General features: G+C 64.1%; 44 protein-coding genes and 2 pseudogenes (1 of these 46 only partly in view). 13 read left to right on the forward strand and 33 right to left on the reverse strand.

Annotated features, from left to right (window positions below; all coding sequences use genetic code 11):
* Both EX20_RS07760 and EX20_RS07765 read left to right on the forward strand, forming a co-directional pair.
* Nucleotides 1-486: the 3' portion of an efflux transporter outer membrane subunit gene (locus tag EX20_RS07760; protein WP_034193154.1), read on the forward strand. Its footprint begins 1,098 nt before the window's first position; only the last 486 of its 1,584 coding nucleotides appear in the window; the start codon falls outside the window, past its left edge; the stop codon is at nucleotides 484-486.
* A 125-nt stretch (nucleotides 487-611) separates the two neighbouring features.
* Nucleotides 612-1,643 carry a MerR family transcriptional regulator gene (locus EX20_RS07765; protein ID WP_014723074.1) on the forward strand — a complete coding sequence of 344 codons (1,032 nt, stop codon included), beginning with the start codon at nucleotides 612-614 and terminating at the stop codon, nucleotides 1,641-1,643.
* Nucleotides 1,644-1,730: 87 nt separating this feature from the next.
* Here EX20_RS07765 and EX20_RS07770 read toward each other — a convergent pair whose 3' ends face one another.
* Together EX20_RS07770 and EX20_RS07775 are read right to left on the reverse strand one after the other, a co-directional pair.
* On the reverse strand, nucleotides 1,731-2,264 hold the full coding sequence (locus EX20_RS07770; RefSeq protein WP_034193198.1) for a M949_RS01915 family surface polysaccharide biosynthesis protein: 534 nt from the start codon (nucleotides 2,262-2,264) through the stop codon (nucleotides 1,731-1,733).
* A 74-nt stretch (nucleotides 2,265-2,338) separates the two neighbouring features.
* Nucleotides 2,339-3,724: a sigma-54 interaction domain-containing protein gene (locus EX20_RS07775; protein ID WP_034193155.1), complete on the reverse strand. Its 1,386-nt coding sequence runs from the start codon at nucleotides 3,722-3,724 to the stop codon at nucleotides 2,339-2,341.
* A 249-nt stretch (nucleotides 3,725-3,973) separates the two neighbouring features.
* On the opposite strand from EX20_RS07775, the gene EX20_RS07780 reads away from it, so the two are divergent.
* The 3 genes from EX20_RS07780 to EX20_RS07790 are packed head-to-tail and all read left to right on the forward strand — an operon-like array spanning nucleotide 3,974 to nucleotide 7,393.
* Complete coding sequence (locus tag EX20_RS07780) at nucleotides 3,974-4,858, forward strand: MBL fold metallo-hydrolase (protein WP_034193156.1); 885 nt, start codon at nucleotides 3,974-3,976, stop codon at nucleotides 4,856-4,858.
* 42 nt (nucleotides 4,859-4,900) lie between these two features.
* Nucleotides 4,901-6,568: a bifunctional protein tyrosine phosphatase family protein/NAD(P)/FAD-dependent oxidoreductase gene (locus tag EX20_RS07785; RefSeq protein WP_034193157.1), complete on the forward strand. Its 1,668-nt coding sequence runs from the start codon at nucleotides 4,901-4,903 to the stop codon at nucleotides 6,566-6,568.
* A gap of 18 nt (nucleotides 6,569-6,586) precedes the next feature.
* Nucleotides 6,587-7,393: a sulfite exporter TauE/SafE family protein gene (locus EX20_RS07790; protein ID WP_011884920.1), complete on the forward strand. Its 807-nt coding sequence runs from the start codon at nucleotides 6,587-6,589 to the stop codon at nucleotides 7,391-7,393.
* A gap of 107 nt (nucleotides 7,394-7,500) precedes the next feature.
* Here the strand turns inward: EX20_RS07790 and EX20_RS07795 are convergent, their stop codons facing one another.
* The 4 genes from EX20_RS07795 to EX20_RS07810 form a co-directional block, all read right to left on the reverse strand.
* A complete protein-coding gene (locus EX20_RS07795) occupies nucleotides 7,501-8,322 on the reverse strand; it encodes an ABC transporter permease subunit (RefSeq protein ID WP_011884921.1) in 822 nt (273 codons plus the stop codon).
* Entirely contained in the window at nucleotides 8,319-9,248 is a 930-nt protein-coding gene (locus EX20_RS07800; RefSeq protein WP_011884922.1) for an ABC transporter permease subunit, read from the reverse strand. The genes EX20_RS07795 and EX20_RS07800 overlap by 4 nt, the downstream gene beginning before the upstream one ends.
* Nucleotides 9,245-10,405, reverse strand: a complete 1,161-nt coding sequence (locus tag EX20_RS07805) for an ABC transporter ATP-binding protein (RefSeq protein ID WP_011884923.1) — start codon at nucleotides 10,403-10,405, stop codon at nucleotides 9,245-9,247. Before EX20_RS07805 ends, EX20_RS07800 begins: the two co-directional genes overlap by 4 nt.
* A gap of 86 nt (nucleotides 10,406-10,491) precedes the next feature.
* A complete protein-coding gene (locus EX20_RS07810; RefSeq protein WP_011884924.1) occupies nucleotides 10,492-11,586 on the reverse strand; it encodes a polyamine ABC transporter substrate-binding protein in 1,095 nt (364 codons plus the stop codon).
* A gap of 508 nt (nucleotides 11,587-12,094) precedes the next feature.
* Here EX20_RS07810 and EX20_RS07815 point away from each other — a divergent pair.
* The gene (locus EX20_RS07815) at nucleotides 12,095-12,298 is read left to right on the forward strand and encodes a DUF1289 domain-containing protein (RefSeq protein ID WP_034193158.1); all 204 of its coding nucleotides are present in this window, start codon (nucleotides 12,095-12,097) and stop codon (nucleotides 12,296-12,298) included.
* Nucleotides 12,299-12,518: 220 nt separating this feature from the next.
* On the opposite strand, the gene EX20_RS07820 is transcribed toward EX20_RS07815, so the two are convergent.
* The 3 genes from EX20_RS07820 to EX20_RS07830 all read right to left on the reverse strand — a co-directional run bounded on the left by EX20_RS07820 (nucleotide 12,519) and on the right by EX20_RS07830 (nucleotide 15,976).
* Nucleotides 12,519-13,160 (reverse strand): OmpW/AlkL family protein, encoded by a 642-nt coding sequence (locus EX20_RS07820; protein WP_011884926.1) that lies wholly within the window; start codon nucleotides 13,158-13,160, stop codon nucleotides 12,519-12,521.
* Between the two features lie 65 nt (nucleotides 13,161-13,225).
* Entirely contained in the window at nucleotides 13,226-14,416 is a 1,191-nt protein-coding gene (locus EX20_RS07825) for an NAD(P)H-dependent flavin oxidoreductase (RefSeq protein WP_011884927.1), read from the reverse strand.
* 123 nt (nucleotides 14,417-14,539) lie between these two features.
* Complete coding sequence (locus EX20_RS07830; protein WP_014723079.1) at nucleotides 14,540-15,976, reverse strand: aldehyde dehydrogenase family protein; 1,437 nt, start codon at nucleotides 15,974-15,976, stop codon at nucleotides 14,540-14,542.
* 259 nt (nucleotides 15,977-16,235) lie between these two features.
* On the opposite strand from EX20_RS07830, the gene EX20_RS07835 reads away from it, so the two are divergent.
* Entirely contained in the window at nucleotides 16,236-16,601 is a 366-nt protein-coding gene (locus EX20_RS07835; RefSeq protein ID WP_011884929.1) for a hypothetical protein, read from the forward strand.
* A 31-nt stretch (nucleotides 16,602-16,632) separates the two neighbouring features.
* Here the strand turns inward: EX20_RS07835 and EX20_RS07840 are convergent, their stop codons facing one another.
* Entirely contained in the window at nucleotides 16,633-17,097 is a 465-nt protein-coding gene (locus tag EX20_RS07840) for an Lrp/AsnC family transcriptional regulator (RefSeq protein ID WP_034193159.1), read from the reverse strand.
* 133 nt (nucleotides 17,098-17,230) lie between these two features.
* Between EX20_RS07840 and EX20_RS07845 the strand changes: the two genes are divergently transcribed.
* The gene (locus tag EX20_RS07845) at nucleotides 17,231-18,277 is read left to right on the forward strand and encodes a zinc-dependent alcohol dehydrogenase family protein (protein ID WP_034193160.1); all 1,047 of its coding nucleotides are present in this window, start codon (nucleotides 17,231-17,233) and stop codon (nucleotides 18,275-18,277) included.
* Between the two features lie 97 nt (nucleotides 18,278-18,374).
* On the opposite strand, the pseudogene EX20_RS07850 reads toward EX20_RS07845, so the two are convergent.
* The 14 genes and pseudogenes from EX20_RS07850 to EX20_RS07905 all read right to left on the reverse strand — a co-directional run.
* Nucleotides 18,375-18,587: pseudogene (locus tag EX20_RS07850) on the reverse strand (IS3 family transposase); the annotation flags it as partial.
* Between the two features lie 15 nt (nucleotides 18,588-18,602).
* The gene (locus tag EX20_RS30445) at nucleotides 18,603-19,652 is read right to left on the reverse strand and encodes an IS110 family RNA-guided transposase (protein WP_041493840.1); all 1,050 of its coding nucleotides are present in this window, start codon (nucleotides 19,650-19,652) and stop codon (nucleotides 18,603-18,605) included.
* 213 nt (nucleotides 19,653-19,865) lie between these two features.
* A pseudogene (locus tag EX20_RS07855) lies at nucleotides 19,866-20,830 on the reverse strand (IS3 family transposase); the annotation flags it as partial.
* A 67-nt stretch (nucleotides 20,831-20,897) separates the two neighbouring features.
* Entirely contained in the window at nucleotides 20,898-21,473 is a 576-nt protein-coding gene (locus EX20_RS32795; protein WP_224020216.1) for a DUF746 domain-containing protein, read from the reverse strand.
* A gap of 104 nt (nucleotides 21,474-21,577) precedes the next feature.
* Entirely contained in the window at nucleotides 21,578-21,799 is a 222-nt protein-coding gene (locus EX20_RS07870) for a hypothetical protein (protein WP_034193163.1), read from the reverse strand.
* A 24-nt stretch (nucleotides 21,800-21,823) separates the two neighbouring features.
* Complete coding sequence (locus EX20_RS07875; protein WP_226145613.1) at nucleotides 21,824-23,491, reverse strand: ShlB/FhaC/HecB family hemolysin secretion/activation protein; 1,668 nt, start codon at nucleotides 23,489-23,491, stop codon at nucleotides 21,824-21,826.
* Nucleotides 23,492-23,574: 83 nt separating this feature from the next.
* Nucleotides 23,575-23,913, reverse strand: a complete 339-nt coding sequence (locus EX20_RS07880) for a DMT family transporter (protein ID WP_034193164.1) — start codon at nucleotides 23,911-23,913, stop codon at nucleotides 23,575-23,577.
* Nucleotides 23,910-25,100 carry a hypothetical protein gene (locus EX20_RS07885; protein WP_131929093.1) on the reverse strand — a complete coding sequence of 397 codons (1,191 nt, stop codon included), beginning with the start codon at nucleotides 25,098-25,100 and terminating at the stop codon, nucleotides 23,910-23,912. The genes EX20_RS07880 and EX20_RS07885 overlap by 4 nt, the downstream gene beginning before the upstream one ends.
* 14 nt (nucleotides 25,101-25,114) lie before the next feature.
* Complete coding sequence (locus tag EX20_RS07890) at nucleotides 25,115-26,554, reverse strand: UbiA family prenyltransferase (protein ID WP_034193166.1); 1,440 nt, start codon at nucleotides 26,552-26,554, stop codon at nucleotides 25,115-25,117.
* A 59-nt stretch (nucleotides 26,555-26,613) separates the two neighbouring features.
* Entirely contained in the window at nucleotides 26,614-27,000 is a 387-nt protein-coding gene (locus EX20_RS31780; RefSeq protein WP_131929094.1) for a hypothetical protein, read from the reverse strand.
* A 7-nt stretch (nucleotides 27,001-27,007) separates the two neighbouring features.
* Nucleotides 27,008-31,249: a hemagglutinin repeat-containing protein gene (locus EX20_RS33315; protein WP_414629606.1), complete on the reverse strand. Its 4,242-nt coding sequence runs from the start codon at nucleotides 31,247-31,249 to the stop codon at nucleotides 27,008-27,010.
* A 9-nt stretch (nucleotides 31,250-31,258) separates the two neighbouring features.
* Nucleotides 31,259-36,346 carry a two-partner secretion domain-containing protein gene (locus EX20_RS33320; RefSeq protein ID WP_414629607.1) on the reverse strand — a complete coding sequence of 1,696 codons (5,088 nt, stop codon included), beginning with the start codon at nucleotides 36,344-36,346 and terminating at the stop codon, nucleotides 31,259-31,261.
* A gap of 889 nt (nucleotides 36,347-37,235) precedes the next feature.
* Nucleotides 37,236-38,828, reverse strand: coding sequence for an ABC-F family ATPase (locus EX20_RS07900; RefSeq protein ID WP_014723081.1), 1,593 nt, complete (start codon nucleotides 38,826-38,828; stop codon nucleotides 37,236-37,238).
* 128 nt (nucleotides 38,829-38,956) lie between these two features.
* Entirely contained in the window at nucleotides 38,957-41,209 is a 2,253-nt protein-coding gene (locus EX20_RS07905; protein ID WP_034193167.1) for an AsmA family protein, read from the reverse strand.
* Between the two features lie 152 nt (nucleotides 41,210-41,361).
* Between EX20_RS07905 and EX20_RS07910 the strand changes: the two genes are divergently transcribed.
* Nucleotides 41,362-42,063: an ABC transporter ATP-binding protein gene (locus tag EX20_RS07910; RefSeq protein WP_034193168.1), complete on the forward strand. Its 702-nt coding sequence runs from the start codon at nucleotides 41,362-41,364 to the stop codon at nucleotides 42,061-42,063.
* Nucleotides 42,060-42,863 (forward strand): ABC transporter permease, encoded by an 804-nt coding sequence (locus EX20_RS07915; RefSeq protein ID WP_011884935.1) that lies wholly within the window; start codon nucleotides 42,060-42,062, stop codon nucleotides 42,861-42,863. The genes EX20_RS07910 and EX20_RS07915 overlap by 4 nt, the downstream gene beginning before the upstream one ends.
* Before the next feature lie 183 nt (nucleotides 42,864-43,046).
* Here EX20_RS07915 and EX20_RS07920 read toward each other — a convergent pair whose 3' ends face one another.
* Both EX20_RS07920 and EX20_RS07925 read right to left on the reverse strand, forming a co-directional pair.
* The gene (locus EX20_RS07920) at nucleotides 43,047-43,598 is read right to left on the reverse strand and encodes a DUF6013 family protein (protein ID WP_014723082.1); all 552 of its coding nucleotides are present in this window, start codon (nucleotides 43,596-43,598) and stop codon (nucleotides 43,047-43,049) included.
* A 168-nt stretch (nucleotides 43,599-43,766) separates the two neighbouring features.
* On the reverse strand, nucleotides 43,767-44,783 hold the full coding sequence (locus EX20_RS07925) for a zinc-binding alcohol dehydrogenase family protein (RefSeq protein WP_034193202.1): 1,017 nt from the start codon (nucleotides 44,781-44,783) through the stop codon (nucleotides 43,767-43,769).
* 123 nt (nucleotides 44,784-44,906) lie between these two features.
* Here EX20_RS07925 and EX20_RS07930 point away from each other — a divergent pair, with 123 nt between their 5' ends.
* Together EX20_RS07930 and serB are read left to right on the forward strand one after the other, a co-directional pair.
* Entirely contained in the window at nucleotides 44,907-45,848 is a 942-nt protein-coding gene (locus EX20_RS07930) for a LysR family transcriptional regulator (protein WP_034193169.1), read from the forward strand.
* A 157-nt stretch (nucleotides 45,849-46,005) separates the two neighbouring features.
* Nucleotides 46,006-46,851, forward strand: coding sequence for a phosphoserine phosphatase SerB (gene serB, locus EX20_RS07935; protein ID WP_014723085.1), 846 nt, complete (start codon nucleotides 46,006-46,008; stop codon nucleotides 46,849-46,851).
* Nucleotides 46,852-46,935: 84 nt separating this feature from the next.
* Here the strand turns inward: serB and EX20_RS07940 are convergent, their stop codons facing one another.
* The 4 genes from EX20_RS07940 to rimO form a co-directional block, all read right to left on the reverse strand.
* Nucleotides 46,936-48,120 carry a cystathionine beta-lyase gene (locus EX20_RS07940; protein ID WP_034193170.1) on the reverse strand — a complete coding sequence of 395 codons (1,185 nt, stop codon included), beginning with the start codon at nucleotides 48,118-48,120 and terminating at the stop codon, nucleotides 46,936-46,938.
* 109 nt (nucleotides 48,121-48,229) lie between these two features.
* Nucleotides 48,230-48,745, reverse strand: a complete 516-nt coding sequence (locus EX20_RS07945) for a hypothetical protein (protein ID WP_232356153.1) — start codon at nucleotides 48,743-48,745, stop codon at nucleotides 48,230-48,232.
* A gap of 88 nt (nucleotides 48,746-48,833) precedes the next feature.
* On the reverse strand, nucleotides 48,834-49,760 hold the full coding sequence (locus EX20_RS07950; protein ID WP_011884942.1) for a sugar kinase: 927 nt from the start codon (nucleotides 49,758-49,760) through the stop codon (nucleotides 48,834-48,836).
* A gap of 3 nt (nucleotides 49,761-49,763) precedes the next feature.
* Entirely contained in the window at nucleotides 49,764-51,125 is a 1,362-nt protein-coding gene (rimO, locus tag EX20_RS07955) for a 30S ribosomal protein S12 methylthiotransferase RimO (protein WP_011884943.1), read from the reverse strand.
* Between the two features lie 226 nt (nucleotides 51,126-51,351).
* Between rimO and EX20_RS07960 the strand changes: the two genes are divergently transcribed.
* Nucleotides 51,352-51,606 carry a hypothetical protein gene (locus EX20_RS07960; protein ID WP_034193171.1) on the forward strand — a complete coding sequence of 85 codons (255 nt, stop codon included), beginning with the start codon at nucleotides 51,352-51,354 and terminating at the stop codon, nucleotides 51,604-51,606.
* 82 nt (nucleotides 51,607-51,688) lie between these two features.
* Here the strand turns inward: EX20_RS07960 and phaR are convergent, their stop codons facing one another.
* From phaR to EX20_RS07975, 3 genes are all read right to left on the reverse strand, one after another.
* Complete coding sequence (gene phaR, locus EX20_RS07965; RefSeq protein WP_011884945.1) at nucleotides 51,689-52,255, reverse strand: polyhydroxyalkanoate synthesis repressor PhaR; 567 nt, start codon at nucleotides 52,253-52,255, stop codon at nucleotides 51,689-51,691.
* Nucleotides 52,256-52,373: 118 nt separating this feature from the next.
* On the reverse strand, nucleotides 52,374-53,114 hold the full coding sequence (locus tag EX20_RS07970) for a 3-ketoacyl-ACP reductase (protein ID WP_011884946.1): 741 nt from the start codon (nucleotides 53,112-53,114) through the stop codon (nucleotides 52,374-52,376).
* Between the two features lie 120 nt (nucleotides 53,115-53,234).
* Nucleotides 53,235-53,893: acetyl-CoA C-acyltransferase (locus EX20_RS07975; protein ID WP_034193172.1), on the reverse strand; the 659-nt coding region annotated here is incomplete at its 5' end.

A 53,893-nucleotide genomic window follows, 5' to 3' on the forward strand; every position in this document is an offset into this window, starting at 1 on the left:
AGCCAGCCGCTGTTCCACGGCGGCGCGCTGCTCGCGCAGCGCCGGGCGGCGAAGGCCAGCTACGAGGCGGCCGTCGATCAGTACCGGCAGACCGTGCTGGCCGCGTTCCAGAACGTCGCCGATTCGCTCGCCGCGCTCGAGCACGATGCGCAGGCGCTGCAGGCGTCGTCGCACGCGGCGCTGTCCGCGCAAGGCGCGTACGACGACGCGGCCGCCCGCGTGCGGCTCGGCGCGTTGCCGCCATCGGCCGCGCGCGCGAGCGAGCTGCAGTACCGCAACGCGCGGCTCGACGAGATCCGCGCCACCGGCGCGCGCTTCGCGGATACCGCGCGTCTCTATCAGGCGATGGGCACGCCGCCGGCCGACGCCGCCGCGCGAACGGACACGGCCGCGAACGCCGGCCGCGCCGCGCCCAGCGACGCCGGCAACGGCGCGGGCGCCGCCGCGCCCGACACTCCGCCCGACACCGCGCCCCGGCAGAACTGACGCCGCCGGCGCGGCACGCACCCGGCGCGCGCGAGCCACCGCGCGCGCCGCGCCGCCATCTTCCGCTTGACCCTCACGTAGCGTAACGTTCGAGACTCCAGTGTGCGTACCGAACGGAGGACATCATGCGGCTGAAAGTGGGAGAACTGGCGAAACGCAGCGGGCTGACCGTCCGCACGCTTCATCACTATCACGCGATCGGCCTGCTGGCTCCTTCGGCGCGCGCCGACAACGGCTACCGGCTGTACGACCGCGACGACATCGCCCGGCTCCACCAGATCCAGGCGCTGCGCCGCTTCGGGCTGTCGCTTGCCGAGATCGGCGACTACCTGAACCAGCCCGGCACGCCGCTCGTCGAGCTCGTTGCGAAGCAGATCGCGTCGCTCGAGCGCCAGCTCGCGCAGGCGGCGCAGCTGCGCGAGCGGCTCGTGCAGTTGCACGCGCAACTTGCCGCGGGCACGGAGCCGGAACTGGCCGATTGGCTCACCACACTGGAGTTGATGACCGTGTACGACAAATACTTTTCCGAGGAAGAACTCGCGCGCATGCCGATGTACCGCAAAAGCCAGACGGGCGACGCGGAATGGGTCGCGCTCGTCGCCGACGTGCGTGCGCTGCACGACGCGGGCGTGCCGCCCGAGGACGAACGGGCGCGCGCGCTCGCCGAGCGCTGGATGACGCTGCTGGTGCGCGACACGAACAACGATCCGCGGCTGCTCGCGAAGCTGAACCTGATGCACGAGCGCGAGCCGTCGATGCAGTCGAAGATCGGCATCTCGACCGCGCTGCGCGACTACGTGCTGAAGGCGATGGCCGAAACCAAGATGCGCGTGTTCGAGAAGTACCTCGCGCCGGACGAGATCCGCTTCATGCGCGCGCACTATGGCGAGCGCGCGATGGAATGGCCGCAGCTGATCGCCGACGTGCGCGATGCGATCGACGCCGGCAGGACGCCCGCTTCGCCGGAAGGCCGCGCGCTCGCGCGACGCTGGCTCGAGCTGTTCTGCAGCTACGCGGGCACCGATCCGGCCACGCACGCGAAGTTCCGCCACGCGATGGCGACCGAGCCCGCGCTGCTGAAGAACGCGTGGACCGACGAGACGCTGCTCGGCTTCATGCGGGACGCGATGGCGCAGTTGCAGACGGCCCGGCATTGAACGACGGCGGCGGCAACGCGACGGCCGCGCGACGCGGCCGTCATTTGCCGTGTCGCGTGGCCGGCGCCGAGCCGTGCCGAGCCGTATTCAGTCGTAGTTGCGCACGCTCACGCCCCGCCAGTGCTGCAGCATGTAACGCAGCAACACCGGCGCCGCCTTCAGGTCGGCGTTCGGCACCGGCGGCGCGCCGCCGTCGAAACGCACGCCGCGGCGCGTCAGCATCTCCTCGCCGCGCAGCACGTACTTGGTCCGCTGGTCGATCAGGAAATACTTGACCGCATCGGGGCTGATGTCGCCGCGACAGCCGATCCGGTACGCGAACAGGAACTGCTTGCGGCCGTTGCCGAGCAGCTCGCGCGTCTCGATCGACGCCGGCACCACGTCGAGCACCTTGTCTTCCGCGCAGTCGGTCACGTCGTCGCGCACGGTCCAGTCCGGCGCGCCGTTCAGCGTGGCCGTCACGCGCAGATGAAGCTGGTCGTCCGCCGCGGTCTTCGCAAACGTGACGACGTGCGCGCCGGCCGTGTCGGTCCAGCGGTATTCGGCTGCATGCGCCGCATGCAGCCACGTCGCGACGGCGACGACGGCGAGCGCGCGGCTTGTGACGGCGTAGGGTTTCATCGAAGCGGCTCCGGATCGAAACGCGCCATTATCCGCATGCGCGCGCCGCGCGGCCAGCGTGCGATGCGCCACCGTCATTCGTCGCCGCGCGCGCCGAGCCCCAGCGCCTTCAGCCGCCGGTACAGCGTGCGCTCGCTGAGCCCCGTGCGCTCGGCCAGCGCCTTGCGCGTCCCGACGAATCCGCTCGCGATCCGCAGCAGTTCCGCGTCGCTCGGCGGGCTGGCCGCACGCTGCGCGTCGTGCGGCAATGCCGACGCCGCGACGAGTTCGGCAGGCAGATGCTCGACGCGGATCACGCCGTCGTCGGCGAACAGGCACGCGCGTTCGAGCACGTTGCGCAGCTCGCGGATGTTGCCGGGCCACGCATACGCATCGAGGCACGCGCGCGCCGCGTCGGTGAGCACGAACGGCCGCGCGCCTGCGTCGCCGCTGCCGGCGCGCGTATTGGCGATGCGCCGCAGGATCGATTCGGCGAGCAGCGCGACGTCGCCGCGGCGCTCGCGCAGCGCCGGCAGCTGGATCGGAAATGCGCTGATGCGGTAGTACAGGTCCTGACGGAACCGGCCGTCGTCGATCATCTCGCGCAGCGGCTTGTGGGTCGCTGCGACCAGCCGGAAATCGGCGCGCAGCGCCTCGACGCCGCCGACCCGGCGAAACGTCCCCGACTCGATCAGCCGCAGCAGCTTCACCTGCATCGGCAGCGGCACGTCGCCGATTTCGTCGAGGAACAGCGTGCCGCCCTGTGCGGTCTCGACCAGCCCGGGCTTGCGCTGATTGGCGCCGGTAAACGCGCCCTTCTCGTAGCCGAACAGCTCGCTCTCGAACAGCGTCTCGGCGATCCCCGAACAGTCGACCACCACGAACGGGCCCATCGCGCGTTCGCTCGCCTCGTGCAGCGCGCGCGCGAACAGCTCCTTGCCGGTGCCCGACTCGCCGAGCAGCAGCACCGGCAGCATCGACGGCGCGACGCGCTGCAGCGCGCCCAGTGCCGCATTGAACGCGTCGGCGCCGCCGACCAGCCCTTCCGCGCTCGGCTGCGCGGACGCGCTGCGCACCGTGGTCAGCCGCTCGACGAACGCGGTCACGTCGCCGCGCGCATCGAAGATCGGCCGCAACTCGACGTCGACGTGCTCGGGGCCGCGCGGCGTATGGTGGATGTGCAGCACGCGATTCAGGCTGCGCGATTCGATCGCCTGCTTCATCGGGCAGTGCTCGCCCGCCTGGTCGCACGGCACGGCGTAGTGATGCGACACCTCGAAGCAATGGCGCCCCACGTGCTCGACGCCGGCCACGCCGAATTGCCGCCGGTACGCGCCGTTCGCCGCGAGGATCCGGTAGTCGGGATCGACGACGATCATCGGCTGCGGGTCCTGCTCCAGATACGCGATCAGCGCGCGCACGTCGGGCGTCACGTCCCGCGGCTGGGCGGGAACGATCGGAATGATGTCGTGTTGATTCATGGGGAAGCTCGGTCACGGTCGCCCGACGGACTGCCAGGCCGACTGCCAATTCTGCCACGACACTGCCGCACATGGCAGTGCCGATCGGCCCGCAGCCGCGCGCGACGCCGCATGACGCACCGCCGCCCCACCTGAAACCCGATCCCAATCAAGCACTTGTCACATTGACCCCGATTACCGCGTCGATTGGCACGCTTCTTGAACATGGGATACGCAATTGCAGATGCAGAACCCCAGCGAGGACATAACGTGAGCCATGCCCCCCAATTGTCGGTCGAAGGCTTCTTCGACCCGGCGACCCATACCGTCAGCTACCTGTTGCTCGATACCGGCAGCCGCGCCTGCGCGTTGATCGACAGCGTGCTCGACTACGATCCGAAATCCGGCCGCACGCGCACGGACAGCGCCGACCGGCTGATCGCGCGCGTCGCCGAACTCGGCGCGACCGTGCACTGGCTGCTCGAGACGCACGTACACGCCGACCACCTGTCGGCCGCGCCGTACCTGAAGGCGCACGTCGGCGGCCAGATCGCGATCGGCTCGCACGTGCGCCGCGTGCAGGACGTGTTCGGCACGCTGTTCAATGCGGGCCCGGGCTTCGCGCACGACGGCAGCCAGTTCGACCGCCTGCTCGACGACGGCGACACGCTCGCGCTCGGCGCGCTGACGATCCGCGCGATGCACACGCCGGGCCATACGCCGGCGTGCATGACCTACTGCGTCGACGACGCGACCCAGCGCGCGGCCTTCGTCGGCGACACGCTGTTCATGCCCGACTACGGCACCGCGCGCTGCGACTTCCCCGGCGGCGACGCGCGCACGCTGTACCGCTCGATCGCGCGCGTGCTGGCGCTGCCGGCCGATACGCGTCTGTACCTGTGCCACGACTACCAGCCCGGCGGCCGCGACGTGCAGTTCGTGACGACGGTGGCCGAGCAGCGTCAGGCGAACGTCCACGTGAAGGACGGCGTGAGCGAGGACGATTTCGTCGCCATGCGCACCGCGCGCGACGCGACGCTCGACATGCCGGTGCTGATGCTGCCGTCGGTGCAGGTCAACATGCGCGCCGGCCACCTGCCCGAACCCGAAAACAATGGCGTGCGCTACCTGAAGATCCCGCTGAACGCGATCTGACGATCTGAAGCCGAGCCGCCGCCCGACCGGAGAACCCCCGACATGAACATTCGCAAGCTGACCGACACGCTATCGGTCTCCCCCCAGATCGCCGCGACCGACCTGCCCGCGCTGCAAGCGGCAGGTGTGCGCGCAATCGTCTGCAACCGGCCGGACGGCGAAGGCTCGGATCAGCCGACCGTCGCCGAGATCCGCGCCGCCGCCGCGCCGCTCGGCATCGCCGTGCACTACCTGCCGGTCGACACGGGCAAGGTCACCGACGAGCAGGCCGCGCAGTTCGGCGTGCTCGTCGCGTCGCTCGCCGGCCCGGTGCACGCGTACTGCCGCAGCGGCATGCGCTCGGCGACGCTGTGGGCGCTGTCGCAGGCCGGCTCGCGGCCGATCGACGAGATCGTCGCGACGGCCGCCAAGGCCGGCTACGATCTCGCGGCAGTCGCGTCGCGGCTCGCACGCGGCGCGGCGCAGAGCGCACCGGCCGTCGACGCGCAGCACGACATCGTGATCGTCGGCGCGGGCGCGGCCGGCGTCGCGGTCGCGTCGAGCCTGCTCGCGCGCGACGGCTCGCTCGACATCGCGGTGATCGACCCGGCCGAGATCCATTACTACCAGCCGGGCTGGACGATGGTCGGCGCGGGCGTGTTCCGGCCCGAGACGACCGCGCGCCGCATCGTCGACGTGCTGCCGCGCGGCGTGAAGCGCATCCAGGCGGCCGTCGCCGGCTTCGAGCCCGACGCGCACGCGGTCGTGCTCGACGGCTGCCGCCGCATCGGCTATCGCAAGCTGATCGTGTGCCCGGGCCTGAAGCTCGACTGGGACGCGATCGAGGGCCTCGCCGACACGCTCGGCCACAACGGCGTCACGTCCAACTATCGCTACGATCTCGCGCCGTACACGTGGCAGCTGGTGCAGGCGTTCCGCGGCGGCAATGCGCTGTTCACGCAGCCGCCGATGCCGATCAAGTGCGCGGGCGCGCCGCAGAAGGCGATGTACATGTCGTGCGATCACTGGCGGCGCAACGGCCGCCTGGGCGCGGCGAACGTCGAATTCCTGAATGCGGGCGCCGTGCTGTTCGGCGTCGCCGACTACGTGCCCGCGCTGATGGAATACGTCGAGCGCTACGACATCGCGCTGTCGTTCGGCCACAACCTGATCGCGATCGACGGGCCGGCGCGGCGCGCGACGTTCCGGCGCACGCTGCCCGACGGCAGCACGGAGACCGTCCAGCGCAACTTCGACATGATCCACGTCGTGCCGCCGCAGAAGGCGCCCGACTTCGTGCGCGCGAGCCCGCTCGCCGATGCTGCCGGCTGGATCGACGTCGACCCGGCGACGCTGCGGCACAAGCGCTTCCCGGACATCTTCGCGCTCGGCGACGTCGCCAACACCACCAACGCGAAAACCGCCGCGGCCGCGCGCAAGCAGGCGCCCGTGGTCGCGCACAACGTGCTGGCGGCGCTCGGCCGCGTGCAGGGCGACGCCGCGTACGACGGCTACGGCTCGTGCCCGCTCACGGTCGAGCGCGGCAAGATCGTGCTCGCCGAATTCCTGTACGGCGGCAAGGTCGCGCCGACCTTCCCCGCGTGGCTGATCGACGGCCGGCGTCCGTCGCGGCTCGCGTGGCTGCTCAAGGAGCGCCTGCTGCCGCCGCTGTACTGGAAGGGGATGCTCAAGGGCCGCGAATGGCTCGCGAAGCCCGCGATCGCACGTTGACCGGAAGCCGATGACATCATGCTGATTTCTCTGGTACTCGGCGGCTTCGTCGGCGCCGTGCTCGGCCTCACCGGCGCGGGCGGCGGCATTCTCGCGGTCCCGGCGCTCGTCGTCGGAATGGGCTGGCCAATGCAGCAGGCCACGCCGGTCGCGCTCGTCGCGGTGGCCGGCAGCGCCGCGCTCGGCGCGCTCGAAGGGTTTCGCCGCGGGCTCGTGCGCTACCGCGCGGCGCTGTTGATGGCGCTCGCGGGCGTGCCGCTCACCACGCTCGGCGTGCGGCTCGCGCACGTGCTGCCGCAACGCGTGCTGCTCGCGCTGTTCGCGCTGACGATGCTGATCGTCGCGGCCCGTCTGCTGCGGCAGGCACTGCGCCAAGGCGCCGGCGAGCACGACGAGTCGCGCCTGTGCGTCGGCCGCGTGAATCCCGACACCGGCCGCCTCGTGTGGTCGTGGCCGGTCGGGTTCGCGCTCGCGTCCACCGGCGCGGTGACGGGACTGATGACGGGGCTGCTCGGCGTCGGCGGCGGCTTCGTGATCGTGCCGATGCTGCGCAAGTTCACGAACGTGTCGATGCACGGCGTGGTCGCGACGTCGCTGATGGTGATCGCGCTGGTCGGCACCGGCGGCGTGCTCGCGACCTTCGTGGCGGGCACGCGCGCGCCGCTCGACATGATGCTGTGGTTCACCGTCGCGACGGCGCTCGGCATGGTAGTCGGGCGCGCCGCGTCGCGGCACCTGTCCGCGCGCCACGTGCAGGCCGGCTTCGCGATCGTGCTCGTGTGCGTGGCGCTCGGCCTGCTCGCGAAGGCCGCGTTCAGCGCATAAGCCGCGCGCAGCCTGCGCTGGCGACAAAAACGCCCGGCCCGACTCATCGTCGGCGCCGGGCGTTTTGTTGTTGCCGGTTGCGCGGCAACCGGCGCGTCGGGCGGCGCTCAGGCCGCGAAGCCCGCCATCCGCTTGCGTTGCTGGCGCAGCATCACGACGTTCGCGATCACGACGCCGGCCGTCACCGCGACGATGAACAGCGTCGCGAGCGCGTTCATCTCCGGATTCAGGCCGAGGCGCACGCGCGAGAACACGACGAGCGGCAGCGTCGTCGAGCCGGGACCCGACAGGAACGCCGACAGCACGAGGTCGTCGATCGACAGCGTGAACGACAGCAGCCAGCCGGCCACCAGCGCCTGCGAAATCAGCGGCAGCGTGATCGTGAAGAACACTTTCAGCGGCGTCGCGCCGAGATCGAGCGCGGCTTCCTCGAGCGACGGGTTCAGCTCGCGCACGCGCGACTGCACGATGATCGCGACGTACGAGATGCACAGCATCACGTGGCCGAGCCAGATCGTGAACACGCCGCGCTCGGCCGGCCAGCCGATCCACTTCGCGAGCTCGATGAACAGCAGCAGCAGCGAGATGCCCTGAATCACCTCGGGGATCACGAGCGGCGCGTTGATCATCCCGCTGAACAGCGCGAAGCCGCGGAAGCGCCCCATCCGCGCGAGCACGAAGCCGGCCCAGGTGCCGATGAACACCGACGCGAACGCGGTCAGCACGCCGATCTTCAGCGACAGCCACGCGGCCGCGAGCAGCTCGTCGTCCTGCACGAGCGCCGCGTACCAGCGCAACGAGAAGCCCGACCACACGGTGACGAGCTTCGACTCGTTGAACGAGTAGACGATCAGGCTGACGATCGGGATGTAGAGGAACGCGAAGCCGGCGAACAGCGCCGCGAACTGCAGGAAACGATTCGGCTTCATCGACGGCGGCCCTCCTGCTCCTTCGCCTGGAAGTGCTGGAACATCGCCATCGGCACGAGCAGCAGCAGCACCATCGCGCAGGTCACGGCCGACGCCATCGGCCAGTCTGCGTTGTTGAAGAACTCATTCCACATCACGCGGCCGATCATCAGCGTGTTCGCGCCGCCGAGCAGCTCCGGAATCACGTACTCGCCGACCGCCGGGATGAACACCAGCAGGCAGCCCGCGATGATCCCGTTCTTCGACAGCGGCAGTGTGATCTGCACGAACGCCTTCCACGGCCGCGCGCCGAGGTCGTACGCCGCCTCGAGCAGGCGCAGGTCCATCTTCACGAGGTGCGCGTACAGCGGCATCACGAGGAACGGCAGATACGAATACACCATCCCGATATAGACCGCGTAGTTGGTGCGGTACAGCTCGATCGGCGTGTGCGTCAGGCCGATCCACATCAGGAAGTTGTTCAGCAAGCCGTTGTTCTTGAGGATCCCGATCCACGCGTACACGCGGATCAGGAACGACGTCCAGAACGGCAGCATCACGCCCATCATCAGCAGGTTGCGCGTGGCCGGGTTCGAGCGGGCGATGTAGTACGCCATCGGATAGCCGATCAGCAGGCACAGCAGCGTCGTGATCGCGGCCACCACGACCGAGTTCACGTAGGTCGCGAAGTACAGGCTGTCGGTGAGCAGGAACGCGTAGTGCGACAGGTTCAGCGCGATGTGCAACACGCCGTCCGTATAGGACGCGAGCTCCGTATACGGCGGGATGCCGAGCTGCAGCTCCGCGAAGCTGATCTTCACGACCAGCACGAACGGCACGAGGAAGAACAGCACGAGCCACGTGTACGGCCCCGCGACGACCGCCGTGGCGCCCGTCAGGTTGAAGCGCCGCACCGGCCACGAGAACATCGACTTGAGCGCGTTCATGACGTCAGCACCACGCCGGCGGTCGCGCTCCAGCGCACGTAGATCTCGTCGCCGAGCGCGGGCGTTTCGAGCTCGCTGATCGCGAGGCTCGACACGTTCGCGATCACCGTCTTGCCCGCGTCGAGCTTCACGTGATACAGCGAATAGCCGCCCATGTACGCGACGTTGGCGATCCGGCCGTGCGCCCAGTTGAACGCGCCTTCGGGCGGCTTGCGGGTCAGCGCGATGCGCTCGGGGCGCACCGACACCGTGACCGGCATCCCGAGCGGGCCGGTGATGCCGTGGCTCACGTACAGCCGGCTCGGCAGCTCGGGCGATTCGATGTACACGTAGTCGGGTTCGTCCTCGACGGTGATGCCCTCGAACAGGTTCGTCGAGCCGATGAACTCGGCCGAGAAGCGGCTGTTCGGATATTCGTAGACCTCGCTCGGCGAGCCGATCTGCACGATCTGCCCTTCGCTCATCACCGCGAGCCGGTTGGCCATCGTCATCGCCTCTTCCTGGTCGTGCGTGACCATGATGCAGGTGACGCCGACCTTCTGCAGGATGTTGACGAGCTCGATCTGCGTACGCTGGCGGATCTGCTTGTCGAGCGCCGACATCGGCTCGTCGAGCAGCAGCACCTTCGGACGCTTGACCAGCGAGCGTGCGAGCGCGACGCGCTGCTGCTGGCCGCCCGACAACTGATGCGGCTTGCGCTTCGCGTACTTGCTCATCTGCACGAGCTCGAGCGCGGCGGCCACACGCTCCTTCAGCTCGGCCTTCGGCGTGCCTTCCTGCTTCAGGCCGTACGCGACGTTCGCCTCGACCGACATGTGCGGGAACAGCGCATACGACTGGAACATCATGTTCACGGGCCGCTTGTACGGCGGCATTTGCGCGAGGTCTTCGCCGTCGATCAGGATCTTGCCCGACGTGACCGTCTCGAGGCCGGCGAGCATCCGCAGCAGCGTCGACTTGCCGGAACCCGAGCTGCCCAGCAGCGCGAACAGCTCGCCCTGGCGCACCGTGAGGTTCACATTGCGGACCACTTCGGTTTCGCCGAACTTCTTGACGACGTCGACGATCTGGACAAAGTTCTCCGCGCGCGACGCGGCGCCGGAAGAAGGAACGAAGGACGGCGCACCCGCGACCGGCGCGCCCGACTGGCTATTCATGATGTGCTGCTTCTCTCCTGCGTTTGACGAACAAAGCCCCCGGGGACACCAGGGGCTTCATGACTGCTGGCTCACCGCGGCGCGCGTCAGCGGCCCGATTTCAGCTCGGTCCACAGACGGGTCTGCAGACGCTGGATTTCAGGCGGCAGCGGCTTGAGCAGGAACAGCGTCTTCACGACGTCGGCCGGCGGATAGACGGCCGGGTCGTTCGCGACGTCCGGGCGCACGTACTTGCGCGCTTCGGCGTTCGCGCTCGGGTAGTACACGGCGTTGGTGATCGCCGCGTGCACCTTCGGATCCTCGATGTAGTTGATCCATTGCAGCGCGGCGTCCTTGTTCTTCGCGTCCTTCGGGATTGCCATCACGTCGAACCACACGGGCGCGCCGCCCTTCGGGATGTAGTACTCGACCTTGTACGGCTTCTTCGCTTCGACCGCGCGATGCTTCGCGATCACGACGTCGCCCGACCAGCCGAACGCGAAGCAGATGTCGCCGCCGACCAGGTCGTTGATGTAGCCCGACGAGTTGAACTGCGTGATGTACGGACGGATCTTCTTCAGCACGTCCATCGCGGCCTTGTAGTCGGCCGGGTTCGTGCTCATCGGATCCTTGCCGATGTAGTGCAGCGCCGCCGCGAACATCTGGTCCGGCGCGTCGAGCACCGACACGCCGCAGGTCTTCAGCTTCGAGATGTTTTCCGGCTTGAACAGAATGTCCCAGTTGTCGAGCGGCACCTTGCCGAGCGCCTGCTGCGCCTTCGTCAGGTTGTACGCGAGACCGGTCGTGCCGTATGCCCACGGCACCGAATACTTGTTGCCCGGATCGGCGCCGGCGACCAGCGCCATCAGCTGCGGATCGAGGTACTTGAGGTTGGGGAGCTTCGACTTGTCGAGCGGCGCGAAGATGCCGGCCGCGATCTGCTTGCCCGCGTAGTTGCTGGTCGGCACGACGATGTCGTAGCCCGAGCTGCCGGTGAGCAGCTTCGCCTGCAGCGTGTCGTCGCTGTCGTAGTTGTCGTAGCGGACCTTGACGCCCGTCTGCTTCTCGAAGTTCGGGATCGTGTCCTTCGCAATGTAGTCCGACCAGTTATAGACATTGAGCTGCGTATCCTTCGCCGCCGCCGCCGATGCACCCACGCACAGCGCGAGCGCTGCGAACCGGCCCACTACTTTTGCTTTCATCCCGCTCTCCCTCCGACCGGACCGTTTGTCCGGCTGCCGTCTGCCTCATCATGGCGGCGCAGTTGGGCGCGCCGCCCCCCGAAAACCCCGAACGCTATCATCATTCGCGCCCGGTCACAAAAAAATCATGCCCGTGTCGCGCAAACGGAACACATTGCCGCCACCGGCCGCTCAGGCGGCGCGCGCAGCAACGCATCCCGGGGAATTCTATCGGGTAATCGGCGTCTGTCCATGGGGAAAACAAGGCGGCGGTGAATCGGCGTGCGAGTCGTGCTTGCGGGCGCGCAGGGCACGCCAAGGTTGCGATCGGGTCGCGAGCGCGTAGGCGCTCAGTGGGTGACGTCGCCGCATGCCGTGCCGTGCTGGACGGCCGATGTGGATCGGCGCCCGGTCAGCCGCACGCGCGGTCGGGCGACGCGCCGTGCGCCCGGATGGCGGCTCGCCCGGGTCGAGCCATGCCGATGCATTAAAATGACGCCCCGTCGACTCCACCGCGCGAACCCTTCAGATGGCCTCCAATCTCCACGACCTGCCCGACAGCCCCTGCATCGGCGTGTGCTCGACCCTGTTCGACGAAGTGTGCAAGGGGTGCGGCCGTACGGCCGCCGAGGTATCGAACTGGGTGTTCCTCAGCGACGAAGAAAAGCGCGTCGTATGGGAACGCATCACGCGCGACGGCACCGCGATGCGCTTCCAGTACGACAAGCTGTAAGACGACGCGCGTCGATACGTACCGCTCGCGCGGCCCGTGAACGGCAACGCCGCTGCCGGTTAATCGCGACGCCGGCGTGTTCCGGCAGCGCGACGTACGCGTCCCGCTTGCCGCCGCGCGCTGCGTGCTCCGGCCCCACCCGCAACGGCGCTGCATAAAAAAAGAGCGGCATGCCGACTGCCATGCCGCCAACCCCAACTCAGTTTGTTGCTCTGCTCGCTTAGAACTTCATCCCGACGCCGATACCGACGATCAGCGGATCGATGTGCAGCGTGCCGATGCCCTTGTCGCCGAGCGTCGCGTCGGTGCTCATCCAGATCTTCTTCAAGTCGACGTTCATGAACACCTTCTTGGTGAGTTGCACGTCGACGCCGAACTGCAGCGCCGGACCGAAGCTGCTCTTGTTGATCGACACGCCCTGGCCGCCGACATTCAGACCGTTGTTGTAGAAGTACGTGTAGTTCAGACCCGCACCGACATACGGACGCACCTTGCCGGCGTGGTTGAAGTGGTATTGCAGCAGCAGCGTCGGCGGCAGCACGCCCACGCCGCCGAGATTGCCCAGGCTCGACGTGACCTGATGGCGCGACGTGCCGAGGATCAGCTCGACCCCCAGGTAGTCGCGGATCATGTACGTGAAGTCGAGTTCAGGCACGATCGCGTTGTTCACGCCGGTGTTGATCGCGCCCAGCGTGTCGCTGCCGCGCTCGTTCGGCTGAATGCTGATCGCGCGCAACCGCACCAGGACGTCACCCTGATTGATACCGTCGCCCGCGGAAGCCGCGTGGGACAGCGAAGGCATCGCGATAAGGCTGGCCGCGACGGCGGTGGTGGTGACAAATGTTTGAATCGCTTTATGCATGGTACGGACCCCCAAAGAATGGATACCATTCTCCCAATAGGGTCTTTTTTTCATCTTGATATCGATCAAGCGAGCGTAAACATGGGGCGGTTTGCCGCAGGCTCTGCGACACGGCCCGTCAGCAACAGCTCGAGCAGATCGCGCACGCTGCGGATCGCCGTGCCGAACGGCAGCGCTTCGCGCCCGCGGAAGAACAGCCCGTTCGCAACGTCGCCGCGCAACGCGGCCGCGAGCCGCGTGTCGATGCAGAAGTGCCCGAACTTCTCGATGCCGTCGCGCAACCCGCATACGCTCAGGCATTCGAGCGCGGTCGGGCAGCGTTGCTTGAACGCGCCGAGCTTGCTGCGGATGCGCGCCTCGTTACGCAGGTATCGATCGAGCCATGGGGTTCGGACCGCGCGCGCCGGCAGACCGGTCACGCTGACGAATTCGACGATGTCGTCGGGCACCGCATCGGCCAGCACGCGCTTGAAGTTCGGATGCGCATCGCCTTCTTCCGTCACCGCGAACGGCGTCCCGATCTGCACGCCGTTCGCGCCGGCCGCGAGCGCCGCGCGCACCGCGTCGTGGCTGCCGATCCCGCCCGCAACGATCAGCGGGATCGTGTCGCGCTCGAGTCCTAGCGTGGCCATCACCTGCGCCGTCTCGTCGAGCACGCGCGCAAAATCGAATCGGGCGTCGTGCATGTCGTCGATCTGCGTGACGCCGAGGTGGCCGCCCGCATAGGCCGGATGCTCGATCACGATCGCGTCGGGCAGCCGGCCCTTCTTCATCCATTTCTTCAGCACCAGCGCGATTCCGCGGCTGTCCGACAGAATCGGAATCAGCGCGATGTCGTGGCCCTGGGTGAGATCGGGCAGATCGAGCGGCAGGCCCGCGCCCATCACGATCGCGTCCGCGCCCGCGTCGCACGCGACGCGCACGTAGTCCGCATGGGCGCTCACCGCCTTCATCACGTTGACGGCGATCATCCCGCGCCCTTCGCTGTAAGTCTTCGCGAGGCGAACCTCGCGCGCGAGCGCCTCGAGGTTCGCGGCCTCGAGCGTCGCCCGGTCGGGATGCGCGCGACAGCGCGCGAGCAGATCCGCGTGGTGATGACGCAGGTCGATGCTCGCGATCGTGCCGAGCGCGCCCTCGCGCGCGACGGTGCCCGCAAGGCGGTGCGCGGACACGCCTACGCCCATGCCGCCCTGCACCACCGGCAGTAGCGTGCGCCCGCGAATCGTGAGCGGCGGGAAGGGAGTGGGTACGGTCATCTGGAGCCTCGTCGAAACATCGGAACAGCGATGATCGACGATCCACCGGTGTGCATCTTGATGGCCGTCAACAAAAAAACGGCACGCGAGCGTGCCGTGGCGAGCGATGTGGCGTGAAACGCGTCAGGACGGATTCGCCGGCCTGAGCTGCATCGACTTGTATTCCAGGTACTCCTCGAGCCCGTACACGCCGTTCTCGCGGCCGTAGCCCGACTGCTTGTAGCCGCCGAACGGCGCGGCGCTGTTCCAGCTGCCGCCGTTGATGTCGACCTGCCCGGTGCGGAGCCGGCGCGCGACGCGCAGCGCCCGCTCGTCGCTGCCCGCCCATACCGCGCCGCCCAGCCCGTACGGCGTGTCGTTCGCGATGCGCACCGCTTCGTCTTCGTCGCGATACGTGATGATCGACAGCACCGGCCCGAAGATTTCCTCCTGCGCGATCGCCGACGTCGGGTCGACGCGGCCGAACACCGTGGGCTTCACGAAGAAGCCCTTCGTCAGCCCGTCGGGCAGGCCCGTGCCGCCCGTCACGAGTTCGGCGCCGTCGTCGATGCCGCGCTGGATGTAGGCCTGCACGCGCTGCTGCTGCACGGCCGACGCGAGCGCGCCGAGGCGCGTCGTCTCCTGGCGCGGGTCGCCCGCGACATAGGCTTCGGCGGCCGCCTTCGCGAGTGCGCGCGCGTCGTCGTAGCGCGCGTGCGGCACCAGCATGCGCGTGTGCGCGGAACAGGTCTGGCCTGCGTTGAGGAAGCACGCGTTGACCGTGCCCTTCACCGCCGCCGGGAAATCGGCATCGTCGAGGATCACCGCTGCCGACTTGCCGCCGAGCTCCAGCGCGACGCGCTTGACGGTCGCCGCCGCCAATTCGGCCACGCGCTTGCCGGCGCGCGTCGAACCGGTAAACGACACCATGTCGACCTCGGGATCGGTGGCCAGCACCTCGCCGACCACCGGGCCGTATCCGCACACGAGGTTGAACACGCCGGCCGGCAACCCGGCTTCGTGGATCGCCTCGGCGAGCATGAACGCATTGAGCGGCGCGACCTCGGACGGCTTCAGGACGACCGTGCAGCCGGCCGCGAGCGCCGGCGCGACTTTCAGCGTGATCTGGTTGAGCGGATAGTTCCACGGCGTGATGGCCGCGACGACACCCACGGGCTCGCGCACCACCAGCGAATTGCCGACCTTCGCCTCGAATTCGAACGACTCGGCGAGTTTGGCGTATGCCTTCCAGTTGTAGACCGGCGCGCCGACCTGGATCGCGCGCGACAGCTTGATCGGCATCCCGACCTCGCCGGTGATCGATTGGGCGAGCTCCTCGCTGCGGGTCTGCAAGCGCTCGACGATCCTGCGCAGGTAGCCGGCGCGCGTCGCGGGCGGCGTCGCGGCCCACGCGTCGAAGGCGGCGCGCGCCGCGCGGACCGCGTGCCGTGCGTCCGTCGCCGCACCTTCGGGAATCCGGCCGAGCACCGCCTCGGTGGCGGAGTCGATCACGTCGATGGTGCCGGCTCCGGCCGGTTTGCACCATGCGCCGTCGATGTAGAACTGATCGTAGATTTTCATCGCTTCCTGTCTCCCGGAAAACGGCCATTCTAACGACGGTGCGACGGGTGCGGCGACGCGTGGGAAGCCGACGCGGCCGACCCGCTGCGGGCGCGCGGTGGGGCTGCGGTGCGCGCGCCGCCGGCCCCGGGTTCGACCTTCCGAGCCGAGCCCGCGACGCCGGTGCGCCAGGTGGCGCGCATCGTGCTATGTTTTTAGTATCGGCGCCGGCCGCTGCACGCCGCGCCACCCGGAATCGATGCCTTTCGTGAGCGCTGCCATGACCGACGCATCCCGTACCCTCGGCTCGCAAGACCGCCTCGAGCTGCTGTGCTGGCTCACCTGCGGCAATCTCGGCGCGTTTTATCTGAATGAATGCTGGCCGGACGCGGCGTTCCAGGTTCAGGCCGCGCACCGCTGGCTCGACCGCCATCGCCGGCAGTCCGACTGGCTCGCGCTCGCGAAGCTGGCCGCGCTCGCGCAGGACATCGCGAAACGGCACGCGAGCTTCGTCGACGCGTCCTGGGCGCGCGACGCCGTCGAGGAGATCGTTGATACCGACGATCTCGACTACCGCGCGAAACTCGTGCAGCGCGTGTACGAAGACTGCTGCAAGGCGCTCGCCGACAAACGGCTCGCCGACTAAGCGTCGGCGCACGCACGCGCCGGCGTGCGCGTCACACGATCGGCAGCCGCTGCGTCGATTTCAGCTGCCGCAGCGACAGGTTCGAGCGAATGCTCAGCACGCCAGGCAGCTTGCGCAATACCCTTTCGACGAAATGGCTGTAGTCGTCGAGATCGGCTGCCACGACCTGCAGCAGGAAATCCGCTTCGCCGGTCGTGTTGTCGCAGGCGAGCACGTTCGGGCTCGCCTGGATCAGGCGCTCGAACTCCGCGGTCACCACCTCGCTGTGCTGCGTGCAGACGATCTGCACGAACGCCATCACGCCGAACCCCAGCTTTCTGCGATCGAGCCGCGCGTGATAACCGGCGATCAGCCCCGCTTCCTCGAGCCGGCGCAGCCGGCGCCAGCACGACGTCTCGCTCAGCGAGAATGCCTCTGCCAGGCGCGCGTTCGACACGCGCCCGTCCTGCTGCAGCATGTCCAGCATGCCGCGATCGATCCTGTCCAGTTGCTCCATGAAAGCTCCTTGCGGCAATCGCACGATCGTCGAAAGGCTATCTCAGAATCGTGCGCTTCTCAATCGCAAGACGAAAGAACAATCCACCATTGCCGCGCTATATTGAAAGAGTCATTCGACCCAGGAGGAGATCGTGAAAGCAGTCGTTTATGAAGCGTTCGGCGCGGCGCCGCGGCTGATGGACGTGGACGATCCGAGGCCGGCACCCGACGGCGTCGTGATCGAGGTGAAGGCGACCGGCGTGTGCCGCAGCGACTGGCACGGCTGGATGGGACACGATCCGGATATCGTGCTGCCGCATGTGCCGGGCCACGAACTGGCGGGCGTGGTGGTCGCGGCGGGCGCGGCGGTCACGCGCTGGAAGGCCGGCGACCGCGTGACGGTGCCGTTCGTCGGCGGCTGCGGCCATTGCCCGGAATGCCACTCGGGCAATCAGCAGGTCTGCGAGCGCCAGTTTCAGCCCGGCTTCACGCACTGGGGCTCGTTCGCGCAATACGTCGGCATCCACCACGCGGACCTGAACCTCGTGCGGCTGCCCGATGCGCTCGACTTCCCGACCGCGGCGAGCCTCGGCTGCCGGTTCGTGACGTCGTTTCGCGCGGTCGTCGACCAGGGGCGCACGTCGGCCGGCCAGTGGGTGGCCGTGCACGGCTGCGGCGGCGTCGGCCTGTCGGCGATCATGATCGCGAACGCGATCGGCGCGAACGTCGTCGCGATCGACATTTCCGAGCGTGCCCTAACGCTCGCGCGCGCGCTCGGCGCGGCGGCGACCGTCGATGCGTCGCAGGTGACGGACGTCGTCGACGCGGTGAAGGAGATCACGCGCGGCGGCGCACACGTCTCGCTCGATGCGCTCGGCCATCCGACCACCTGCTTCAACTCGATCAGCAACCTGCGCCGGCGCGGCAAGCACGTGCAGGTCGGGCTGATGCTCGGCGAACACGCGACGCCGGCCGTGCCGATGAGCAAGGTGATCGCGCACGAACTCGAGATTCTCGGCAGCCACGGGATGCAGGCGCATCGCTACGGCGCGATGCTCGACATGGTGCATGCCGGCAAGCTCGCGCCGGAGCGCCTGATCGGCAAGGAAATCAGTCTCGGCGAGTCGATCGACGCGCTGATGAACATGGATCGGTTCGAAGGCGCCGGAGTGACGGTGGTGACGGATTTTTCGGGCTGAGGGGGGCTAACGGTTAGCGGTTCACGATTCATGGCCGCCGTGCTCGCATATCTCAACGTGAGCTTCCCTCGGTTTTTCGCCTTCCAACGGTCCTGAGTTATGCAGCCGCATTCTTGGTCTGCTGAGCGTTGATCCAGTCCTGAAGATACCTTTCCGGAGACACAAAGCCGAGCGACGAATGACGACGAGTGCGGTTGTAAAACACTTCGATGTATTCGAACAGATCGGCCTTCGCGTCCTGATGCGTCCGGTAGCGCGTGGCGTGAACCCGTTCGTTCTTCAAGCTGTTGAAGAAGCTTTCCGTTGGAGCAATGACGCTCCTATGTCAAGTGGTACGGGCTGAATCGGCTAAGTCGGCAAGAATGAGCGGGTACATCTCCCTGACGATATAACGCTTCAGACAGCGATGAATTTCCTTGTTCGACATTCCTTCCTTGGTCCGTCGCTCGACGTATGCGCGGGTTCTCGGGTCACTGCGCATTCGCACCATGGCAATGGTCCACAAGGCGTTGTTCGCAGCGCGGTCGCCGCCTCGATTCAGGCGATGTCGGACCGTTTTTCCGGAAGATGCTTGCAATGGACTCGTGCCACAAAGCGCGGCGAGCGCGGCATCGCTTTTCAACCGTTCCGGATTGTCGCCTGCAACGGCAACAAGCACTGCCGCCGTTTGAGGCCCAACACCGAATCGTTCCCGAAGCCGTCTGGCATGCTTGAGGGTTAGTTGTTCGAGCATCGCATCGAGCGTCGTGAGTTCTTCCGCCAGCGCGAGATAGCGCTTTGCCAACAAGCGCAGCGTGGTGGCCAGAGTCTGCAACATCGGCGTGTTACCCAACGAGCGCAGCCGTGAGCAGTTGGCAACGCATTCGGCGGTCTTTGTCTTCAGAAGGCGTTCGCGGATGTCCTGCGGCGCGCTCACCAGCAAGGCTCGCAACTGATTGATCGCCTGCGTCTTGGCTTTGACGGCGCTGCGACGAGCAACGGAAACAGCTCGCATTGCTTCGGCCGCCCCAGATTGCTCTTTGGGAATCGCAGTTGCCTTCCCGGCGAGGACCGCACGCGCGGCGTTTTCTGCATCGGTCGGATCGGACTTTCCGCGCGATCGACGCGCAGCCCGATCCGGACGATTGACCTCCAGCACCTCAATCTCGTGATCGCGCAACACGCGGGCAAGGCCTGCGCCATAGGTGCCGGTACCTTCAACGCCAGCCCGACGCAGGTGACCGAGAGAATTCGCCCAGGTCAGCAGCTTGAGATATCCCGCGGTCTCGGCCGGCACCGAAAGGGTTCCAAGGAGTTTTCCTGTTTCGCTGATTACTGCTCCGACATGTGTATCGAGATGCGTGTCGACGCCCAGGATGACTTCGTGTTGTTCCATGCGTGTTTCCGTCGTGGTGGACGCATCGCCAATCCCACTCGCTGGACAGGACACTCACGGTGCAGGACAAAGCTCCTATCAGGTCACAAACGCTGGGCCCGGCAACGCTCGGGGAACGCCGGAGCTCGATCGACAGGTCAATGCCAAGGCAACTCGGCCAATCCCAGCACGGGTCAGATCGATCCGACGTTCGAGGCGTATTCTGAACTGAGTATCCCAACAGTTTCCCTTGCGACTCATTGAGCAGCGCATGCCGTAGGCGCTCAGCTTGCGCTGGAACTCGTGACTCGCGTATTGGCTGCCTCTATCCGAATGGCACAGTGCACCCGGCGCGGGACGGCGGCGGAACCAAGCCATCGTCAGCGCGTCCGTCACGAGACCCGCCGTCATGCGCGGCTTGATCGACCAGCCCACCACCTCCCCGTTGAACAGGTCGAGCACCACGGCCAGGTACAGCCAGCCCTCGTCGGTCCAGATATATGTGATGTCCGAGCTGAACACCTGATTCGGCGCGGCGGGCGTGAACTCGCGGTTCAACAGGTTTGGCGCGACCGGCAGCTTGTGTTTCGAATCGGTCGTCACCCGGTAACGACGCTTGTGCCGCGCCCGGATGCCATGCTCACGCATCAGCCGTTCCACGCGCTCCTTGCTGGCCGGAAAGCCTCGATCACGGATTTCCTCAGTCATGCGCGGCGAACCGTATGCTCCTTTGACCTCGGCGTGCACCGTCCAGATCAGCGTCAGCAATTGCGTGTCCGTCAGTCGCGTTCGCCCCGACTTGCCGCCGCGCTTCCACGCGCGATAACCGTTCACGCTGACCGACAACACCCCGCACAGCGACGACAGCGGATACTGCCCGACCTGCTGGTCGATCCAGGCATACCTCACAGCAGGTCCTTCGCGAAGTATGCTGCCGCTTTTTTTGCGATCTCAAGTTCCAGTTGCAGGCGCTTGATCTCGGCGCGCATGCGCGAAAGCTCCATCTGCTCCGGCGTAACTGGCTTCGCTCCGGCTCCATTCAGCTTGCCCGACGCCTCGGCCTTTACCCAGTGGCGCAGCGTCTGCTCCGACATGCCCAGTTCCCGGGCCACCACAGCAAAGCCCTGGCCGTCCTTGACCCGCTGCACGGCTGCAACCTTGAATTCCGGCGTGTACGATTGTTTCGGTACCTTGAACATCCCTGATTCCCTTCCTTTCCGTCGAGTTTATACATGACTCGATGGAAGGCGAAATTTCAGGGGAAGCTCAGTATGGACACGCGGGTGCTCGGCCCGTTGTCGAATGAATCTCGTCAAACTCTGCGGTGAGCCGTCGCGTCAGTTCAAGGTCCTCACGCGCACCTGCTTCTTCGAAATGCCACTGCGCAGGAAGGATCGCCGTCGGCAAGCCGCCGAGCTTCACCCGCGCTTCCCATTTGCCCGTTGGGTCGAGTTCGAGCAGCCACGCACGTAGCTCTTTCACCTTTGTCGCAATATTCATGGACTCGGTCCCGAGCATCTCAGTCACGTCCGCACGACTGATCGGCTGCGATAGAAGCGGGATCAACGCCTCCATCTTCTGTGCATGACGCCCGTACAACGGCGTACCGTGCAACCGCGTGAATTCGCGATTGCACGTCCTGCACAAGAAGCGCGGAATTCGCTGACCGCTCAACGCGTTTCGGTATCCTTGAATGCCGACATGTACGGAGCCGCAATGGAAACACGGCGGACGCGGCTCCGAATTTGACGACACCAACGCATCGATATGCCGCTGCAGAAATGCGGTCAGTTCACGATCTTCCTGCGTTGAATGTTGTCGAGAGGTCTTCATTGTCAACATACAAATTGCGCTGCTCACCGCGACCACTCAAAGCTGCACCGTGACCTGAAATCCGACCGTCCAACGTGCTGTCGGAAATCCGGACGTCCTCTCGTCAACACTCGTCAAATCCAGTGAGCGAATTTCGCTACGGCCATCACTGCACTGAACAAAGCCAACGAAAAACAAATTTTCTTGTTGAGCAACCAACGCGGCACCCGCTCACGTTGCGCGATACTCAGTCCCTGAGCGCCAAGGGCGAAGTAGAAAAAAATGCCTACCGCCGCGACCCAACCCACCACGTCGTAAAGCGGTCCAAATATCTGGCTCCCGTACGTCTGCGCCATCGTGTCCGTCCTTGTATCGATGCTCTAGAATTGCGCCGTCACCTGAAACCCGACCGTCACACGCGCAGTGGGAAATCCCGACGGCTTGTAGACCGGCGCACCGGCGAACAGGTCATAGCCGTAGCCGCCGAAATGTGTCGATACACTGCCTTTGACGCCGATCACCGCCCCGGCCAACTGCGTACCGACCAACGCAACCGGCTGCGGCCCCCAAACGCGGCCGTAATCCAATCCCGCATAAATCGCCTGTCCGGTCTGTCCGATCGGCATCTGCAGTTCGTTGCGCCAGTAGAAGCCGCGCGCCGCCGCCAGCATCGTTTCGCCGTCGAAACCGCGAACTGTGTAGCGACTGCCGATCGTCAAGTCATCGATGTAGTACAGCGAGTTCCCGGTATATTGGCCGTGGATGCTCGTCACGTATCGGAACGGCTGCTTCGCGATCGCGAAAGGCACCGACAGGTTCGCATCGAGTACCGCCATCTTGAAACGGTAAGTCGGACCTCCACCGGCAGCAAGAATGTCGTCCCGCGCACCCAAGCCCCCGACGCCCTGTCGGAACGCAAGCGTACCGTCGAACTGCGCCCCGTCGAAATAGTGACGGTCGGTCAGACCGAATTCAAAGAACGTGTTGTTACGACGCTGCTGCGGGATTTCCGTATCTTCGATGAAGCTCTGACCGAAGCGACGGGACAAGCGGACATAGCCGCCGAACACGTCGTTCTGACTGCGGGCAAGCACTCGGGCAAGCTTGAAATCGATCGTCTTCGAATTGCCGCTCGCGACGAACGTTTGATTCACGCCCGCGATTTGCTGGTAGTACGTGTTCGTGTAGGCCGATAACGTTGCGGTCCAGTAGCCCCACGGGATCAAATAAAAACCGTTCCAGCCGTGGGAACCAAGGCGCTTGTCGCCGAGTTCAAGGTCTTGGCTCACGCCGACGTTGAAGATGTCATTCAGGCCGAGCGGGTTATCGATACCGAGCGACAGGTTGCCCTGTAACTTGCCGGTCGCGCGTGTGCCTGAGTTGTCGATCGATGCAACGACTGTCCACGGCTTGCCACGCTTCACATCGAGCACGACATCGCTTTCGCCCGGTACGTCACCCGGAACAATCTGCATCGATACGTCTTGGCTCTGTACGCGCTTCATCTGCTCCAAACCTTGCTCAAGGTCGCGCAGGTTCAACAGTTCGCCGTCGCGTGTTGGAAACGCGGTTTTCCATGTGCCGCGCAGTTTTTCATCAGCGAAACGCACGTGACGAATCACACCGGGAATCAGCGAGACTTTCAACGTACCGGACGACAAATCCTGTTCCGGCAGCAATACGCGTGTCGTGATGTACCCACGCGACAAGATGTCTTGCGACAATGCCTTGACGAGTACATCCAACCCTTGCTTGCCTACGCACTGCCCCGTGTAGTGTTCGAGCCATTCACGAGCGAACGCGAAGCGATCCATCGGCAGCGCAGATGCACCCTGCGCTTTCACGCCATCAGGAAGCGAATCGGGCACGCTGACCATGAAATGATCAATGTGGAAGCATGGCTGTTCGCTCGGCAGCGTTGGATAGCCTGCACGTGCTTCGATACTCGAACGGACTCCCGGCGCGGAAACGGTTCGTTCACGCTCGCGTACTTCCTCCTGCTGACGAGCCTGTTGATCGTTGCCAACCGGCTGGACCGACTGTGCCATCGCGCAGGTTGACGCAATAAGCAGCGATCCGGCAAAAAAACTACCCCCTCGGATTTTCTTCTTCATGTATTTGCTTCTCTCGATTACGCGTATCGCGTGACCATCCAAACCCCCATCAGGATGACGACAGCACCGACGACTTGCATCGGCCGCAACAGGGATTCGTGTAGCGCCGTGAACGACAACACCACGAGCATAGAAATCGCCACCATCGTCGGATACGCGACGCCAAGCGTTGTTTTGCGCAGCGCGATGGCGTAAAGGAGAAACCCGACGCCGTAGGCACCGACAGCTGCCCCACGGGCGATCCACGGCAATATGCTCGACTCACCAAGTGTGAGTCCCTTGAGGGCAGCAACTCGGAGCAATATGCTCGCGAGACCACCGAAAAGACCACTTGCGACAACGATCAGCCAGTTCACCGTGCAGCCTCCGCTACTACCGCTAGATCGGACCGCGGACTGGCGTTTATGCGGGCGTCATCGGACGCGCTCGCATCCTCACCGAAAATCGCGTTGAACCGGTTCGCGCCATGTAGAGCAATCAGTACGATGGCGGGAAATACGACCGAAAAGTTTCGCGCCTCATCGCGGTAGCCGAAGAAGAAGAACAGCACCAGCACCGGCAGGAATGCCGCAAAAAAGTAGATACGGTATCGACGTGGCGTTGCGCGCCACGCCGAGCCGAAGAACAACGCAAGCGGCACGAGCATCAACGGATTTTCGAGACTCGGTGTAAAGATGCCTTTTCCGATCAGGTTGTAGAACGACAGGTAGGACATCGGATTGAGCCAGAATTTCAGGTTGTCCCACACGTGAAATTCGACGAAGCCGCCCGCATTTGCCTCATAGCCACTCATGATGAAATGGCGCGTGCCCGCGCAGATCACAAGCTGCAGCACCAACCAACCGACTCGTTTCAATACCGGAACGTCGCGCTCGTGCAGGGAAAATAGCGCGAGCGGAACAAGAAAGAACGTTTCTTTGTTCAGGGAGAAGATGGAAATCATCAACGTGCATGCCGCCATTCGTTTCTTCAGCAGGAAGTAGCACGCACCGAGCACACCAAGCAGTTCGAAGAAGTCATAGTAGTAACCTCCCTGCTGAAACGTGAGTGGATAGACGAAACTGAACGCGGCCAGAAAGCCGACGGAATGTCCGAAGCTCAGTCCATGCAATCGGGCTAGCTTGTAGACGAGCAACAGCGCGAACAGCGTCGACAACACGATCGCGATGTACGTCAGGTGATAGACGAGCGCCACGGTCGGTGTCCAATATTCCTCCGGCACACTTGTGAAATAGGCGTTGTGCAGCGAATCATGTCGCTTGATCGATTTGAAAAGCTTTTCTTGCTTTTCCTGCCCAAGCCACTCGGCCACCCAATTTGCGGCTCGCGGGAACGACGAGCGGTAGACATACGGCTTCGGCGCCTCGCCGTTCATCATGCCGACGAGGCTGTAGCTGGTTGCGAAGTCGCCCTTCTGGTCATCGCGGAAACCCCACTTCAGCAACATGCTGTTGGTGATGTTTCCCGCGCACACGAACAGCAGCACGTAGACGATGGCGAAGCGGCAGAACGCCAGCACGCGGTTTCGATTTTTTTCTGTCATAGGAATTGCGCCGCTCACGGCGCGGGCAAGAAGTGAGCAGCCAGTACAATTGCTACCATGACGCAAAGCATGCCCAAGCTACCGCGATTTTCGAGAATATGAACTACCGGATCGTCGTGCATCGCGCCACGCACTGTGGCGATCCATAGACGACCGAACAGGTAGATCAACCCGATCTGCACGAACCAGAGAAGATGTGGAATCGTGTAGCGAGCTACCGTTTCCGGAGCGTTGATGAACAGGCCAAACACGACCACCGCAGCAAGGGAAGCACCGATGCCAAACGGCCAAAGGACTTCCAGGTCGCTCACCCGATAGTCCCGGCCTGACGTCTCCTTTTTGTCACTCTGGCGCAAGAACACCAACTCGGAGCAACGTTTCACGAGCGCGAGGCTGAGAAAAGCAAATACGGAGAACGCGAGAAGCCAGCGGCTCACCAGAATTTCCGCAGCAACCGCCCCTGCGACGATTCGGTACGTGTACAGCAATGACAGAACGACCACATCGAGTAGCACAACTGACTTCAAACGCCAACTGTACGCGGTCGTCAAGAGCAGATAGAGCGTGAACATGCCAGTAAATTCGGCAGACACCGCCAAGGCCAATGCAAACGCCAATGTCAGCAGTACCGCTGCGCACGCCATGCCTTGACTGATCGACAATACCCCGCTCGCAAACGGACGATCGCGCTTTCTTGGATGTCTGCGATCACTGTCTAGATCCCAAAGATCGTTGCCGATGTAGGTTGCCGACGCGCCAAGCGACATTGACAAGAACGCCAGTGCGAGCACGCTGACTTTGTCGACATCAAGGAATGCAAAGGCCGTCAGCAGTGGGACGAACAACAGCAAATTCTTTAGCCACTGGTGAACACGCAGAGCCTTGCACCATGTGGAGAACGTTGCAGGTACATTCGCGAACTCCTGTTCGATGGGAACATGGCCCCGGACATGTGCGGCGACATCAGGTGAAACGCCAGCAAGGACGGCACCTCGCGCACCAGCCCAAACCGGCAAGTCGGCTTTGCTATCACCCGCATACACGAAGTCGTTGCCGATCTGTTGGCGAATGCAGGCCAGTTTGGCCTCTCCCTTGAGATTCGTGTCGTCAACGGAAGCGATGACATGATCGAACAGGCCGAGATGCGTGCTCACACGCTCAGCGATCGAACGATGTGCAGCAGTTGCGAGCACGATTTTTCGCCCGCTCGCACGTTCACAGGCGAGATAGTCGATAAGCGATTCGCGGTAGGGAAGCATTTCCGCTCGAAAATCGGCATGCTCTGCGACCTTAGCCTTAAACGTAGCGCGACCGGCCGCGAGCCAGAAAGGTAAGCGCAGTAGGTTCGTAGGTTGTCGCTTGACGACACGTATCACCGATTCCATCAAGGTATCCGAAACCGTCAACGTGCCATCCAGATCAACGACGAGCGGAAGTTTTTTGGTCTCTCGCATTTCTTATGGTTTGACCTTCATAGACCGCACAGTTGAACTCATCTCCTTGATTTGATCAGTCATTCCTTGAACCCGTATTCAGGTGGAATTTTCCAATCATCACTTGGAAATTTTGGCCAACCGAATCGAGGATCACCATAAGCCTTTTTGACATCATGCATCAAACCGTCAAAAAAATTCGACAAATCTTGAAGTGCGATTCCGGCATGGATTAATCCCGCTTTTGCCGTCAACCTATCCTCGCTTCTCATAGCCAAATCATAAAGATTTATCGCAGCCTCGATCGATTTAATTCTCTTATCAAACGATTCATCCAGATTTCTTTTCCAGTCAATATGCCATTCGTTGTCGTCCATTTCTACATTGTAGGAATTCAAATCGGCATCCGTCAAACCGTGCGACAGCGCCAAATCTCGCAATAAGACTTTTATTCGATTCAGCTCCATATCCCTCTCACTTAACGTTAATCCTGCGCCCCTGCCCTGCGTCCGTTTTGGACTGGTTCACGGTACCGTCCATGTTCACAACGGCCCTGAACTTTCCTCGACTATCAAACACTTCGAGGTGATCCTTGTGCAATCCGTCGAGATAGAAGTAGTCGCCCTTGCTGATGGCGCCTACGTCACTGGTTGCCTTGTAAACGCTCTGACCGTCGATCGGTGTCAATCTCGTCTTTTGCGACGCATCGTCCAAATCAGACCCAAACCCCGGTGTCCCCAAAAACGCGCCCATGTTACCGACGCCACCCTGATTCGGCTTGTAACCCGCCATCGTGAGCGGATCATTCATCATCTGCTGAAGCCAGTCAGGCGTGAGTGCCGTGATAATGGCCTCAACCGTTCTTTGTGCACCAAGCGGACTGATCAGCGGTCCCGCTTTCGCACTCGAATCAAGGTCGGTCGAATTGTCGATAATGGCATTGTCACCCTTGTCCCGACTTTGTCCCGTAAAACCCGGCAGCTTGAATCCTGACAGCCAAGTGGGCGGCGGCGCCATCTGTGGCAGCGCTACCTGGTTATTCTCGACTTCGATCTTAGCTGCACCTGCTGCCGTCGCGATATCCTGACCCGATATCGCGGCGACGCCAGCAACCAAGCTCGACACGAGATTGTCGCGGGCTTCTCGCTCCTCTGCAGACATATTTGTCGTTGGAGCCATCAAGCTCCCGATCACGGAGCTTGCGGCGGCTCCCATTGCGCCAACGCCACACGCTTGACCGCTCGCCGCTGCGCCAGCACACCCCACGATCGCATGAAGTGCTGCGCGCGCCTCTTCATTGCCGAGGCTGTCGGCGATTTGCTTGATCTGATTCGCACCAAGCTGTTGCACGTATGCGATCGTCGCATTTTGCGCGAGTTGGCCCATGCCGCCCGTTACGTTGCTACCGGCCGCGACCGTGAGCGCGGTCAGCACCTGACGATACGTGCCGCTCGGCCCCCACTCGGCTGTTAACTGATCGGCGCGTTGTTGGGCCGCTGCTCGTTGTTCCGGCGTGAGATTCGGATCGTTTGCAGCCGCTTTTGCTGCATCCGCTTCCTTCGCGCGGTTGGTCACGAAAGTGCCAGCCTGATTCACAAACTGACTCGTGATGTCGAAACCGGCCCGAATCTTGTCCTTATCGAAAATCGGTGCGAGCGCGCCACCAGTGTTGGACGTATCGCGGTTGATGCTCGCGACGGCTTCGGCTGCAGTTTGGCCCGTCAACTGCTGCTGCTTCGCACTGTCAGTAATCGTCAGTGCGCCGCCGCTCATACCGCTGCGGGTTGCCGAACTAGCATCGCCGGACGCACTCATCGCGATCGGCGGTGCAACCTGCAAACCCGGTGCACTACCGCCGTTGGTCTTCGGCAGCGTCGTACCCGGAACCGGGTTTACGTTGTCAGCGGTGCCTTTCTGATTTTTCCCTGTACCGCCGCCATAGCTGCCCGAAATGCCCATCGAAGAAGCATCGTACGAAGCGTGATTCTGGATATCGCTCGACGTGAGCGTACCGGTTGTGAGGCTGTTCGCCCCGTCCCGAACAGCTTTATCGCTACTAGCGATGACTCCACCCTTCAGATCGGTATTGCCGCTCACGTTGATATCAAATCCGCCGTCGCCAGCTTTGATACCAGACTGTTCGCCGACCGCCGCGTAATCGCTGTTCATCTTCTGCTGGCTGATATTCCCGGCCACGCTCGATGCGCCGTAACAGATCGGCGGCACGCAAACGCTGACAGACACACCGCCGCTCGCCTGCTTCGAATCGTAATGGCTCGTGTCTTGCAGGCTCTTGATATTCAGATCACCACCAACGTCAGCGATTACCTGTTTACCGCTCGCGACAGCGCCGGTCAGGTTCGTATCGCCGCCTGATTCCAATGTGAGTTTGTTGCCCGCTGCAACGTTTGTGTTGGTCCAAGTCGTATCGCTGCCGTCGCCATGCCCTTTCGTACCTGAGACGCCAACCTGAAACGAAATGCCGTTCGATTTACCGACACCGAACGTCACGCCGATACTGGCGCTCGATCCGCTGTTCTTGCTCTGTTGGCTGTCCGTACTTTGCGCAGCTTGCAGATTGATATCGCCCTGCGCGTTCAACGTCGCATTGTGACCTGCGCTGAGAGTGCTGCCGGTCACATTGATATCGCTATCGGCCCCTGCACCGGCTGCAGCGATGTTCAGATTATGGCCAGCTGATACCGTGCTGCCGACTGCCGTATTGGACGAGGCCGATGAACTGCTATTGCTGTGGCTTGTGCCAAGCGACACATTAATGCCGACACCTCCCACACTCGTCGGATCACTCACGACTGCATCGAAAGCATTCTTCGCCGCAAGTCCGGTCGTTGCAGCAGCGAGCGCATTGAGCCGCGCATCGCCCTTGGTCTGCTTAACGTCCTTGCGCATTTGGTTTGCCGTCTGCACTGCCGCGATAACGGGATTGCTTATGCCCGCAGAAATTGCCGTTTGACTGAACGACTGCTGCTCGTTCTGTGTAGCGGTGTTTCGCGCCTCATCAATCGTTACTTTCGTGGCTCCGAGATTAATGTCGTTTCCGGCGTGTATGGTGCTGCCGGTGACATGCAGATCCTTGCCCGCACTGATGTTCAGGTTGCCATTCAGCGAACCGATCATGCTGCCGTTGTTCGTGACCTGTGTTGCCTGCTGCGCATCCGTGGTTTTGCGCACGCCGATCGTATAACCCTGCAATCCGCCGTCAAGCTGATTCAATGGATTCAGGCCCGACAGGAAACCATATTCACGCTTCGAATAATAGCTTTCGGAGGTTTGCGTATCCTGCGACGTGGTGATATTCACATTGCCTGCAGCAGCAAGCCTCACGTCGCTTGTACCAACGACATTACTTCCTTGTACTGTCAAATCCTTGCCCGAACGGATCGAAACAGTATCGCCCGACACGGTGCTCGCGACGCCGACATTCGCGTGCGTGTTCTGCATCGTGTCCGTGGTGGAACCGGAAACGAAGCTGCCGCGTTTGGCTTGCGTCTGAACGAAACTATCGTGCTCTTCGCGACCTTCGTTAACGATGGCATTGCCTGTCGCCGCGATGCTGGCCGCGCCCGTGCCGTTATCCTTTCCGTTCGTGACACCTGCCGTCAACGACGAGCCGGTCAACGTCACATTGCCCTTGTTCGCGTCGGTGCTCACTGCTGCGAGTGTGGCATTCCCTCCGGACGAGAAAGTCGTGCCGATCGCACGCTCATCGTAAGTGCGATCGACTTCCTTACGCGTCTTGTCGTCGGTCGCGACGTTGTTGTAGCGTGCGGTGTCGGTCACGGTCGTTGCCGCGAGATTGCCGCCAGCAATAACGCTCAGGTCATTTCCGGCCGTTACGTCTGCGCCCTTGAATGTCGCATCGTTGCCGCTTTGAATCCCAAGATTGCCATTCGCGGAAATTGCACTCGTCTCGTTGGTCGTGCTGTTTTCTTCCCAATGGTGATTCGCATTCTTCGTCACGGATTGCGAAGTGTTCGCCTGAACCGTATCGACGTTGATATTGCGTGCCGCTGTTACGAGTGCGTCACCGCCCGCCGACAGATTCGCGCCATGCATCGTCAGGTCGCGACCGGCACTGACGATCATGTCGCCGGTTGAAGCGATAGTGCCCTGCTGCCCCAAAAGGCCCGTATTGACCTTACTATCGCCAGAAGCAGCAGAGACGCCATTCGTGTCCACCAGCGTGGTATTAACGATATCGCGGCCAGCAATGACGGCGATGCGATTACCGGTAATCATCCCCGACGAATTCACAACGTCATTGCTGGCCGATACGACTGTCGTGCCGTTCGTGCTGCTGCTCGAAATCGTGCCGCCGCGATTCAGGATATCGGTCGCGGTGAGAACCGTCTTCGTGCCGCCCTTGATGACGCCCGTGTTGGTCGTGCTGCCCGTCGTGTGAATCTCAACGTCGTCCGCTGCGATTAGGGCACCGGTCGATTGCAGATCGTTCGCATGCGTTTGCGCCATGTAGACGACCGGAGCCAACACGTGCGTCGTGCTGCCGTCGGGCAGCGTCACGGTCTGATCAACGAGCCAAACGATATCGCTCGTCAGCGCGTCCATTTGCGCAGCGGTCAGCGCCATGCCGGGCACCAAACCGAATGACTTCGCGTAGTTCGCACCGTTCGTCATCAGCGCGCGATACTCGTCTTCGGCACTCGCATAGCCCGGCAGGAAAGTGCGGCCCGTCAATTGCGTAATCTAGTTGCGCACCATCTGCTGTTCATACATGCCATCGCCCAATCGCTTCTCGATGCTCGCCGGGTTCAGGTTCAACTGGCCGAGCATGTAGTCGCTCGAAATGAAATTCGTATAGCTCGTCAACCGCGGATCGGTGACGACCAAATAGGGCTGGCCCGGTGCCGAGTGGATCGAGTACATGCCGCTCGTCGGCAACGTGATCGACAGTGCACCGGTTGCGCTCGCGACCGATTGCAGTGCAGGAACAGTCGTCGATCCGCTAGCCGCGCCGACCTTGTTCAACGCGCTACCGGACACGCCCTGATTGGCCGAATTGTTGCCGAGCGTGCCACCCGTCGCGCCAGTCGATGAATTCTGCGCGGCGACGTTCTGGTTATTGACGCTCTGGCCGGTGATCGACACCGACTGATTCGCAATGATCGTGCCACCCGTGCCGCCAATCGCGACTGGCGTATGGACAACGGTCGGCTCTACGATCGTGCCGCGATCCTGTGTGGTGTCTTCGTTCCATGCGTACATCGACACGATGTTGTCGGTCTGGTATTGATACAGCGTCCGACCGACGTTGTTCACAACCGTGCCGCCGTAACTGCCGCTACCGACAGAACCGTTCTGCTGCGTGCTGCCGATTTGAATCGACTTGCCGGCGGTGATCGCGCTGTAGTCGTTGTTGATCGTGCCGACGTTCGCCATCGTGATACTTCCACCCGCGACTAGCTGCGCCTGTGGCGTCTGGCTCGTCACCTTGTCCTGCTGAATCGTGGACGTAGTATCGCGCCAGATTTCGACACGCTGGTAGCCGTTGTGACCGTCGCTGCGAGTCGTGTATTCCGTATCCGGTACGTAGTTGACGTGCGGGTCGTATGCGTCCCAATAGTTGACCGTCACCGACCCGTCTGCGTTGGTCGTCAGCGTGTTGTAGTAAATCGTCTGCTGCTTGCCGTTGACGTTCACGACCAGCACCTTGTCGGTCGCGTTCGGCCCGGACGATTCCGATACGATTTGCGAAGGGCTATAGCTCGAAGTAAGCGGCGTCTTATAGCCGTTCACCCACATCGCCTGAGAGCAACCGCCGTTCGGGTCCGCATTCATCGTCGCGCACACGATGTATTTCTGGCGCTTGGTTTGGTGCGCGGTGGTCGTCTCGGTCGTTTCGGTCGTGACAGTCGGCGCGGGGCGCGAATTGGTGAACGTGCCGGCCGCAAGTTCGACATTCCCCTGTGCTTCGATCGTGGATTGATCGTTCAGTACACTCTGCGTGCGGTTCGCAAGCAAGCCGTTTGCGTCGCGCTGACCGTTCGCCGCGATATTGATATCGCCGACGCTAAACAGGTTCGCGCCGCCCGTATTCGACAACTGACTCGTTGCGTACAGGTTCAATTGGTTAGCTGCGGCGAAGACAGCAGCGGCCCCGGTGTTCGTAATCGTGTTGGCGTTCGAAGTGACGTTGGCACCGATCACGGTGCCCGTGTTGTTCAACGTCGCGCTGTTGGTCACGACGGTATCGCCTTCGATCCGGCCTGCGTTGTCGATCGTGCCGCCATTTGCGTTGACCGTCGTCGTCGCGGAATTCAAATCCGCGCCGCTCTGGTTGTCGACGTTCGCCGCGTTCACCGTGAGCGCGCCATTGGCATCCAGCACGCCTTGGTTCGTCAGCTTGCCCGACGTGGTGAAATTCACGTTGCCGTTCGCATGCAGTCTGTTCGTGGCCGTCTGCGTGTAATCGCTCCCGAGCGTGATCGAGCCGTTGCGACCGGCGATAATCGAACCGTCGCCGGACAGCGTGCCGGTGCTCAGCGTCAGGTCCTGATCGCTACCGATCGCGCCATTCTGGTTCGCAAGGGTGCCCGTCTGAATCGATACGCTGCCGCCGCTGCCTGCGTCATTACCAATTTTGCCCGAAGTATTGTCGATCGATGCGGTGTTCAACGACAGCGCGCCGTTTGCACGAACGGAGCCGCCCTGATTCGAAAGGGCTGCATTCGCACCGTTCAACGTCAGATTATTTGCCGCCGACAGCACGCCACCGGCGTTGTTTACGTTGTTACTTACTTTAAGCGTCAGGTCATGCCCCGAAAGCGTCTGACCGCCTTGCGCATTCGTGAGCGTTTGCGCGGTCAGCGTGACATCGCCGTTTCCGCCAATCGTACCCGCACCCGCCTTACCTGACGCGTCGGTGTTCGTGATCGACGCGCCGCCATCGATCGTCGTTGCACCGCTGCCGATATTCGCGATACGTCCGTCGCTGTTGTCAACGCTGGAACCCGAGACGGCGAGCGTGGATGTTGCGCCGTTCGCTTCAATTTGGCCGGAGCTATTAATCACGGCACCTTGCGCGCGCAGCGACAGATTCCCGTTCGCCTGAACAAGACCAGCGGCATTCGCAATTTGACCGTTCGACTGCACGGACAGCGATTGCGCCGCCAACAGCGATCCATTCGAATTATCGACGCTGCCTGCCGACACCGAGACGTCCCCGTTGCCGCCAATGGTGCCGCCCGCTGTATTCGTCAGCGCGTTTGTCGTCGTGACGGACAACGTGCTCGCGCCCACGTTTTTAAGTGAGCCTCCATCATTCGCGAGACTATCGGCCGCTACAGAAACGCCATTGTTCGCTTCGAGCGTGCCCGCACGGTTATCGACAGCGCCTTGAGCCTTCAGCGTAATGCTGTCCGCACCGACGTAGCCGCCCGCAGGGTTATCGAGCGACTGCACGTCGAGCGCCGCCTGTCGCTGCGCGGCCAGCGTCCCGGCGCTGTTCGAAACAGCAGCCGCCTTCAGGCTCAACGCGCCATTTGTCGCGATCGTACCGCCCTGATTCGACATCGCACCGGTCGCGATCGACAACGTACCGCTGCCTGCGTGAGTAATTTTTCCGTGGTCGTTGATCAGCGTCGCGGGCGTCAGGTTCAGGTCCGTGCTGTTGGTCTGAATAACGCCGCTGCTCGAATTATCGAGCGTGTTCGAGACGGCAATATTCATTGCGCCGGTCCCGGTTTGTGTAATCGAGCCGCCGTGGTTCGACAAATTCGTCGCCCCGAGCGACAACTGTGCTGCCTGCACCGAACCCGCATCATTTCTCAGCGACGCGGCATTCACCGTCGCGGATTGTCCGGCCGCGATGCTACCCGACCCATTCGTCAACTGCGCACCGGCATTGATCGTCGCATTTCGACCGGCGGACATCGCACCGCTGCCGTTATCGACAGACTGCGCACCGACTTGCAGGTCCGTCTGCGCGGTAATCGCACCGTGGTTAGCAACGGTTCCGGCTTGCACATTGACGCTGCCATTTCCACCGATCACACCGCCCTGCGCACCCGCTGCGGTCGCTCCTGCGGCATTGACCAATTGCCCGGTCGTCGCGATCGACAAACCGTCACCGTTCAACGATGTAACGCGACCGGCCGAATTTTCCAACGAGTTTCCCGAAATATTCATTCCGGCCGCGCTCTGGATCGTGCCTTGGTTGTTCGCGATCGCACCGCCGCGCACCTGCATCGCATTTTCGGAAACCAGCGTGCCACCCTGATTCGCGATTGCGCCGTTCGACTGCACGTTCAGCGGACCTTGCGCCGATACCTTGCCGCCTTGATTCGAAATGCTGCCTGCGGTCAACGTTGCGTTGCCTTGGCTCGACAGCGTGCCGTGATCGTTGATCAACGCACCCGCTGCGTTCGCATTGAGAGCGCCCTGCGCACTCGTCGTCGCATTAGAAAGGTTCACGTCCCCGGCGTTCGCGTTCAGCGACAGATTGCCGTTCGCAGCCGTCTGGCTACCTGCGAGATTGATTGCGCCACCAGAAATCGACGCGTTACCACCTGCAACGTTCTGACCGGTTGCCGTCAGTTGGCCGCTGCTCGAAAGATTCAGGTCACCGCTTTTCCCGACAGAACCGTCGTTATTCACACCTGCGCCGAGCGTCCCGGTGGAATTGATGCTGCCTGCGGTGACCGTGGTATTTTGCTGCGCGGCCAGCGTGCCGCTGTTCGACAACGTACCAACTGCTGAAACGTTTGCGCTCTGTTGCGTATACGTCGTGCCGGTGTTTTGAATGCTGTTCGCGGTTGCGGCAAGATTCCCGCTCGCAGTCGTCTTGCCTGCGAGTACAAGCTGGCCGTTCGATTGCAGCGTCAGGTCGCCTGCTTGCGCTGCAATTGTTCCAGCATTCGAAACACCTACCCCGAACTCGTTGCTTACGAGAAAGACGCGATTGGCGTACATGCCGCCTAATTGGGCTACGTCGATCGCAATGGCAGGCGCGGTACCGTCACCGGCAATCGGCGTTGCCGCAAGTGTGTCGTGATTAACCTGGTTCGCCCCGGCGATTACGTTCAGATTCTTGGCATAAATGGCTGCGTTCGCCTGTACGGCGCGGGCAATCAGATCGACTTGATCGACGTTCGATGTATTCAGACCTCCTCCGCTCACTGCAATCAGGCCGCGCGATACATTAAATCCATAAAGTGATCCGTCAGCACCGTAATACGGCGTACCAGTCGTCAGTGTCGCGCGTGATGTATTGATAAACCCACCACCATCAACCAGAATACCAGCGCTATTTGACAGTATTACTTCGGCGCGATTTCCTCCTACCTCAACATAACCACGAAGCTGAGAAGGCGCATTGCTGTTGACTTGGTTGACGATAATTCGCGCGGACTGGTTAGGGCCGAAGTTCGGGTTGCCGTTAATGTAGCCAGCTTGCTGCGTGTTCACCAACGTGGGCGAATTATTGAGAATTGCACCGTTTTTCTGTACATCGAACTGATTGTACGTATTCACGGACACGCCAGCGCCAGACGGTGCGGCAATATTCACTTGCGGCAGACCGTTCTGCGTCTGGATCACGTGCGTTGGCGTACCCGGCGTCGGTACGATCTGCGCCATGCTCGGCAGCGGCACACCGAACAGCAGCGCGGCGGCCATCGCGATCGGTTGCCAAACAATACGCCCTCCGTGCAAGCCCGATGGCGTGCTCACGCCCTGAGAATTCCCGGCTGCATGCGGCGAAGTACCGTTTTCCTGAACGACCATCATCGCGCCGCGCGCGCGATTGAATACAACCCGATAGCGTTTCTTGTTCATCCTTCGTTGACGCGCACTGCGCCCCTGCTTGCAATCCTGTTTGAATTCAACGTCGATAGGACCGGACACAATTTGCCGTCTGATCTTGAACGCGCTTGGAACGGATAGTCAGAACGACAATACCTCTCATGCATGTCGCGATTGCGAGCCAGCGCTCGCAACTCCCTCTCTTATCCACCGCGCGATCCTAGCAGAAGCGACAACCGCACACTGTCAGAAATGATCAATACATGACGCGCGAAACATCGATTTTCCTCTTCCCTAGCACCGGATATGTTAAAAAATCATCACCAATTAAATTTTTAAAACGCTTTAAAAATGTCAAATAAAGACAAGATGTGATTTTATTAAGATGGGCACCACGCAGTCTGAGGCGCGATGCTGACGGCGAATACAGCGAACAACAATGGTCAGACGCCAATGGTCTGACGAGCAGCGCTCAATTCGAGATAAGCGACAACAATTTCAAAATTCCGATTGTTGAGAATGTATAAATCCGGCCAAGAAAATACGAATCCTCGAGCTTCCGAACTGAAATGCTGGTCGCTGGACAAAAGAATTTTGCATGCCGTTGCGGCTACGCAACACCTGACGCGATCCGTCGCGCCGAAGCCGCCGCGACGCCCGCAATCGCCGGCAACTGTCTACTTGCGCGACTTACCGCGCGCACCACGTTGCATGCGCTCCGGTGAAGCCAACGGCGGGTGTCCGACGAGTAGGTACTTCGCCCAAAGTGAAAAAGCCCATACCGGCAATCTGCCAATATGGGCTTCGGAGTTCACAAAGCACGCCTTGCGTGCTCTGCTATGCGCTCGCTAAGAAAGCGTCACCGGAAAGTCGACTGTCCCAACGGGACAATCCGGGGCACATGACCGGTGCCTTGGGACACTTACTCCTGCCCCTGGCTCGCGAGGAACTCCTCGTAATTCCCGCCGAAGTCGAACAGCGTGCCGTCGGTACGCACTTCGATGATCCGGTTCGCCAGCCCGCTCACGAACTCGCGGTCGTGCGACACGAAGATCAGCGTGCCTTCGAACTGCTCGAGCGCGATCTGCAGCGACTCGATCGACTCCATGTCCATGTGGTTGGTCGGCTCGTCCATCAGCAGCACGTTGTGGCGGCCCAGCATCAGCTTGCCCCAGATCATGCGGCCCTTCTCGCCGCCCGACAGCACCTTCACCGACTTCTTGATGTCGTCCGCCGAGAACAGCAGGCGGCCGAGCGTACCGCGCACCATCGTTTCGTCGTCGCCGTCCTTGCGGTACTGATCGATCCAGTCCATCAGCGTGATGTCGTCCGGGAACTCCTCGTAGGTGTCCTGCGGCATGTAGCCGACGTTCGCGTTCTCGGCCCACTTCACGGTCCCGTGGTCGAGCGGCAGATTGCCGAGCAGCGCGCGCAGCAGCGTCGTCTTGCCCGCGCCGTTCTCGCCGATGATCGCGATGCGCTCGCCCGGCTGCACGGACAGATTGAAATTCTGGAAGATCGTGCGCTCGTACTTCTTCGTGATCTCCTCGGCCACCACCGCGACGTTGTGCAGCTTCTTGTCAAACTCGAAACGAATGAACGGGTTCTGACGCGACGACGGCTTGAATTCCTCGATCTTGATCTTGTCGATCTGCTTCGCGCGGCTGGTCGCCTGACGCGCCTTCGACTTGTTCGCCGAGAAGCGGCGCACGAAGTCCTGCAGCTCGGCCACGCGCTCCTTCGCGCGCGCGTTCGCCGCGGCCTGACGCTCGCGCGCCTGCGCCGATGCGAGCATGTAGTCGTCGTAGTTGCCCGGCCAGACCTTCAGCGTGCCGAAGTCCATGTCGGCCATGTGCGTGCACACCGAGTTCAGAAAGTGACGATCGTGCGAGATGATGATCATCGTCGAGTTGTACTCGTTGAGCGTGTGCTCGAGCCAACGGATCGAGTTGATGTCGAGGTTGTTGGTCGGTTCGTCGAGCAGCAGCACGTCCGGCTTCGAGAACAGCGCCTGCGCGAGCAGCACGCGCAGCTTCCAGCCCGGCGCGACGTCGGCCATCGTGCCGTTGTGGAACTTCTCCTCGATGCCGATGCCCAGCAGCAGCGCGCCCGCGCGCGCCTCGGCGTCGTAGCCGCCGTATTCGGCGAACTTGCCCTCGAGCTCCGCCGCGTGCATGTAGTCGTCGTCGGTCGCCTCGGGGTTCGCGTAGATCGCGTCGCGCTCGGTCATCGCGGCCCACATTTCGGTGTGGCCCATCATCACCACGTCGAGCACGCGCACGTCCTCGTACGCGAACTGGTCCTGGCGCAGCTTGCCCAGGCGCACGTTCGGCTCCAGCGCGACGTTGCCGCCGCTCGGCTCGAGGTCGCCGCCGAGGATCTTCATGAAGGTGGACTTACCGCAGCCGTTCGCGCCGATCAGACCATAGCGGTTGCCCTCGCCGAATTTGACCGAGATGTTCTCGAACAAGGGCTTCGGCCCGAATTGCATCGTGATGTTGGCAGTAGAAAGCACGGCAGGTCCCGTAAGAGAGAAATCGACGGAAAACCGTGTATTTTAGCAGGTGTCGGCGAAACTGCCGACCGCGCCGTTCCGGCCCCGCCAGCCGGCGCGCTGCGCCGCGCGCCCGGCCGGCCGTCGCGTCACTTGCCGGCCTTCTGCGCGTGCTTCTGCGCCGTCTTCGCGTTCATCTGCCCGAACAGCTCCGAGCACGGCACGTCGCGGTTGTTGCTCGGCGCGATCAGCGGAATCAGCGCCGCGAACGGGTTGATCAGCCCGAGCCCGACCATCGCGCCGGCCCGCAGCGCGAGCGCGCCGGCGTCGACGCCGACCTTCGGGTTCTTGAACGTGCCCTTCGCATACAGCGGCGAGCGCAGCGAGAACACCCGGAAGCCCTTCGTATGCGGATGGATCTTCAGGTCGATCGACTCGTCGCGCAGATTGATCGGGCCGTCGACGTTGATGAGCGCGTCGTCGGTGTCGAGTGCGAACACCTTCGGGTCGAGCATGCCGTCCTTCGCGACGAAATCGATCGCCGCGCAATTGATGTTGACGTCGCGATTGCCGAACAGCTTCTCGTAGACGACGTTCGCGACGTTCAGCCCCGCCGCCTCCATCAGCAGGCGGCTGATGCGGCCGTCGGTGACGAGCGCCTTCACTTCGCCGGTCGACGTCGCGGCGAGCGCGGCCGGCGAATTGCCGGTCGCCGACAGCGACGCGTCGCCGTTGATCTCGCCGAGCGCGGTCTGCATCACTTTCTGCGTCGGGAACAGCTGCTTGAGCTTCAGGTGCCGCGCGGCCAGCGTGAAGCGGCCCTTGAGCGGCGTGCGGCTGCCGTCCAGCCGCGCATCGGTCGCGAGCGTGCCGCCTGCGACGCCGAACTGCAACGGCTCGAGCGACAGCACGCCGTCCTGCAGCAGGATGTGCGTGTACAGATCGGTGATCGGCAACTGCGGGCTCTTGATCAGCTTGCGGCCGGTGAACTTCACATCGGCGTCGATCGCGCTCCAGCGCTCGGTGCGGAAGGTCGCGACCGGCAGCACACGGTCGGCCGGCTGGCGCGTCGTGTCGCCGCGCTTGGCCTTGCTCGCGGCGGTGTCGGCGCCGATGACCGGCGCGAGGTCGGAAAACTGCAGCAGGTTCGACACGAGCTCGCCGGACAATTTCGGCCGCGGCTCGCGCTGCGCCCACACGAGCGTGCCGCCGAGATCGCTGCCGCCGACGCGGCCGTTGAAGTTCTCGTAGCGGAACGTGCTCGCATGTTGCTTGAAGTTGCCGATCAGACGGCCTTCGGTCGCGTACGGCGGCGTGTCGGGCAGCGTGATGCCGGTGAGCTGATAGAGATGCGACATCGACGTGCCCTGCAGCCACAGGCGCAGATCGATCGCCGCGAGATGCATCGGGTCCGTCAGCGTGCCGACGATTGCGAGCCGCGTGTCGCCGGCCTTCACGTCGGCTTGCAGCGGAAACGGCTGCGTCGCGTTCTCGACCGCGAGCACGCCGCCGACCTTGCCGGTGCCGCTGACCGGCGCGTTCTTGTAGCGGCCATCGACCTTGAGCCCGAACGCATAGGTCGGACCGGACGACTGCGCGGACGCAGTGGCGCCCGAGGCAGCACGCGCACTAGACGCAGCGGACGCCTGCACGACCGCTGACGCAGACGAAGCCGAAGCCCCCGAAGCAGCCGCCGCTCCGCTCGCCCCCGACGCTGCATCGGCATTGGCCTTCGCGCTGAGCTGCGCGGCGCCGCGCTTGCCGACGCGCTGCGCGGACGCGGCGCGCGACGTCTGTTCCTGCTGCTTGAGCACGTCGCCGAGCGGTATCGGCTTGCCGAGCGTATCGACCGCGATCGTCAGATCGGCTTTCGTGATCGCGTCGCGATAGACGATCGTGCCTTTGGCGAACGCAAAGCTCTTGAGCCGCACCTGCCACTTCGACGGTTGCCCCGACTGCTTGAATTGGAAGGTCCACGTGTTGCGGCCGTCGGCGAGCCGCTCGAGGTCCACCGCGGGATTGACCACGTCGATCGACGGGATGACGATCTGATGCGCGAACAACGGCAGAATCGCGAGATCGAAATGCGCCGCGTCGAGCGTGACGAACTTCTGGCCTTGCGCCCAGTCGGGATTGCCGATCTCCAGCTGCGTCGCCGACAGGCTCGGCCACGGCACCCACGCACGCCAGCCGGTTTCGCCGATCGGGCGGCGCCAGCCGAGCTTCAGATCGCCGTTGATCGCGAACGGGCGGCCGAGCGCCGCGCTCACGTGTTCGTTGACCCACGGCTTCGCGCGGTTCCAGTCGAACGTGAAGATGAAGATGCCGGCCGCCGCGATGATCACCGCGACGATACCGACGATCCATGCAGCCGATTTGCCGATGGTGCGGGCAAGCGTCATGGCGGTTCCGTCGTTGTTCTGCAGAGTTGGCGCGCCATGTCGGGCCACTTGCGCGAGCGCACAGAGCACGACACCGGCGGCTTTTCAATCGGTATTATGGCGCACGCTCGCGCCACGCTTCGGCGCCATTAACGCTTTTTTTCATTTTCGACATGACCGCCCCGACCGCTCTCATCGACGCGCAGCAGATCACGCGCCGCGACGCGACCAACGGCAAGACGCTGCTGGCGCCGACCGACCTCAGCGTCGCCGCAGGATCGCGAATTGCTATCACGGGGCCTTCGGGCTCCGGCAAGAGCGTGCTGTTGCGCGCCCTCGCGCTGCTCGATCCGCTCGATGGCGGCCAGCTCCTCTGGCGCGGCGCGCGCATCAAGCGCGGCGCAATTCCGCGCTACCGGCGCAGCGTCGCTTATGTGCGTCAACGCGCGGCGCAGATGGACGGCACGGTCGATGCGCAGCTGCGCTATCCGTACGCGCTCGCGGTCTATCGCGACGCGGCGTACGACCGCGCGCGCGCCGAAGCGCTCGCCGCGCGCGCCGGCCGCGGCGCGGATTTTCTCGACAAGCGTGCGAGCGAGCTGTCGGGCGGCGAAGCGCAGATCGTCGCGCTGCTGCGCGTGCTGCAACTCGAGCCCGACGTGCTGCTGCTCGACGAGCCGACTTCGGCGCTCGACCCGGCGTCCGCGCGCGCGATCGAAGCGCTCGTCGCCGCGTGGTTCGATGCGGCGCCCGATGCGCGCGCATACCTGTGGATCTCGCACGATCCCGCGCAGGCCACGCGCATTGGCACGATCCAGCTCGTGATGCAGGCCGGCGTGCTGCACGCGGCCAACCCGACGGAGTGTGCGCAATGAGCCCGACGCTGCAGGACCTGAGCCTCGTCGACGTCGGCATCGCGGCCGGGCTCGTCGCGATCAACGGCGCGATCTCGGCGGCGCTGTCGCTCGGCCTGGGCCGCCGGCTCGCGCTCGCGGCCGTGCGCACCGTCGTGCAGTTGCTCGCCATCGGCTACGTGCTGGGCTGGGTGTTCGGTCATCCGCACTGGAGCGTCGTGTTGCCGCTCACCGCGCTGATGACGCTGATCGCCGGCTTTGCGGGCGCCGGGCGCGGCAAGCACGCCTACCGCGGCCAGCGCGTCGACAGCATCGCGTCGATCTGGTTCAGCAGCTGGATCGTCGCGGCGATCGGGTTGTTCGTCGTGATCCGCATCCATCCGTGGTACACGCCGCAATATGCGATCCCGATCCTCGGGATGATTCTCGGCAATACGCTGACCGGCGTGTCGCTCGGCGTCGAGCGGATGATGGAGGAGCTGACCGCCAGGCGCGATCGCGTCGAGACCGCGCTCGCGCTCGGCGCGACGCGCTGGGAAGCCGCGCAGGACGCCGCGCGCCAGGCCGTGCGCGCCGGCATGGTGCCGACGCTGAACCAGATGGCGGTGGTCGGCGTCGTGAGCCTGCCGGGGATGATGACCGGTCAGGTGCTCGCCGGGCAGTCGCCGCTGCAGGCCGTGCGCTACCAGATCGTCATCATGTTCCTGATCGCGGCCGCATCCGCGCTCGGCACCGTCGGCGCCGTGTTGCTGACGTATCGCCGGTTGTTCTCGCCCGACCATCGCTTCATTGCGTCGCGGCTCGAGGAACGCAAGTCGTGACGCGTGGCGCGGCAAGGCCGCCGCGCGCGCATGCATGATCGGGTTGGAATGACGTCTGGGAAGAAGAACCGCCGCGCCGCAGCTGCGTGACGGCCATATGACGTCATGCAGTGCGGCGGGCGAGCGGCCATCCGGCCGGCGCGCAACCGCGATGGTTGCGCACGCACCGGTCGGCGGCCGGCCTCAGTGCTTGATCGATACGGTGACCTTGGTGCCGTCGCTCATCGTGACGGACTTCGAGCCGCCGTTGGTCGGAATCGACACCCACTTGACCTGGCTCACCGACACGACGTCCGGGCACTGCAGCGACTTGCCGCCTGCGCTGACATTGCGCGTGCCCTTCGGCGCGGCCGCCTGGAAGCTCAGCTGAACGTTCGCGATGCCCTTCGCGTCGACCGACGGCGCGAGCCGCACCTGGGTCTGACGCACCATCGCGCCGTTGGCGTCGCGCGGCAGGTTGTCGGCGTTGGGGCAGCCGTTCGGCATCGCGATCGCGCCGCCCGGCGGCACCGACTTCCAGTTGAAGTCGTCGGTTTCGCCCGAACGGATCTTGCGGGTCTCCTGCGTGTTGCCGAAGGTCTTCGAGTCGACCTTGACCGTATATTCGAGCTGCCCCGTCCCGCCGCCCGTCAGGCTGCCCTTCACCGGCGGCGCCGCGAATACGCTCGCGCTGACGCACGCCACGGCGAACACGGCCGACCACGATGCGGCGGCCGACCAGCTGCGTTGGCTCATGCTGACCTCCTTGTCTTGCGGCGGCACGCATATGCCGCGCGGTTTTCGATGCATGATGCGCTGCCAGTCTACCGCCAAGCGGCACGCGATGCGGCGCGAACGCATCGGGTGTTACCCCGCTTGCGCTCGCGACGCCGCTTGCCTTACGCGCTTACGCGCGCGGCTCGCTCAGAAGCCGCTGAGCACCAGCTTGCCGATCGCGCGGCCGCCCTCGAGCATCCGGTGCGCATGCCGCAGGTTCGCGGCGTTGATCGTGCCGAGCTGTTCGCCGAGCGTCGTGCGCAGCGTGCCGCCGTCGACGAGCCGCGCGACCTCGCTGAGGATCTTGTGCTGCTCGATCATGTCCGGCGTCTCGAACATCGCGCGTGTGAACATGAACTCCCAGTGAAACGCGGCGCTCTTCGCCTTCAGCAGCTCGACCGGAATGGGCTTCGCGTTTTCGACGATCGTGCATATGCCGCCCTGCGGCCGGATGACTTCGGCCGCGGCCGGGAAATGACGGTCGGTGTCGTTGAAGATCAGCACGTAGTCGACGTTCGGACGGCCGATCTCGCGCAGTTGTGCCGGCAGGTCGCCGAAATGGTCGACCACGTCGTCCGCGCCGAGCGAGCGGACCCATTCCGCCGACGCCGGCCGCGACGCGGTCGCGATCACGTGCAGCCCGCCGAGCGTCTTCGCCAGTTGGATCGCGATCGAGCCGACCCCGCCCGCGCCGCCGATGATCAGCACCGACTTGCCGGCGTCCGCTCGCTGCGGCGACACGCGCAGCCGGTCGAACAGCGCCTCCCAGGCAGTCAGCGCGGTGAGCGGCAACGCGGCGGCCGCCGCGAAATCGAGCGACTCCGGCTTGCGCGCGGCGATCCGCTCGTCGACCGCATGGAATTCGCTGTTCGCGCCGGGGCGCGTGATGCTGCCCGCATAGAACACGGCGTCGCCGGGCCGGAACAGCGTGACGTCGGCGCCCACCGCGACGACGGTGCCGGCCGCATCCCAGCCGAGCACGCGCGGCGCTTCCTCGACCTGCGGTTTCGGCGCGCGCACCTTGGTGTCGACCGGGTTCACCGAAATCGCCTCGACCTTCACGAGGAGGTCGCGCGGACCGGGCACCGGTTGCGGCAATTCGACGTCGACGAGGGCCTGCGGATCGTCGATCGGCAGGTAACGGGTCAGTCCAACGGCTTTCATCTCGAACATCCTCCACGGAAATCAGGCGGGCCGCGGCGCAGCCCCATGACCACGATCGTAGACCCCGCTATCCTTCGAGAAAACCGCTATATTTCCTTAAACATTTTCAGGAATATCCGAACAATGTCATCCGATCCGGTCCCGGCGCCCGACAAGCCGCTCGATCTGCTCGACGTCGGCCTGTTCGTGCGTGCCGCGCTGCTCGCGAACGTGAGCGCCGCCGGGCGCGAATTCGGCGTGTCGGCGGCAGTGGCAAGCGCGCGCATCGCGCAGCTGGAGCGCCAGCTCGGCGCACGGCTGCTGCACCGCACGACCCGCCGCATCAGCCTCACGCAGGACGGCGAGGTGTTCATGGCCCGCGCCGACGCGCTGCTGTCGGCCGCCGACGCCGCGCGCGCCTGCGTCGGCCACGGGCGCAGCGAGCCGTATGGGCGGCTGAAGGTGTCGATGTCGTCGTCGTTCGGCCGTCAGCACGTGGCGCCGGTGATTCCGGCGTTCCTGCGCCGCTATCCGTCCGTGTCGCTCGACCTGCGGCTGTCCGACGAGATCGTCGACCTCGTCGACGACGGCTACGACGTCGCCATCCGGCTCGGCGCGCTGAAGGATTCGACGCTGGTCGCGCGCCGGCTCGCAGCGAACCGGCGCGTGCTGTGCTGCTCGCCCGCGTATCTGGCCGAGCGCGGCACGCCGCGCCATCCGGCCGAGCTCGCGCAGCACGAATGCGTGATCCTCGGCGATCAGCGCGACTGGTCGTTCGTCACGCCGCAAGGGCCGCTGACCGTGCGTGTCGGCGGGCGGCTGGTCGCGAGCAACGGCGAGGCGATCCGCGAAGCGCTCGTCGACGGCTTCGGCATCGCGATCAAGTCGACCTGGGACGTCGGCCCGCTGCTCGCGAGCGGCGCACTCGTCACCGTGCTGGACGACTACCCGTTCGCGGACGACGTCGCCGTCTGGGCCGTCTATCCGAGCCGCGCGCACGTGCCGCTAAAGACGCTCGCGTTCATCGGATTCATGGCCGAACACTTTGGCGACCCGCCGTACTGGGATCGCTCGGAACGGAGATAGTGGAATAGCGCCCCCAGCCGATCGCGGCCCGGGCGGATACCAACCGGATACAATGGCGCGTTCTCGACGCAGCAGCCCCGCACGCCGGCGGGGCCGCGGTCGCAGGCGGCCGCGCGGCGGCCGCGCACGCGTTTCATTCGCTTTCAATCATTCCGTCATGACCCACAACCTCGTCATCCAGAGTCTCGCGCCGCTGTCGGACGCCCATCACAAACCGCTGCTCGCGCTGTCGCGCGGCACCCGCATCGTGCAGACCGACGATCACGCGCTGCGCATCGAAAACGCGAATCCCGCGCAGCGGCTCGATATCGACGCGTACTGCGGCACGCACGCGCTCGACTTCGGCTTCGTCGATGCCGGGCGCACGCTCGGCGATTTCGGGCTCGTCGTGATGGACATGGATTCGACGCTGATCACGATCGAATGCATCGACGAGATCGCCGACTTCTGCGGGCTGAAAACGCAGGTCGCGGAGATCACCGAAGCGTCGATGCGCGGCGAGATCCGCGACTTCAACGAGAGCCTGACGCGCCGCGTCGCGCTGCTCGCCGGGCTCGACGCGCATGCGCTCGAGCGCGTGTACGAAGAACGGCTGCAACTGTCGCCGGGCGCCGAGACGATGCTCGCCGGCGTGAAGGCCGCGGGCCTGAAAACGTTGCTCGTGTCGGGCGGCTTCACGTTCTTCACCGAACGCCTGAAGGCGCGCCTCGGCCTCGACTACGCGCATGCGAACACGCTCGAGATCGTCGACGGCAAGCTGACCGGCAAGGTGCTCGGCGAGATCGTCAACGCCGACGTGAAGGCGCGCTTGCTGCGCGAGACCTGCGCGTCGCTCGGCCTCGAGCCCGGTCGCGCGATCGCGATGGGCGACGGGTCGAACGACCTCAAGATGATGTCCGAGGCCGGGCTGTCGGTTGCGTTCCATGCGAAGCCCGTGGTGCGCGAGGCGGCGACCGTCGCGTTCGATCACGTCGGGCTGGACGGGCTGCTGCGGCTGTTCTGAGCGGCACGCGGCAGAAACGAAAACGCCGGCGCGATACTCGATCGCGTCGGCGTTTCGTTTTCCGCGCCGGTTGCTGCGGCTGCGTCAGCTGCCGAGCGTTGTCTGCATCGCGCGCTCGATGTCCGCGCGCAGATCGCCTTCGTCCTCCAGGCCGACGTAGAACCGCACGAGCGTGCCGCGATGCGGCCAGTTCGTGCGCATCGACGCGACGTCGTAAGGCATCGCAAGACTGCACGCGCCGCCCCAGCTCCAGCCGATCGCGAACAGCTCGAGCGCTTCGACGAAACGATCGATCTGCGCGCTGTCGTAGCGTTCGTCGAACACCACCGAGAACAGCCCGCCGGCGCCGGTGAAGTCGCGCATGAACGACGCGTGCCCCGGGCAATCGGGCAGTTGCGGATGCAGGACGGTCGCGATCTCCGGGCGCGTCTTCAGCCATTGCGCGAGCGCGAGCGCGCTCTTACCGTGTGCGTCGAAGCGCACCTGCAGGCTCGGCAGGCTGCGCAGCACGAGCGAACAATCGTCGACCGACACGCCGATCCCGCAGCGCATCCGCGCGAGCTTCAGCTGCGCGTGCAGCTCGGCGTTCGCGGTGATCGTCGCGCCCATCAGCACGTCGCTGCCGCCCGATTGATACTTGGTCAGCGCCTGCACGGAAATGTCGACGCCATGCTCGAACGGCTTGAACGCGAGCCCGGCCGAATAGGTGTTGTCGATCGCGGTGACGATGCCGCGCGCGCGCGCCACCGACGTGATCGCGCTCACGTCGGGCACTTCCATCGTCACCGAGCCCGGCGCCTCGATCCAGATCAGCCGCGTATTCGGCTGGATCAGATCGGCGATCCCCGCGCCGACGAGCGGATCGTAGAAGCGCGCGCTGATGCCGAAGTCCTTCGCGAGCCAGTTGCCCAGATCGGCGTTCGGGCCGTAGACGTTGTGCGGGATCAGCACGTCGTCGCCCGCCTTGACGATGCCGAAATAGACGTTCGTGATCGACGCGAGGCCCGACGGCTGCAGCAGCGCGTGCGTGCCGCCTTCGATCTCGGCGAGCCGCTGCGCGAGCGCGAGCGAGGTCGGCGTCGCGTGCAGCCCGTAGCGCCACTGGTTGTCGTTGTGCCAGACGAGCGCGCGCATCGTCGCGAGATCGGGGAACACGACCGTCGACGCGCGCGCGACCGGCGGCACGAACGAACGGAAGCCGTCCGGAATGACATCGTCGGGTTGAACGATACGGGTCTGGAGGGCGCGCTTCGGATTGGATGCAGTCATGTCGGCAGGCCGGTAGGAGGCTCGGTTGCGAAAGATGTCGCTAGGGTAGTCAAATTCGCCGCGCTTGGCCCGATACAATGCGCGCCGCGCGCGCCGAGCCAGCGGGTGCTCAGTCGTCGGTACGCAGGTTGACGACGCCGCCGACGGTCTCGATTTCCTGCACGCGGCCGTCGCGCACCTGCAGCGCCGCGCGCGCGCCGGGCGCGGCGCGCAGCACGACCGGTTGCGGGTCCGATTCGTCGGCGTTCATCCGGTCGGCCTTCAGGTCGCCGGTCGCATCGAAGCGGCCGACCCATACTCCGGTGATGTTGGTGCCGTCGTTCGATTCCTCGACTTCGAGCGTGTCGCCGTCGCGATCGCCGGCGAGCAGGATCACCTCACCCGTATCGACGAACTGGTATTCGCCGTGCACGCCCTCCTCGTCCGTCTTCGGGCCGAGATGCGCGACGATCGGGCGGTCGCCGAGCATGCCTTCGTAGCGCGGCAGGCGCGCGAATTCGGGATTGGGCCGCAGCGGCCGCGCGGGCGCCCCTTCGTCCGTCTGCATGCCGGGCGCGACCGCCTGCGCGACGACCGCGCGCGGCAGCGCGAGGCTCGCCGCAAGCACGCCGGCCAGCGCCAGCATCCGTTGCCACTGCTTGTATTGCCGCACGTTGTGTTGCTCCCTTCTTCAAATTCGCTCGAAAATCGCGGCCGTATCCCGGCCATCGACGTCAGCCCCGCAGCAAGCGTTCGACCGCGTCGCGATGCGGAATCGGCGCGACCGCGCCGTAGCCGGTGGTCGACAGCGCCGCCGCTGCGTTCGCATAACGCGCGGCGGCGAACGGATCGTCGCCCGCGACGATCCGCGCGACGAACGCACCGCCGAAGCAATCGCCGGCGCCCGTCGCATCGACGGCCTCGACCGCGAAGCCCGGCACCACACGCCGTTCGCTCGGCGTCGCCACATACGCGCCTTCGCGGCCGAGCTTCAGCGCGACGATCTGCGGCCCGAGTTCGAGCATCGCGTCGACGATCGCGTCGCGATCGTTCGCGCCGGTGAGCGCGGCGACGTCGTCCCAGCTCGGCAGGCAGATGTCGGTGTGGCACAGCGCTTCGCGGATCACCGCGCGGGCGCGCGCCAGCGGCCACAGCTTCAGGCGCAGGTTCGTGTCGAAGCTGATCAGCGCGCCGTTGCTGCGCGCGTGGACGATCGCCGCGAACGCCGCATCGCATGCGGCCGTGCTGATCGCCACGCTGATGCCCGACAGGTGCACGGCCTTCGCGGCGGCCAGCGCATCGAGCGGCAGGTCGGCCGCCGTATAGCGGCTCGCCGCGGAGCCCGCGCGCAGGTAGTCGAACTGATGGCCGTCAGGCCCATGCGTGACGAAGTAGACGCCGGTGGGCGCGCTGCGGTCGACGCGCACGTAGCGCGTGTCGACGTGCTCGTCTGCCCACATCCCGGCCAGCAGGCGGCCGAACGGATCGTCGCCGATCGCCGACACGAAGCCGGTCGACGCGCCCTGGCGCGCCGCGGCGATGCAGAAGTTCGACGTGTCGCCGCCGAAACCCTGCAGGAATTCCGGACGGCCCGGCTGCGACTGATTGAATTCGATCATCGCTTCGCCGAGCGCGAGTATCTCCGGAACCGCGGCGCTCATCGCCTAGACCTCGCCCCACAGATCGTGGCCGTCCGCGCCGGTGATCTTCACCGACACGAAATCGCCGACCTTGTAGCGCTTCGATGCCTTCGCCGCCGGCTCGACGTAGACGACGCCGTCGATCTCCGGCGCATCCGCCGCCGTGCGGCCGATGCCGCCCTCGTTGCCGACTTCGTCGATCAGCACCTTCAGCGTCTTGCCGACCTTGCGCTGCATGCGCCGCGCCGACACTTCCTCGGCCACTTCCATGAAGCGCGCGCGGCGCTCCTCGCGCACGTCGTCCGGCAGCGCGCCGTCGAGCTCGTTGGCGGTTGCGCCCTCGACCGGCGAATACGCGAAGCAGCCGACGCGGTCGAGCTCCGCTTCACGGATGAAGTCGAGCAGCGTTTCGAACTGCGCTTCCGTCTCGCCGGGGAAGCCGGCGATGAACGTGCTGCGGATGGTCAGGTCCGGACAGATCTCGCGCCACTTCTGCACGCGCTCGAGCACCTTCTCGGCGTTGGCCGGGCGCTTCATGCGCTTGAGCACGTCCGGATGCGCATGCTGGAACGGCACGTCGAGATACGGCAGCACGTGGCCCTTGAACGGGCCTTCGGCCATCAGCGGAATCACTTCGTCGACGCTCGGATACGGATACACGTAGTGCAGGCGCACCCACGCGCCGTACTGGGCGGCGAGTTCGCCGAGCGCGGCGACGAGGTCGGTCATGCGCGTCTTGATCGGCTTGCCGTTCCAGAAGCCCGTGCGGTACTTCACGTCGACGCCGTATGCGCTCGTATCCTGCGAGATCACGAGCAATTCCTTCACGCCCGACTTGAACAGGTTCTCGGCTTCGAGCATCACTTCGGCGACCGGACGCGACACGAGATCGCCGCGCATCGACGGGATGATGCAGAACGTGCAGCGGTGGTTGCAGCCTTCCGAGATCTTCAGATACGCGTAATGGCGCGGCGTGAGCTTGATGCCGGCGGCCGGCACGAGATCGACGAACGGGTCGTGCGGCTTCGGCAGGTGCGAATGCACGGCCTGCATCACTTCGCCGACCGCGTGCGGGCCGGTGACGGCGAGCACCTTCGGATGGACTTCCTCGATCAGGTTGGAGCCGCTCGCGCTCGACTTCGCGCCGAGGCAGCCGGTGACGATCACCTTGCCGTTCTCGGTCAGCGCCTCGCCGATCGCGTCGAGGCTTTCCTGCACGGCTTCGTCGATGAAACCGCAGGTGTTGACGACGACGAGATCGGCGCCGTCGTAGGTGCCGGAGATTTCATAACCTTCGGCGCGCAGCTGCGTGATGATTTGCTCGGAGTCGACGAGGGCTTTCGGACAACCGAGCGACACGAAGCCTACTTTGGGGGACTGGGACATCTGGAATGTGGGGGCGTGGCGGCAAAAGCGAGAGTTTACAGCGATTTAGAGGTGAGCGAGACAAAACCGGCGGCAGCGCACCGCCCGCAGTGGCCCCAAAATGCGTGCCCCGCAAATGCGACACGCCGCCGAGGCTCGCGTTCCCGCCCACACCGAAGCGCTCCGCCGCCCCGCCCTCATGCGAAAATCGCAGCGTCCGCTTTTTTACTTTCCCAACGGAATCCGCATGACCACGCACATCACGATCGAATTCACCGAGCACGCCGCCGAAACCATCGGTGAACAGACCAGCACGAGCTTTTCGTACGATCAGGGCGCACAGGTGCCGCAACCCGGCGACTTCGTCGAGCTGGAGAATTCGCGGCAGACGTTTCTCGTGATCGGCCGCGTGTTTTCGCTGAAGGCGAACTACAGCGCGGTGAAACTCGTGCTCGATCTGCCGCCGTCGGACGACGATCAGGACCTCGATATCGCCCTGTGAGCAAAACCGGCACGGCGTGCCGGCCTTGCGCCGACCCGCCGCTGCACGCTGAACGTTGCACGCCGCCGCGCAGGCGACGGCCTTACTTCTTTTCCGGCTCCGGCGCGCCCGGCTGCTTGAACGGGAACGTGCTGAACATCGACTTCGCCTGGTTCTGCATCTGCTCCTGCATCTGCACGAACATGTTCTTCGACTGCTCGATGTAGCTCGTCATCATCCCCTGCATCATCGGCGCCTGCATGTTCATGAACTGCGACCAGACCTCCGGATTCATCGCGTTGCCTTCGTAGAGGTTCTTCGATTGATCCGCGAGCTTGTGCTGGATGTCGATGAAGGCCTGGATGTTCTTTTCCAGGTAGGTGCCCATCATTCCCTGCATCGCGTGACCGTAGAAACGGATGATCTGCGACAGCATCGACGACGAGAACATCGGCACGCCGCCGCTCTCCTCTTCGAGGATGATCTGCAGCAGGATGCTGCGCGTCAGGTCTTCGTTGGATTTCGCATCGACGACCTTGAAGTCCTCCTGTTCCAGCACGAGCTGCTTGACGTCGGTCAGCGTGATGTACGTGCTCGTCTCGGTATCGTAGAGCCGGCGGTTCGGGTACTTCTTGATGAGCCGCTCGGCCGTCTTCTTTGTAGTAGTCATGTAACGCCTTTGAGTGCAGCGTAGCGCAAGTGACGAATCCCCGCCGCCCGAAGCCGGGTGGCGGGGGCCTTCGGAAGGGCCCGGCTGCGCGGCCATCCGGCCCGCGCAGCCGGCCCGTTCAGCCCATGTGCAGGCCGCCGTTCAGCGAGAAGTCGGCGCCGGTCGCGAAACCGGAGTCGTTCGACGCGAGCCACGCGACGATCGAGCCGATTTCCTCCGGCGCGCCGAGACGGCGCACCGGAATCGTCGCGACGATCTTCTCCAGTACGTCCGGACGGATCGCCTTGACCATGTCGGTGCCAATGTAGCCGGGCGACACGGTATTGACCGTCACGCCCTTCGTTGCAACTTCCTGTGCGAGCGCCATCGTGAAGCCGTGAATGCCGGCCTTCGCGGTCGAATAGTTGGTCTGGCCGAATTGCCCCTTCTGGCCGTTCACCGACGAGATGTTGACGATGCGGCCCCAGCCGCGCTCGACCATCCCGTCGATCACCTGTTTCGTCACGTTGAACAGGCTCGTCAGATTGGTGTCGATCACGGCCGTCCAGTCTTCGTGCGTCATCTTGCGGAACACGACGTCGCGCGTGATGCCCGCGTTGTTGACCAGCACGTCGACCTCGCCGACTTCGGCCTTGACCTTGTCGAACGCTGCCTTGGTCGAGTCCCAGTCGCCGACGTTACCTTCAGACGCGATGAAATCGTAGCCGAGTGCCTTCTGTTCCTCGAGCCATTTCACCCGGCGCGGCGAGTTCGGGCCGCAACCCGCAACCACCTTGAAGCCGTCTTTCGACAGACGCTGGCAAATACTGGTGCCGATGCCGCCCATGCCGCCTGTTACGTACGCAATTCGCTGAGACATAAATCTCTCTCCATTTTTAGATTCGAGAGCTGCAGAAGGCCCCTCTGACTTTCACGTGACGCCGGCCGATTGCGGCTTCGGCCGGCGCCCGGATCGGTTCGGCCGATTACGGACGACCGCTTACGCGCGCTCCACCGCGAGCGCCACGCCCATCCCGCCGCCGATGCACAGCGACGCCAGCCCGCGCTTCGCATCGCGCTTGACCATCTCGTGCAGCAGCGTCACCAGAATCCGGCAGCCCGATGCGCCGATCGGGTGACCGATCGCGATCGCGCCGCCGTTCACGTTCACCTTCGACGTGTCCCAGCCCATCTGCTTGTGCACCGCCAGCGCCTGCGCCGCGAACGCCTCGTTAATCTCCATCAGGTCCAGATCGCCCGGCGTCCAACCCGCGCGCTCCAGGCAGCGCCGCGACGCCGGCACCGGGCCCATGCCCATCACGCTCGGATCCACGCCCGCGTTCGCGTACGCCTTGATGCGCGCCAGCGGCGTGAGCCCCAGCGACTGCGCCTTCCGCGCCGACATCACCAGCACCGCCGCCGCGCCGTCGTTCAGCCCCGACGCGTTCGCCGCCGTCACCGAGCCGTCCTTCGCGAACGCCGGCTTCAGCCCCGCCAACGATTCCGCCGTCACGCCGTGACGCACGAACTCGTCGGTCGCGAACTGCAGCGGCTCGCCCTTGCGCTGCGGAATCGACACCGGCACGATTTCGTCGGCGAAGCGGCCAGCCTTCTGCGCGGCTTCCGCCTTGTTCTGCGACAGCGCCGCGAACGCGTCCT

Source organism: Burkholderia sp. WP42 (assembly GCF_000745665.1).
Lineage (GTDB): Bacteria > Pseudomonadota > Gammaproteobacteria > Burkholderiales > Burkholderiaceae > Burkholderia > Burkholderia vietnamiensis.

Excerpts from the sequence above, each read along its gene's own strand:
- EX20_RS07940 (WP_034193170.1), bottom strand. The coding sequence starts at position 48,120 with ATGACTGCATCCAATCCGAAGCGCGCCCTCCAGACCCGTATCGTTCAA.
- EX20_RS07790 (WP_011884920.1), top strand. The coding sequence starts at position 6,587 with ATGCTGATTTCTCTGGTACTCGGCGGCTTCGTCGGCGCCGTGCTCGGC.
- EX20_RS07770 (WP_034193198.1), bottom strand. The coding sequence starts at position 2,264 with ATGAAACCCTACGCCGTCACAAGCCGCGCGCTCGCCGTCGTCGCCGTC.
- EX20_RS07765 (WP_014723074.1), top strand. The coding sequence starts at position 612 with ATGCGGCTGAAAGTGGGAGAACTGGCGAAACGCAGCGGGCTGACCGTC.
- EX20_RS07910 (WP_034193168.1), top strand. The coding sequence starts at position 41,362 with ATGACCGCCCCGACCGCTCTCATCGACGCGCAGCAGATCACGCGCCGC.
- EX20_RS07945 (WP_232356153.1), bottom strand. The coding sequence starts at position 48,745 with ATGCTGGCGCTGGCCGGCGTGCTTGCGGCGAGCCTCGCGCTGCCGCGC.
- EX20_RS07960 (WP_034193171.1), top strand. The coding sequence starts at position 51,352 with ATGACCACGCACATCACGATCGAATTCACCGAGCACGCCGCCGAAACC.
- EX20_RS07800 (WP_011884922.1), bottom strand. The coding sequence starts at position 9,248 with ATGAACGCGCTCAAGTCGATGTTCTCGTGGCCGGTGCGGCGCTTCAAC.
- EX20_RS07785 (WP_034193157.1), top strand. The coding sequence starts at position 4,901 with ATGAACATTCGCAAGCTGACCGACACGCTATCGGTCTCCCCCCAGATC.
- EX20_RS33320 (WP_414629607.1), bottom strand. The coding sequence starts at position 36,346 with ATGAACAAGAAACGCTATCGGGTTGTATTCAATCGCGCGCGCGGCGCG.
- phaR (WP_011884945.1), bottom strand. The coding sequence starts at position 52,255 with ATGACTACTACAAAGAAGACGGCCGAGCGGCTCATCAAGAAGTACCCG.
- EX20_RS07970 (WP_011884946.1), bottom strand. The coding sequence starts at position 53,114 with ATGTCTCAGCGAATTGCGTACGTAACAGGCGGCATGGGCGGCATCGGC.
- EX20_RS30445 (WP_041493840.1), bottom strand. The coding sequence starts at position 19,652 with ATGGAACAACACGAAGTCATCCTGGGCGTCGACACGCATCTCGATACA.
- EX20_RS07930 (WP_034193169.1), top strand. The coding sequence starts at position 44,907 with ATGTCATCCGATCCGGTCCCGGCGCCCGACAAGCCGCTCGATCTGCTC.
- EX20_RS07775 (WP_034193155.1), bottom strand. The coding sequence starts at position 3,724 with ATGAATCAACACGACATCATTCCGATCGTTCCCGCCCAGCCGCGGGAC.
- EX20_RS07915 (WP_011884935.1), top strand. The coding sequence starts at position 42,060 with ATGAGCCCGACGCTGCAGGACCTGAGCCTCGTCGACGTCGGCATCGCG.
- EX20_RS07905 (WP_034193167.1), bottom strand. The coding sequence starts at position 41,209 with ATGACGCTTGCCCGCACCATCGGCAAATCGGCTGCATGGATCGTCGGT.
- EX20_RS07830 (WP_014723079.1), bottom strand. The coding sequence starts at position 15,976 with ATGAAAATCTACGATCAGTTCTACATCGACGGCGCATGGTGCAAACCG.
- EX20_RS07795 (WP_011884921.1), bottom strand. The coding sequence starts at position 8,322 with ATGAAGCCGAATCGTTTCCTGCAGTTCGCGGCGCTGTTCGCCGGCTTC.
- EX20_RS07825 (WP_011884927.1), bottom strand. The coding sequence starts at position 14,416 with ATGACCGTACCCACTCCCTTCCCGCCGCTCACGATTCGCGGGCGCACG.
- EX20_RS07815 (WP_034193158.1), top strand. The coding sequence starts at position 12,095 with ATGGCCTCCAATCTCCACGACCTGCCCGACAGCCCCTGCATCGGCGTG.
- EX20_RS07810 (WP_011884924.1), bottom strand. The coding sequence starts at position 11,586 with ATGAAAGCAAAAGTAGTGGGCCGGTTCGCAGCGCTCGCGCTGTGCGTG.
- rimO (WP_011884943.1), bottom strand. The coding sequence starts at position 51,125 with ATGTCCCAGTCCCCCAAAGTAGGCTTCGTGTCGCTCGGTTGTCCGAAA.
- EX20_RS07925 (WP_034193202.1), bottom strand. The coding sequence starts at position 44,783 with ATGAAAGCCGTTGGACTGACCCGTTACCTGCCGATCGACGATCCGCAG.
- EX20_RS07920 (WP_014723082.1), bottom strand. The coding sequence starts at position 43,598 with ATGAGCCAACGCAGCTGGTCGGCCGCCGCATCGTGGTCGGCCGTGTTC.
- EX20_RS07885 (WP_131929093.1), bottom strand. The coding sequence starts at position 25,100 with ATGACAGAAAAAAATCGAAACCGCGTGCTGGCGTTCTGCCGCTTCGCC.
- serB (WP_014723085.1), top strand. The coding sequence starts at position 46,006 with ATGACCCACAACCTCGTCATCCAGAGTCTCGCGCCGCTGTCGGACGCC.
- EX20_RS07805 (WP_011884923.1), bottom strand. The coding sequence starts at position 10,405 with ATGAATAGCCAGTCGGGCGCGCCGGTCGCGGGTGCGCCGTCCTTCGTT.
- EX20_RS07950 (WP_011884942.1), bottom strand. The coding sequence starts at position 49,760 with ATGAGCGCCGCGGTTCCGGAGATACTCGCGCTCGGCGAAGCGATGATC.
- EX20_RS07840 (WP_034193159.1), bottom strand. The coding sequence starts at position 17,097 with ATGGAGCAACTGGACAGGATCGATCGCGGCATGCTGGACATGCTGCAG.
- EX20_RS07835 (WP_011884929.1), top strand. The coding sequence starts at position 16,236 with ATGACCGACGCATCCCGTACCCTCGGCTCGCAAGACCGCCTCGAGCTG.
- EX20_RS31780 (WP_131929094.1), bottom strand. The coding sequence starts at position 27,000 with ATGGAGCTGAATCGAATAAAAGTCTTATTGCGAGATTTGGCGCTGTCG.
- EX20_RS07870 (WP_034193163.1), bottom strand. The coding sequence starts at position 21,799 with ATGGCGCAGACGTACGGGAGCCAGATATTTGGACCGCTTTACGACGTG.
- EX20_RS07875 (WP_226145613.1), bottom strand. The coding sequence starts at position 23,491 with ATGGCACAGTCGGTCCAGCCGGTTGGCAACGATCAACAGGCTCGTCAG.
- EX20_RS32795 (WP_224020216.1), bottom strand. The coding sequence starts at position 21,473 with ATGTTGACAATGAAGACCTCTCGACAACATTCAACGCAGGAAGATCGT.
- EX20_RS07890 (WP_034193166.1), bottom strand. The coding sequence starts at position 26,554 with ATGCGAGAGACCAAAAAACTTCCGCTCGTCGTTGATCTGGATGGCACG.
- EX20_RS07820 (WP_011884926.1), bottom strand. The coding sequence starts at position 13,160 with ATGCATAAAGCGATTCAAACATTTGTCACCACCACCGCCGTCGCGGCC.